The organism is Vibrio sp. 1151_11, assembly GCF_029478525.1.
GTDB lineage: Bacteria > Pseudomonadota > Gammaproteobacteria > Enterobacterales > Vibrionaceae > Vibrio > Vibrio anguillarum.
In genome coordinates this window covers 1-57,671 of the sequence record NZ_SHMN01000003.1, presented here as the reverse complement: position 1 = coordinate 57,671, position 57,671 = coordinate 1, and the positions used below count along the sequence as shown (strand labels likewise).

Sequence of the window (57,671 nt, the reverse complement as noted above, 5' to 3'; positions counted from 1 at the left end):
GTCTTCGCCGTATCCACTATCGTGACCGTAATGGTGGCAAAGACGGTAGACCTACCAATATCAAATAACCCTTGCCCTAGTAATACGATGTTAGGAAAAGGTATCGAGCGCCGCTTGATATTTTTTCTCTAACGCTTTATTTCCTGCCTTTTTCTCTAACTCTACCAATAATTGAAGCGATGTTTTTTGGTTACCGTAGCGCTGATTAAATTGCATCAAGCGAATGCGAGCTTGCGTGTATTGTTGAGCGTCAATTTCCAATTTAGCTAATTGCAGCAATGAACGAGCTCGATTAGGGTCATGGTCTAATGTTTTTGCAAAATAGTAGCGCGCTTGTTCTTTATCGCCAGATTTTAACGCGCAAAAGGCTGCGTTCTCATAGCTTGCTGGGACAAGGTAATAATAGGGTTGAGCAATGGCGCGGTTAAAATATTCATCGGCTTTTTGATATTCGCCCTGCTTGCACAAAAATGTGCCGTAGTTATTGAGAATATTGCCGTTTTTGGGATGGGCGCGAAGCGCGGTTTGATAGGTTTTACGTGCGGCCTCTGTTTCACCGACAGTTTCGTAGTAGTGAGCCATCGCAAGTTGCGAGCGATAGTAAGTCGGCGCATGTTGTGTGGCTTTTTCTAAGTTCTCACGTGCTTTGCTCATGTTGCCATTTTCTAAATAGCCTAGGCCGAGCGCAATGCGAGATTCGGCCATTTCAACCGGATCCGCTTTTACTTCAGGCTCACCTTTTTCGTTCACGGTGACACAGGCCGATAACGTGAACATTATCAATATCATCAGTACTTTTTTCATTATCTGCAGCTCCTAAATGGCTTAGACGCATGATAAGGAAATCAGAAGATCGAGGGGGAAAGAGCAGAGAAGAATGCGAGTCAGTATGCACTATGTTTGATGAAAACCTGAACACCTCATTACTGAGATGATCAGGCATGAAACACTAATCGTCTTTGGTAAATTTATCTTCGCTAAAGTGTTCAAGGTCGTAAGGTGTTTGTTGGTAAACACAGTAGTTTAACCAGTTTGCAAACAGCAAGTGACCGTGGCTTCGCCAGCTGGCGACTGGCTTATTATCTGGGTTGTCATTGGGGTAGTAGTTGACTGGGATTGCGGGTTCCATCCCTTCACCTAAATCTCGAATATATTCACCATGCAGTGTATGTGCGTCGTACTCAGGGTGACCTGTGACAAACACGTTACGTTTATCTTTGGTTGAGGCTAAGTACACACCCGCCACATCAGAGGTGGCGAGAATATCTAAATTCGTATGTTCGGCTAAGTATTCTGGTGAGAAATCAGCATAACGAGAATGGGGCGCTAAAAAGGTGTCGTCAAAGCCGCGTAATATCGGATGAAAGGGATGGTGGATTTCATGATGATAAACGCCCGATAATTTTTCTTTGCGAGTTCGTTTGGGCAGATTGTAGAGCAGTTTTAGCCCCGCTTGCGCTGCCCAGCAAACGTAGAGTGTGGAAGTGACGTGATTTTTAGCCCATTCCATCACGCTTTTTAAGTGTTCCCAATAAATCACATCTTCAAATTGGACCAACCCCAAAGGTGCTCCGGTGATGATGAGCCCGTCGAAGTTGCGATTTTTTACCATCTCAAATTGACGGTAAAAGTTCTCCAAATGCTCAGTGGGGGTATTTTTACTTGGGCGCTCATCAATTCTCAGTAATTCAATATCCACTTGCAGCGGAGTATTGGATAACAGGCGCAAAAACTGAGTCTCGGTTTCGATTTTCTTCGGCATTAAATTCAAAATCAAAACTTTCAGTGGACGGATGCCCTGTGTGGCGGCACGTGTTTCTGACATCACGAAAATGTTCTCATGACGCAGTACATCACCGGCTGGCAGTTGGTCGGGGATCTTAATCGGCACAGCTTTCTCCCTAAGCTATTTTTGGACGTCTATACTGCCGAACTTAACTTAATCAAAACCAGATGTCGATAGCAAAATGAATCTTGCTGTGAAATTGGTTACTATTGGATATCCGTTTACTTACCTGTTGGATACACATGGCGCTAACCTTAACTTTGATCAGGGGATTACCCGGCTCAGGCAAAAGCACCTTAGCAAGGACGCTACATGCAAAGCATTTTGAAGCGGATATGTATTTTATCAATGAGAAAGGCAACTATTGTTATCAGCCAGATAAAATCGAGCAAGCTCATCGGTGGTGTCAACAGCAAGTGGAGCGCTGTTTAGCGCAAGGTGAGGACGTTGTTGTGGCGAATACTTTTGTTCGACAGTGGGAGATGCGAGCTTACCGCCAGTTGGCTAAACGTTACCATGCAACCTTAGTGATTAATGTTTGCCGTGCGCAGTACCAGAATGTTCATGGTATCGATGATGCCACTGTTGAGCGTATGCGTCAGCAGTGGCAGGAATGATTAATTAACGCTTCCGCTGGAGTTGGTAAAAAGCAAGGGCTCCCCAACCAAACACTTGCACCCACAAGATCCCCCACTGAGTGCTGATTTGATCCCATGATGCACCCATTTGGTTCAAACTGAGAAAACTCTGAATGGCAGGCGTACTTGGAAAGAGGTTGGATATCCAAATGATAGGGCGTGGAATTGCTTCTAACGGCCAAATAAAACCAGCTGAAAAAATCAGTGGCATTGAGCTGATTAATACCACTAACGTCACCAATTCTCGCCGCGGTGTAACTGAACCAAGCCAAATGCCGCATAGGCAAGAGGCCAGTAAGAAAGGCAGTAGAAGTAGCAATAAATGCCCCGCACTGGCGAGGGTGTTGATACCATGTGAGGTAAAACTGGCACCAAAGTAGTACATGCTGAGTAGATAATAAACAGCAACAAGAACAATGCTGCGTACCAATATTAATCGTAGTGGTGTGGTATGACTCCAATAGCCATTTCCGTGCTTTTGTGTTCCGCCCATTAATCCTGCCGCCATGATCATGGTTTGTTGTAAGATCAAAACAAACACCGCTGGGACAACGTAATCAACATAACCCATGCGTGGGTTAAAGGTCGGTTTTAGGTTGATGCTTGTGGCGGAATAGTGCTGAGCGGCCAGAGAAAGCGGTTCTCCTTCCATCACTAAACGTGACACTTTACTTTTCGCGGCTAAGGTTCCACCAGCTTGCGATAAGCCCTCAACGATGGTGCCGTACACTAGAAAATAAGAGGCATCGCCAGCGTAGGCCAGTGTTGGACTTTTTCCAAGTAGTAGGTCTTTATAAAAATGTTCAGGAATCACTAAAATACCGCTAACTTTGCGGTTAAGAAAAGCCTGCTTGGCATCTTCAATGGTACTGTCTCGTTGAATCACTTTGACTTGTGGCGTTGCGTCAACCATGCGTTCTAGTTGGTAACTGGCTTGGCTTTTATCGAGATTGACAATCGAGAGTGTCTGCTCGCGTGGAGTTTGCTGCGTATAAGGCAAAGGGTATAAAAAGGAGTAAAAAACCACGCCACCAAAGACAGTCAACAGCACCACAGGGTTAGTGAATAGCGCTTTTAGCTCTGCTTTAAGTAGAGCAATGAATCGCGTAGTTTCAGTCATGGTTGATTCGCTCGGCTTGCTTGTGTTTACGGATAAGAATCAAAGTGAGCAGCAGCGGCAATGCATAGCCCAGCATTGGCACTAAATACTTAAGTGATGACAGCAATTCAGCGTTATAACTCACTTGGCTTACTTGCACTTCAATGTAGTGACTCACTGGTAGCAGGCTTCGCCACCACTGCGCTAGAGTATTCATATCCGTCACTGGGAACGTAATGCCCATAAACGCAAAACTTGGTGCGGTAAAAGCGCCAGCAAAACTCATCGCTCTTGCCGGATCGAGTGTTAGAAAGAAAAAGAGTGCGCCCATGATCATACAGGCGAGCGTCATTGCAAGTTGTGCGATAATCAATAGAGCAAAACTGCCGTGCATTGGCCACATTAATATTTGATAAAACCAGATTAAAAAACCAATCCCTTGCAACATAAAAATCGGCAGATAACGCATCAATGTTAGCGTTAAAATTCGTAATGGCTTTTCTCCAAGCCACGTTTGCAAACCAAAGTGACGATGGTTTGCTGCCAAAATCATAATGGTACTGACCACGACCACGATTTGCCAAAGAGCGGGTATAACCGCCGAGACTAAAAATTGCGCATAGTTTGTATTGAGATTAAACAGGGGCGTAATCTGTGTCCTGATTGGTACGGCTCGCCCCATCGCACTCAATGTGGTTTGTTGGCTAGTCGCTAGGTTTTTTACGACATCCACTTGGGCATTGAACGTACTTTGTGCTTGAACAATAGCAGAGTTGATCAATCGTCCAACCAAAATGTATTGGCTATTGAAGAAGGTCGATACTTGTGGCTGCTCACCACGAAATATTGATTTATCAAATTGATACGGAATGACAACGTACGCATAAATGTCACTTTCAATTAACGCAGTTTTGGCTTGATTGACATCTTGGAACTGGTGCGTGACTGCCATGGTCGAGGTTGCATCGAAATCTCTTATCAATTGACGTGACAATTGGCTGTGAGACAAATCGACCACGCCAATCGGCAGATCGCGCACTATCCCTTGTGAGAAAATCCACCAAATACTGAATGCCAATACTATTGGTATCCAGCTTAGGCTAGACAATAGCCAAGGATCATGGCGCAGCAGAGGCCATTGAGGGCGAACCTGAATCGACATAAGGCTTATAGCTCAACCACTAAGCTCATTCCCATACGCAAACCTTCGACAGGTGTGGTAGGGCGAGCTTCGATTTCAAAGGTGCGTAAATCAAACCCTTGTGAGGCGTCTGTTGATCGCCATGTGGCGAAATCACCCATCACTGCGATGTGGGAAACGATAAATTCTACTTTGGCTTCTAAAGCAGGTAAGTAAGCCGTAAATGTTGTGCCTTTCGTAAAATGCTTGAGTTGATCTTCGCGTACGTTGAGCACCGCCCATGAGTCTTGGGTATCCACGACAGTAACGACAGGGAAGCCCTGTGGAGCCAGCTCGCCGCTTTGCAGCAGTACTTGGGACACTTCACCGTCAAACCAACTCTCAATTTTAGTGTCCGCGGCATAAGCTTCAACTTCCGCTACGGCACCAGCAGCCATACGTTCTTTTTCCGCGGCAGCGAGTTTAGTTTCAGAGCGTGCGCCTTCTTTGGTCATTTGATACATCTGAAAAGCGGCGCTTTCAGTATATTTAGCGGCCTGCCATTGGGTATTGGCTTCATCACGCTTTTGTTCAGCGACGACACCATCACGGTAAAGATTATTGACACGCAAATAGGTCTTTTCCATTAAATCCGCTGCGGCTTTGGCTTTAAGCCATTGATCTTTCGCTGCTTGAATTTGTTGATCGCGTGCGCCTGTTTCTGCTTCTTTAGCCAGTGCTCCCGCCGCTTTTTGACCCGCAATCGCTTGATCTAATTTGGCTTCAATTTCAGGGCTGTGCAGCGTGAAAATGAGCTGGCCACGTTCAACGCTATCGCCTTTGCGCACCAGTACCTGATCAATACGGCCGGGAACTTTTGAGGAAATACTGTATTGTTGAGATTCAATTTGACCTTGTAAGCGGACAGGTTTAGGTTGAGATGCTTGGTAAAAGCGATAGCCTACCCAAGAGATCGCCACCACAGCAGCAAGAGCAATCAGTGTTGGTTTTACGGCTTTCATAAGGCATCCTTTTGAGCAGGTGATTCGTGAGTCATTGATGAGTGCAACAAAATCGCTGATTGTGTGTAGATAGGGAAAGTATTCATTTCACTGGTCAATGCCAGTAACTTATTTAAAGAAAGTAAGTAGTTGAAGCTGGCTAATGACTGTTGCGTTTTTATACTAGCAAGGTAGAGCTCTGCATCCACCACATCTAAAGACGTTGCTAAACCCTGACTGAATGCCTTTTGGCGTAGGTTCAGGTTTTCATTAGCCAGTGTGAGACTTGAGTTTAGTCCCATCACTTCTTCCAATGCTTGTTCGGCTTCCAAATAGGTTTTTTCCACCAACACGCTCAAATCTTGCTTAGCTTGCGCCTTTAAGTAACGTACTTGTGAGACTGCGCTGTGCGCTGCTTTGACTTGATCGCTGCGACCCGATGTTTCAATTAACGGAATGTTGACCCCAACACCCACTAACCAATCCGGTTTCATTTGGCTGGCCAGCGAATCGTCTTCATGTAGGCTGTAATCACCGTAAAGGTAGACTTCTGGATAGTATTTGCCTTTTTCAGCTTTGATCAAGCTGCTTGCTTGCTTTTCTTTTGCTTCAAGTAGTGCCAAGCCCGGATAGGTATTGAGCGTTTGCTCCACAAAAACAGAGAGCGGCGGTAAGCGGTCATTGACAAACAGTGAACCACTTGGCTCGACTTTTTCTGTTTGACCTAGAATTTGGGTTAGTGCGCTTTGGGCAATATCTAAGGTTTTTTGTGCTTTTTTGCGTTCAACCGTTGCTTTATCTAATGAGGCTTCAGCTTGTAGCCGTTCCACATGGGCAATTTGTCCTTGTTGCTCTAACTTTAGTGCATTATCACGGTGCTTGGTTAACCCTTGCTCAACGGCTTGGCGAGTCACTAAAACCTCTTTTGCCAAAAGAACACTAAAGTAATATTTGCTCAAGTCTTCATAGCGCGCTTGTGTCTCCATTGCGAGCTGGCTTTGTGCTTCTTCTTTTTTACCTTCCGCAGCGGCTTGTGCGGCGCTGATCCGTCCGCCTGTAAAAATGGGCCAAATAGCGCGAATCGAAGAGCTGAAAATATCACGTTCGGTGATGGTTGATGTGATGGAGCCAGCACTGGCGAGTATCGGTCCTAAAACTGGCCCCAAAGATGATGGGATAGATTGCCCAGTGCTATCGAATATCTGCTTTCCTGACAAAGTGACATCTTGGTCTAAACGCGTGTAGTTTGCACCAATAGAAACAGCAGGCAAATTGAGACTGTCTGTGGAATTTTCAATATGCTGATAGCGTTCGACATTTGCCCGCCCAGCGGCAAGTGAATTATTGCTCTGTTGCAAAAGATCCCATGCTTGTTGAAAGGAAATCGGCGCGGCGAAAGAAGGGGCAGCACCAAGCAGAGTAAAGACGAATAGGCTGAGTGTTTTCGCTTTCATGCTAAGCTCGAGTAATAATAATTAGAGTTAATGCTCTAGTTTTTTGCTGCGGAAGTCAACAGTGTGATGGGTTGAAATGTCGAAATAACAGCAAGTGATATGCGCTAGCATGAAGCGCATATCATCAAAATTCAATATTTAAATTTAATACTTATGGTAAGAAGGGCAGAGATAATCGGCCCGCCAAACCAATTTTTTACTACCTCTTACGTTTGTACTGCCTTGCATCGTGGTCAGTACGTCCTTACCCGACATCTGCGGGAAAGCGAGCAGCACTCTCAGGTCATCATTTGACTCAGTCGCTATTTCTTCATAAGCCCGAACGTGAGTAAAGGTTGACTGTAAATGGTTAAACAGCATATCTCGGGAAAGGCAAATTCCAAAGGCATCGCGTTTCATTGTAAGTGTCCTTCTGACAATGTTATGAATGGAATCGATAGCAATTGGTATGGTTATTATAGGGCTATCTTTTTGTGAGGTTTCCTCATCATCTTCTTCACTGCACAATTAGTATACAAATGCTTTGGCATTATGAGATAAAATTTTTCTAAAATAGGCGTGATATAGATCACGAAATAACCATGATAATTTTTTATAAAACCTTGTGCATATTCTTCTTGGCAAGTCTTCGAAATAGATTGCAATAAAACGAACCAAAATGGTGCGTGGAATGCGTAGTATTGTTCACAGTTATTCGTTTCTCTCTTCGCTCAAATGTTAAATAAGTGTTAGCTTGTATGCAGAGTTAAAGAGGGATTTATGGTGTGGAGTAGTATCAGTTTTCGTAAGCGTATGCTGATCATAATGACCCTTTCAGGGTTGATTGAATTACTGCTGTTAGTTGCCGCTGGTTTTGTGTACATCAAACATTCTCAAGAAGAAGAGATGGGCTTAAAGGCTTTGGGGGTTGCTTCATTTCTTGCACAAACTCCATCAGTGGTCGATATGCTTGAATCTGGTAGTGGGGTGGATCACCAACAGCGTTATCGAGAGTTAACAAAATTAATCGGTGCAACCTTCATTGTTATCGGCGATCAACATGGGATCCGCTTAGTCCATCCTGTTGATGAACGAATTGGTCTTCCCATGAAAGGGGGAGATAACGATCAAGCTTTGCTACATGGTGAGTCATACGTTTCTTTTGCTCAGGGTTCATTGGGTAAATCCGTGCGTGGAAAATCGGCGGTAAAAAATGCCCAAGGACAAATCGTTGGTGTGGTGTCAGTTGGTTACTTAATAGAACGACTACAAGATAAAATTGAACCTTTTCTCATCTACCTAATTGGGATGGCACTGCTGGTAGTGCTGGCGAATGCTGTACTTTCCAGCTACGCCTCACGCCGTTTTCAGAAAGCGATACTCGGTTTTGAACCAGAAGAGATTGGCCGATTGTATGTCGAACTCGATGTCACCATGAGTACCTTAAAGGAAGGCATTTTAAGTATTGATGAGGCGGGTATTCTTCGTTCCATTAATAAAAGTGCGTGTGAGATTTTGGCGATTAACCGAGAGAAAGCGCTTAATCAACCACTTTCTCTGTTTCTGCCTGAAAGTGATCTCATGAGTGTTATTGAAAGTGGCACGCCTGATCACGACATCGAGCTGTACCTCAATCAACAGCGTCTGATCGCCAATCGAAGTCCGATTATTGTTGACGGTAAAGTGGTTGGGGCGGTGTCCAGCTTCCGCCTCCGAGATGAAATCAACGAGTTAACCGAGCAACTCTCCCAAACCAAAGAGTATGCTGAAATGCTTCGCTCTCAAACTCACGAACATCGCAACAAACTCAACACCATCAGTGGGCTTGTACAGATGGGAGAGCTGGAAGCGGTTCAGCATTTAATCGGCCAAGAAACGGCTCATTACCAATTGCTCATTGAATTTCTACGCGAGACAGTTAGAGATCCACTCATTGCTGGAATGCTGCTGGGTAAAACTGAGCGGGCTCGTGAACTCGGTTTGGAGTTAGTCGTTGAAGAGGGATCGCGTCTAGAACCTTTGCCGCAGCGTATCAATGCCGAAGATATCGTCACTATCTTGGGTAACCTGATTGACAATGCATTTGATGCGACACTCACGATGATCCGCAATGAAAAACGGGTGACACAAGAACGACGCATCATTGAAGTGTCACTCAGCGATTATGGTGCCGAAATTATTCTTGAAGTGGATGATAAAGGGTGTGGTTTACCCGAACAAATGTCGCCACAGCAATTATGGCAAAAGGGAGTCTCTAGCAAAGCAAAACATAACCGAGGTGTGGGTTTACACCTGGTAAAACAGTTAGCTGATCGCTATCAAGGGCAGCTAGAAATGAAAAGTAATCAAGATGTTGGAACAAGAGTTACGGTTTATCTGCCTAAGGAAGAACAAGTATGAATACCCGTGTCATGATCATTGAAGATGATATCGCGATTGCGCAATTACATCATCGTTACCTGACACAAATTGAGGGATTTGAAGTCATTGGCATTGCAACGACTCACGCCGATGCCCAATTGCAGTTAGATATCCTCAAACCCGATTTAGTATTGCTGGATGTTTATCTACCGGATGGTACGGGGCTCGATCTCTTACAGAAAGTTCGAGGCAACAACCAAGGCTGTGATGTGATTTTGATTACTGCAGCGCGCGATGTTGAGACGCTACAACAGGCAATGCGTGGTGGCGTAGTTGATTACTTGCTCAAGCCAGTAATGTTTCCCCGTCTTGAATCGGCATTGAAGAAATACCAAACCCAACAATTAGAGTTGGGCTCTGTGGCTGATGTTGACCAAAACGTAGTTGATAAAATGTTGACAGCCAATACCAGTGAGCTTCCCACTCATCTGCGTCTTCCTAAAGGAATTGATGGGGTTACGCTAGACAAAATACGCCATCTTTTTAACACACCATGCAGTTTGACCGCGGACGAAGCGGGAGAAAAAATTGGCGCAAGTCGAACCACGGCAAGGCGTTATCTGGAATATTTAATCAGCAGTGGTGAGCTAACCGCCGACTTAAATTACGGCACGGTTGGTCGCCCGGAGCGTTGCTATAAAAAAGTTGTACGTTAGGCCGAGAGATTTAATGGGTTAACCGCATGAAATTTAATGCTATTTAATCACGTCGTTCGTATTGTTGATGATGAATGCTTGCGATCAACTAGACGGCGTTTCAAACCCCATCTAAAGTTTAAGGACAAAAGGCAGATAACATCATGTAGGAGAGAGGATGAACGTAATCAAATATCTGCGTACTATTCTACCTATGTGGCTAATCAGTGTGTTGGCATCATCACCTGCTTATCCCGCTAGTCTTGAAACACTAACGTATTATACAGAGGCCTACCCCCCTTTTAATTTTATGAATCAGGGCAAAATCACTGGAATTTCGGTTGATTTACTTCAAGAAGCCGCTACATTCTCAGGGCATGAGGTGTTATTGAGCCAAATCGTATTGCAACCGTGGGCTCGTTCTTACCGCTCTGCCATCTTGAAAAAAGACGGGGTACTTTTCTCGACAACAAGGACGTCACACAGAGAGGAATTATTTCATTGGGTAGGCCCAATTGATGACATCAAAGTTTCGGTAATTGCACGTAAAGGCAGTAATATCAAACTTGGGGAACCTTTAGAAATTACCTCCTATAAGATCGGGGTGATAAAAGATGACGTCGGCGAACAAATGCTATTGCAATATGGTGTTCCGAGAGACTCAATGCAAGAAGCAACGGATGTCACTATGTTGGCAGAGCAGTTAGTGAAAAAGCGTATTGATTTGATTGCATACGATGAACGGTCAGCCCATTGGTGGATAAAACAAGCAGGATATGCCCCCGATCAATTTGAAACACTTTATGTGTTAAAGCAGGGATTACTTTACTATGCTTTTAATAAAAATATAGACCAAACACTATTAGACGATTTACAAATGGGTATTGATAAAGTAAAGAACACGGTTAATGAAGACGGTGTTAATCGATATCAAGCCATATTAAACAAATACCAATAACCATTCTTAAGATTAGTGACCAGTATGAGCAACCCAAGTAGTACAATTTTGACAGAGAGTGGTACCAACGAACTTGAGATTATTGAGTTCCATTTAGAAAAGGTACTGCCAGATGGACGCACGAAAACCTGCTATTACGGCATTAACGTTGCGAAAGTTAGGGAAGTGATACAAGTTCCTGATACCACCGATTATCCCAATGCTCAGCCGCATATGATCGGTGTATTTTCGTCACGTGATGTACTGACTCCGTTAGTTGATCTTGCCGGTTGGCTTGGTGTGCCTACTAATCCAAGCCTTGATCGAAAGTTTGTTATCGTGACGGATTTTAACCGCATGACCAATGGCTTTTTGATTGACAGCATTAGTCGTATTCACCGTATTTCTTGGAACGATGTTGAATCGCCGAGTCAGTTTTTAGAAGCGGGTGAGCAAGATTGCGTCGTGGCGGTTGTGCGCAAAGATGGCAACCTGATCATGATTTTGGATTTTGAGAAAATCATCGCTGACATCAACCCTGAATTGAGTATGGAAAAATACGATGTCACGGTGGACAGATCGGTCGACCTCAACCAAAAAATGATCAGCAAACGTAATGCGAAAACCATCATGGTGGTGGATGATTCGGCGTTTATCCGAAGCTTAATACAAGATACATTAAGCTCTGCAGGCTACAACATTATTGCGTGTAAAGACGGTGGTGAAGCCTATGAGAAATTGATGGAAATTGAAAAAGTAGCCAAGTCCGAAAACGTACCCGTGACAGAGTTAGTGAATGCGATAGTAACGGATGTAGAAATGCCGCGCATGGATGGTATGCACTTGTTGAAGCGCTTGCGTGACAGCGAAACTTATAAAACAACGCCGATAGTGATGTTCTCTTCGATCATGAGTGATGATAACCGAGCCAAAGCATTAGCACTGGGTGCTGATGATACCTTGACCAAACCCGAAATTGGCAAAATGGTCACCCTGATGGATAAATATGTATTTGCTTAACCTTTATACCCTCCCCACTTAGAGTTGTTTGGGTATAGCGGTCAGTCGGTGACCAATTAAGGAGAGTCTCATTTGAGGCTCTTTTTGTTTTATCACAATTTTGAACGTTAAGCTCAGCGGCGCGAATAGCGAGTGATGAGTAAGGAGAGATGGGAGGAAGATCAAACTCTATTAGATTGGTCAAAATGTAATATTCTTTCACATTTCATGATTCCTCATTCTACGCTTTGTCTTTCCGATCACGTTTTTATCTTGCTCTCTCTGCTTTCCTTTCATCTCATTTACCCTGAGCGTGAGTGAACTCTGTGTTTTTCTTCTCCTCCCTTGGCTCTACGCCCTGAGAGTAAAATGGCAAGGGGGAGGTAATTGGCGGTGTCAAAATTATAACGTTAGCTTAGGTAGATATAGACATATGTCTACTGATTTATAGGTTTTCTGCCAGCAGTGAGAGCAGGACGAGCACTAACGTTATAAAACGGATTACAACAATGAAAACAAACCTAACGAGAATGACTTTAGCGTTTGCTTCAATTGGTATGCTAGCGGGTTGTAATGACTCGTTAGACGTTCAAGTCATGGATGGGTATTTAACCAATGCCCAAGTTTGGCTGGATGTGAACGGCAATCGTCAATTTGAACAAAACGAACCTCAAGCGTATACCGACCAAAAAGGTATCGCAAAAATTAACGTGGCGGGGCTGCGTGGTGACGTAAAAAATTATTATCTGATGGCTTCTGCTATCAAGGGAAAAACCGTTGACCAAGATATTCCCACCGTCAAAACGGCGCGCAATTATTTAATGATGGCGCCAGCAAATTATCCGGTGATCAGCCCTTTTACGACTTACCTCAGCGTGCAGATGCAAAATGGTAAGCGAGAGAGTAAAGCGTTGGCTGAGCTGAAAAAGGCGCTGCGTATTCCAACTTTGGATGTCAAAGCGGATTATGTCGATAACCACATCTTGGTTGCTCAATCTGCTAAAGCGCTAGCGCAACTGCTACCTGCTACTATCGATGACTCCAGCTTGCCTGAATTGGCCAATACCTTGAAAAAAGCCAGTAAACGGTTTGGCGATGAGATCAAAAAAGCGCAGCGAGAAAAGAGCGATATTCGCGATAAAACACTGATGCTTGAAAATGGTGAGCCTGTTATTGGCTTTGATAGCGATAGAGATGGCGTAGCCGATTTGATTGACCACTTTCCTTACGACATCCAAGAGAGTATTGACTCCGATAATGATGGCATTGGCGATCACGCAGACCTAGACGATGACAACGATGGCTGGCCTGATGAAACTGAATGGCGATTAGGGACAGACCCTTATGACGCCTTAAGCTTTGCTGCCGATCTCGATGGCGATGGCATTGCGGATGTCGAAGATGATGATATTGATGGTGATGGGTGGAGCAACGCCGATGAAGCGCGTTTAGGAACGGACGCCAATGATGTTTCAAGCGTTCCTGCTGATCTTGATAGTGACGGTATTGCCGATAGCGAAGATGACGATATTGATGGTGACGGCGTGAGCAACGCGCAGGATGTATTCCCACGAGATCGCTTAGAAAGCCTTGATACCAATAACGATGGGCTAGGGGATTTTGCCTCAAGCGACGATGACGGTGATGGCATCCCCGACAGCATTGATCCACAACCGAAACAGGCGGATAACTCGACAACCGAGCCGACCCCAACTTATCAAGAAGCGATTATTTACTACCTGCGTGATGACAATAATTATGACAGCTGGGGACTACACCTTTGGAACAACGGTAGCTGTGATTCTGTTTCTGAATCTGCGCTTAATGGCGTGGATTGGGGAAATCCTTACTTAGCCTCAGAAATCGACCCGATTTATGGAGCGATATATCGCATTCCACTTAAAGCAGAACATGGCAACTGCATGAACTTTATTGTGCACAGTGGCAATGATAAAGCGCTGGGCGGCGATGATTTAGTGCTGGATTTTGTCAAAGGCAATACGCTTTATACGCGCCACGGTAGTGCGGTGTTGAACTATTCTCCGAATGAGCAAATTCAAGTTGCCATTGAGGGCGCAGCTGCACATTGGCTTGCGGTAAATCAACTGGCGTGGTTCGATCACAGCGAAGCGGCAAGCTATGAGCTTTGGAGCCGCGCACAAGGCAATGGTGATATCGCCCATCCTGAACAATTCATTCATTACCCATTAGCCTTGTCAGGCGTGACCAATAATGCGCATTTTCCACATTTAGCGGGTCGAACAGCCTTCACATTGGATGTGAGCAATGAACAAGCTAAAGCGCTGTTGAAAACTCAGCTACTCACAGTAGCGAGAGATGCTGAAGGCAAAGTACTGGTTGCAACAAAAGTACAGATCCCAGGAATAGTCGATAATCTTTACACGGCTGGCAGCGATGATGCCGATGAAGCGAAACTTGGCGCTTGGATAGAGGGTGATAGCGCGCATTTTGCGCTATGGGCTCCGACCGCGCAGCAAGTGGAGTTGTATCTGTATGATCAAGATAAAACCCTTCGCAGTACCTCCCCTCAGCCGATGGTTGAAGATCCCAACACCGGAGTTTGGCATTATCAAGGTGAGCGCTCGCTGAAAAACAGTTTCTATCGTTACCGCGTGCAGGCCTACCATCCTAAAACGGCGCAACTTGAATGGATGATGACGACCGACCCGTATTCGCAATCGCTCAGCACATCCAGCCTTTATTCTCAATTGGTGGACTTAACCGCAGCAGAGTCAAAACCGGACGATTGGGATACTCAAATTATTCCTGAACTGAGTCATCCTGAAGATAACATTCTTTATGAAGTACACATTCGTGACTTCAGCAACAGTGATAGCAAAGGAACAGCGGAATACAACGGTAAGTACCTTGCCTTCTTGGAAGAAGAACGTGACAGTGTTGCGCACCTGAAAAGTTTAAAACAAGCGGGTTTAACCACCATTCACTTACTGCCAAGCTATGATTTAGCGTCGATTCCGGAAGATGAGCAAAAGCGGGTCGATCTTAATGATACGGTCGCCAAACTGTGTGGTATTAACCCGCAAGCCTCGCTCTGTTCTGATGGCACGTCGATGAGCGCGACCATACTTTCTTTGTTGGAAAAAACCGACCCGAATACACCGCAAGCACAAGCATTACTTGCGGATGTGCGGCCGCTTGACAGCTTCAACTGGGGTTATGATCCATTCCATTACAGCGCGCCAGAAGGCAGTTATGCAGTGCAAAGTGATGGTGTGTCACGGGTGAAAGAGCACCGCCAAATGGTGCAAAAACTGCATCAGCTTGGTTTTCGAGTCGTGCAAGATGTGGTCTACAACCATACCTATTCGTCAGGTTTGTATGACAAATCAGTACTGGATAAAACCGTGCCCGGTTATTACCACCGCTTGAACCCCATCACAGGTGCGGTTGAAAATTCTAGCTGCTGTGACAATACCGCTTCAGAAAACCGTATGTTCGAGAAACTGGTGGCCGATAGCGTCACGATGTGGGCGCAAGATTACAAAATCGACGGTTTCCGTTTCGATCTGATGGGACACTTGATGAAATCAAGCATGCTCAAGATTTATGAGGCGGCGAAAACGGTTGATCCTGACACTTGGTTCTATGGTGAAGGCTGGAACTTTGGTGAAGTCGCCAACGGTGCCAGAGGTGAAAATGCCACGCAATGGCCAATGGCTGGAACGGGGATAGGGACTTATAACGACCGCTTACGTGACGGTGTGCGGGGCGGTGGTCCATTTGATAGCGGTGAGGCGTTATTAACCACTCCGGGTTTTGCTAATGCAGGTGATCGATTTAGTGATGAGCTGAAATCGAAAATGGACTTAATTCGCTATGGCATGGCTGGCAATTTACAAGCCTATCCATTGCAAACCGCCAGCGGCATGACAGTGCTTGGCCGTGATTTCCAATACGGTGGTCAAGGCGCGGCCTATACACTTGACCCACAAGAGTCGATTAACTACGTCTCTAAACACGACAATCAAACCCTGTGGGACTTCAACCAATATAAAGCAAAAGCAGAAACCAGCTCAGCGGATAGAGCGCGCATGCAGATCATTGGTCTTGCGCCAGTAATGCTTGGGCAAGGTGTTCCTTTTTTCCATATGGGGTCAGAACTACTTCGCTCAAAATCGATGGCGCGCGACAGTTACGACAGTGGTGATTGGTACAACCGTGTTGACTTTAGCAAGCAGACCAACAACTGGAATGTCGGCTTGCCAAGAGCAGACAAAGATCAGGCCAACTGGAGTGCGATTCAAAGTGTGATAGCCAACCCCAATACGGTAGCTTCCGCGCAAGATATCGCATGGACAGACAATGCCTTCAAAGCCTTGCTGGCGATTCGTGCGCAAACACCGTTGCTCAAGCTCATCTCTGAGCAAGAAGTGTTAAATCGTGTTCGTTTCCATAATACGGGGCCAAATGCTCAGCCTGGCATGATAGTGATGTCGGTGAATGATGGTGTTTCAGCCGGTGCGGATCTCGACCCTAACGTTGAGGCCATCGTTGTCGCCATCAACGCTAATAGCGTCGAGCAAAGTGTGGTAATTCCGAACGCGCAGCGCTTTGAATTACATCCTGTTTTACGCACAGCACAAGATGTGCGCGTCAAAGAGAGCCAGTTTAACAATGGCCGCTTTACCGTCCCAGCCTTAACCGCGGCTGTGTTTGTGATGCCACAAAAGGGCGAGCAGGGTGCTGGCTTAAGCATTGATGCGCCACCAATTGATGTGGCACCTTATGGTTCAACCATGGTGTACGTGCGTGGTTCGATGAACGGTTGGGGAGTTTCAAATCCATTATCCTATCAGCAAAATGGTCTCTACACGTTTGAAGGTTATCTGACTCCCGGAGTGTATGAATTCAAAATTGCTTCTGAAGATTGGAGCACACTAAACCTGGGTTTCGGTGGTTTTAGTATCGCTAGCGGTTCCGCGACATTGGAAAATGCAGGAAATGGCAATATCAAGCTTACCGTAACAGAGCAAGGTGTTTGGAAGTTCACATTGGATGCATCCAACACATCGCAACTGGTGGTTGGCGTTGTGGATATGGGTGTTGACTACGCGTGTTATCAAGACAATAACCCCGCTTGTGATTTGCGAATTTATCAAGTGATGGTGGAATCCTTTGTTGATGGAGATCCAAACGCTGATTACGGCGTTGGTTACGGCAACTCGCACCACCGTGGTGATTTGCAAGGCATCATCAATAGCTTGGATTATATTGCTAGCTTGAACGTTAATGCGTTGTGGTTAACGCCAGTATTTGATTCCTGTGCGGGTCAAAATGGCGATGATAAGCTTGACGCTACTGGCTATTTTGCGTGTGATTATTTCAACGTAGATCCTAACTTTGGCAGCAACGCTAAACTAAAAGAGCTGATTGATCGTGCGCATGACAAAGGGCTGTACGTGTTATTGGATGGCGTATTTGGCCACACCAGCTCTGTTGGCGTGAAAGCGTCACCGAGCGGCAAGTTGCCTCAGCTTCATGACGGGGAAAGTGGTTATCCGGGCAAGTTGGTCACTTATCCTAGCCAAGCGAGTGATGCATTTTTCACTGAAGTTGCCAGCTACTGGATCCGTGAGTTTGCCATTGATGGCTGGCGTTTAGACCAAGCGTATCAAGTCCCGCTTGAGAGCTGGCGTTCGCTGCGCGCGGCGGTTGAACAAGCATCGCAAAATAACCTTAATGCAGGGAAATCATGGGGCACATTAGGTTATATGGTCGGTGAAGTGTGGCAAGGGGCTGATGACATTACCCTAACTGCGTATGGCAGTGATGCAAACCCAGCGCTCTCCTCAGCCTTCAACTTTCCTTTACGCTATGGTGTGATGCAAGCATTAGCAGTGGAAGAATCTGGCGCAAGCGGCAATGCTCTGAGTCTAGAAGCCAGTTGGAATAACCGAGCGAAATCGCCTTATCACGCCATGCCAAATCTAATGTTAGGTAATCATGATTTGGTTCGTTTTGGTGACCTGATCCAACGAGGTAATTTAGGCGATTATTATGCGCGACATCTTGCCGCGTTCAGTTTTCTTGCTGCTTATTCTGGGCCAATCACGCTTTACTATGGTGAAGAGATTGGGGATGAAGTCGAAAACTTTGCAGCGCAAGTGACACAAAATTGTGCTGCCGTTGGTTTGTGTGATGATCACGTTGCTCGTTCTAGTGGCAAAGTAGATGGTTCAAGCTTATCACCACAACAGCAAGCGCTGAAAAACAGCGTCAGTCAATTAATGCGACTGCGCAGCCAATACCCGTCCCTGGCTAAAGGGGAGCGGCGTAATGTGTGGATTGACGAGAGTTTGTACGCGGATCTCAAAGTGTACGGTGATGAGCAGATCCTCTATGTGCTGAACACCAGCACTGCGGAGCGGAGATTATCTCTTGATATGGGAAGCGTAAAAGCTGCGACTCAATTGAAGGATTTAATGACTGATGAGACGATCGCCACGCAAATCGGCACAACGACAATCATCGTTCCGGCTTTAACTGGTCGCTTACTTCGACTGGATTAATCGTTAAAGCAATAAAAGCTCGCTGCGGCGAGCTTTTTCCTTCTCTACTTTTTCCTACTAAGGCTCTCATTAATGAGCCTCTCGTTTGGTCATTGTCCATTGACAGAAAACACAAGTTGCGACATTTCACTCATTGGCGTAGCTTATCAACCTGAATGACACTCTGGTACACATTCTAGATTCAGCTTACAAGAGAGCCTGCTGCCATGTGGATTAGGTCACCCTCTTCAACAAATCCATAGTAATAAACTGGCCTTTGGGCGGTACTTCGTTTATTAATTAGCGAGTTAGCTAATTACTTCAAAATGGTTTTTATCGTATGACCAACATTTTTATCATTGTTGCACTGCTGGTGCTGTTTTTTGTCTTTATCCAAAAGTACGTGATCAAACACGACGATACCAAAGATTACGCTTATAAGAAGAAAGGGGCGTTACTCAATATGTCGGAAGGCGCCTTTCATAACGCACTGAAATCTGCAGTAGGGGAACACGGTGTGGTGTTGGCTAAAGTTTCAATGGCCAACGTGGTTACCCCAGCGGCAAACTTGAATAAAAAGCAGTGGTTTATCGCCAATAACCGAATCGCCAAAAACTATTTTGATTTTGTGGTGTGTGATGCAAGAACCCTAGAGCCGCGAGTTATCATCGAGTTGGATAACGGAAAAGAACTGCATAAAGGCAAGGTAGAGCGTGAAAAATTGCTGATGCATGTGTGTAAGTCTGCCAACATTCCATTGATTGGTGCGAACATCAAACACAGCTATCAAGTGAGTAAACTAAGAAGGTTACTGGCCGCGCATATTGATTTGATCGAAACCGATAAAGAAGTGCGTTTTTGCAAAAAATGTGGCAGCCCAATGGTGATAAAAATTGCCAGCCAAGGCGAATTCAAAGGTCGACGATTCTTTACGTGTAGCCGTCAACCACAGTGTACCTATACTGAAAATTATAATGTGGTGTATGAAGTAGGCGAGGATCAAGAGCTCTGAGAAATCCAAAGTGTCGAATCATCCACTGTGTCATTGATTTGGCAAATACAAACTTGGTTACGTCCATTTTTCTTCGCTTTATAAAGCTCAACATCGGCTAATTTCAGTAGTACATCCAACTTGTCACCTTCACGGTATTCACAAATACCGACACTTAAGGTCAGTTGGATTCGCTTCGAGCCATAAGCGTACAAATGTTGATTAATCGCTTCGCGTAATTTTTCTCCCACATGTTCGGCTTGCGCGATACTGTTATTAAACAAAGTCACACAAAACTCCTCCCCGCCGATACGGTAGAGGTTATCGTCGCCCACAATTTGAGACATTACCTGCGCCGTATCGATCAGCACCTTATCACCGGCATCATGCCCATGGGTGTCATTGACTTGCTTAAAATAATCAAGGTCAATCACCAGAAGACATAAAGTGGTATCTACCTTATTTTGCACAAAGTGAGCGAAGGCATGAGTGAGTGCTAAACGATTGTGAGAGCCCGTCAACGCATCACGAGAAGCAAGATAGCGTAGTGAGTTTTCGGTTTTTTTACGGCTAGATTCAAAAATATGAGCCACTGTCCAAATTCCGCAGTAGCAAAGAAGCAGATTGATCATCAACGGGATTGGATCATAAGCTTCATTCCATAAGGCTTGATAATAAATGTTGAACAGTTGCGGAATGAGTGCGATGCCCGTAGCGAGGCGGCCATGCTTAACCCCTAGCAATAGGTAAAAAAGTACTGGGAAAAACGTGGTCCATAAAAATAGACCATTACTTAAAGGCTGGATAAAAGTCCCTGCGCTGATAATAAAGATCAGAAAATAAACGTAGACACGAATGTGAGTGACTGAATGTGCTTGTTGTTTTGCAATCAAGTAAACGTAATAGGAGTAGCACATGAAGATAAATTCTAATGCTGCTAGCCCGTAGCTGTAAGTGTAAAAAACGTTAAATAGGACGAAGAAAAATGCAATAGCGGTTAGCAGTAAGCTTAACCCACAAAGTACAGAGGCTCTCAAATGATGAGAATGATTGAATAATCGCACATCCATGTTACGTCACCGTATTGCATATCGAAGATATTGATAAAGCTTATAGTACGAGATAATTGGTCCGAATCAATGGATAATCTCACATAACTTATACAATGAAATAAATTGGACAGCTTACATCTATTGTTAATCCGGTTATTGTGCTTAAACCCAGAGTTGTGAATAAAAAACAGACAAGCTGGTGATAGATAAGCCAACTGGCTCAAAAACAAAGAAAATAGACTTGCACACAGCAAAAACAGCCGTTAATATCCACTCCGTTCTGAAGATATGCGTCCGTAGCTCAGTTGGTTAGAGCACCACCTTGACATGGTGGGGGTCGGTGATTCGAGTTCACTCGGACGCACCATCAAAATTGAATATATATGTAAATTTGGGTCCGTAGCTCAGTTGGTTAGAGTATCGCCTTGACATGGCGGGGGTCGGCGATTCGAGTTCGCCCGGACCCACCAAATTTCTCAATAAAACCCGCATATTAGCGGGTTTTATTGTTTCTGAAGCCTGTAAAGTATACTTGTACACTCTCTGTTATTTCTCTTCTTTTACTCAAATATTTATTCTGTTTTATTCACGTAAATTTTATTGACTATTGTCGCCATGGGCACCTGTGGGCACCATTGTGCCTATTCGGTGCCCTCGCCGTTTTTTCCTCGCTGGAAATGTGGTTTGATTTAGTAAGATCTGGATTTTGTTTGACCGAACAATTTTTAGCTTAAGTACCTAAACTGACATAGTATATAGGATGGCGTTTTGAGGAGATATGTGCACAGGTTGAATTTACGGCGTGATTTCACTTTGCTTGTATTTTTACCAAAAATTATTTTTGAGCTATAGTCCCCTGGCCACCCCTAAAGAAGATGCCACGAATATCAATCAGCATTTAATCTTCGTAAGTCACTAATTCTTCGATACGGCAACCAAAATACCGACATAGAGAATCAAGAGTTTTGGTTGTCGTTATATACCCTTCATCACGAATCATTTTGGCCATCGTAGATCTTTGAATGCCGATCTCATTGGCTATCTCAGCTCCAGAAACTTTTCGCCCTTCTTGCAGAGATTTTTTTTCTATTAATTGTTTTAGGTTATAACGAATCAATGTGATATTCCAAAATGATTTATTTTAGTGTCTTGATGGGACACCTTGATTCATCTATATTGACTATGTGTCCTGATAAAACACAAAAATGGAGGTCAATATGGACCAAACACTACTCACAGTAAAAGAACTCGCAGCTCGGATTAAATTTAGCGGCAACTACATCAATTCAAGGCTGCGAGACTCAGTATTCATCGAAGGTAAACATTACATTCGACCTTTCAATGGTAGAAAAATTCTTTACATATGGGAAGAGGTTGAAGCGGAATTATATCAAAGTGCGACACGAAATGCCGTTTATATTCCAATGGCAGCGGGGAGGGTATGTTATGGCTAGTATTAGGGCTCGTGGTGATAAGCTATTTATGGATTTCCGTCATCATAATATTCGCTGTCGTGAGCAGACACTTTTGGCTGATAACCCTAACAATCGCCGAAAATTAACTAAACTTCTAAACCAGATCGATGCAGATATCCGTTTAGGCTGTTTTGTTTACAGTGAATACTTTCCAGAGTCAAAAAATGCATCAAAGTTTGTTAAACAAGATATCCAAGCTCGGCGGAAGAAGGAAGAGTTGCTCGGTGCTTATAAAACGGCTTCGCAGGGAATTACCAGCATTCCATTCGAAGATTTTGCCCATGAATGGTTCGGAGAAAATGAAGTCCGTTGGAAAACGAGTTATGTAAATAGCATGAAAGTGTATCTGTTTGGTTATCTAGTGCCAGAGTTTGGTGATGTGGATGTCGATCAAATTCAGCGGCCAGACATCCTCAAGTACCGCGCAAAGTTAATGCAGACTAAACCGGATGGAACCAAGCTGTCTACTGACTTTGTCAATCATGTAATGACACCTCTTAGGATGATTCTACGTGAAGCTGCAGATCGTTATGGGTTTCGTTCCCAGTTTGAAAACATCAAACCATTGCGAGTAGAAAAGCGCGACGTGAATCCGTTTACTTTGGAAGAAGTGATGGATTTCTTAAATGCGGTGAAAGTTGACTATCGCAATTACTTTCTGGTGCGCTTTTTTACCGGCATGCGCACTTCTGAAATCGATGGTCTGAAATGGCGATATGTGGATTTTCGTCTTGGGGTTATTAGTGTTCGTGAAACCTATGTCCAGGGGAAGATGGATACCACCAAAACTCTGGGCTCCGCTCGTGATATTCATATGTCGAGTATAGTGTTAGAAGCGCTCAAAAGTCAGAAAGAAGTCACTGGGGCAGGAGAGTTCGTTTTTTGTAACGCCGAAGGTAATCCATTAGATAAAGGTAACATTCGAGATCGGGTCTGGAAGCCAACTTTAAAGAAAATGGGTTTACCTTATCGTCGTCCCTACGAAACTCGACATACTGCCGCGACACTCTGGTTAGCAGCAGGGGAAGCGCCAGAATGGATAGCTCGTCAGATGGGGCATTCCAACACAAAAATGTTGTTCGAAATCTACAGTCGTTACGTTCCTAACCTGACTCGTCAGGATGGTTCAGCATTTGAACGCTTACTGACGCAGTTGAAGGAGAGAAATCAATGAAATACAACACCATGACCGTTCATTGCACCAGTTTATGTCTGGATGTATTAAATCAGGGTCATTTCTTTCGCTACACCACGCCCGATATTCTGGCGTTTAAGTCAGAAGTGAAAATACAAATCCGTGTACGACTAGAGCCGGTATCCAGTGCCATACAGGATGAAGAGGGAATGATTGAAGCGTTGGCGTCTGGGGTGATGAATGTGTTACTACATTATCATTTTACAGCCGGGCGTGTGTCACCGGATTTAATCATGGATTTGATACAACATCGGCTCGATAATTTTTTCAAAGAGTGGAAAGGCCGACGTGATACTCAGGGTATGTTTGGGTAGGTGAGCATATGTTGGACTACTTAGACCGTCCCATAGCTTTTCATCGTACGTTTGTTCAGTTGGGCATCGGTATTACCGGTGCTTTACTGTTCAGTCAGGCGTTGTACTGGTCAAAACGCACCAAAGATGCTGATCGGTGGTTTGATTAAATCGATTAAAGAGTGGGGCGAAAAAATGGGAATGACCCGCCGAGAGATAGATACGGCTTGTTCCAAGTTGAGAAGACTGGGTATTCTGATGGAGAAAAAAACAGGGGTGTCGTACCGGATTTACTACTGGATTGATGAGCCAAACTTGATTGGTTGTTTGGGCCAAACCCGTATGGCGGATTGCGCCAATTCAGAGGTTACTTGTCCGCCTAGCTGGAATGGCGAAATCCGTCAACCTATTACAGAGAAGACACAGGGATCACTAAAGACGACCACAGAGACTACTTCACGACGGAGTTTTTCAAGCTAGTTGTCGCCTCAAGTTAAATTTTATGCCGCCCGCATTTCTTCTTTTTTCTCTGGGATGATCTGGTGTGTTACTGCTCGTATATGAAAGCAAGACAAATATTGTCTACATAGATACCTTCCTACGTTGGAATGTGAAGAAAGTATTCACGTTTCAGGGGTATGACTTTAGGGTGCGAACGTTGAAAAATTTCAAGGGTGAACTGGTTCGAAAATGTGCACCAGGAGCTTCAAAGAAAGCGATGAAGAAAATCACTAAGACGGCTCAATCGTGGAGGGTCCATCGTTCGACAAGGGTCTCAATCAAGGAGTTGGCAGAACGGTATAATGCGACCCTCAGTGGCGGGTGAAGTCGGATTAATTTCATTCGTAAACGTGTAGTCCCTATATTACGTTCTCCACGTCTCTCAAGTATCAATTCTCTTAGCTCGGCACCTAGAGAAGAATGAGGACGCTTGCTCCGATTTTCCAGACCAGTGATTCTGCACTGCACATATCCTGATGCCACGGTAGTAATGTCTGTCTGGAAATACCAAAGCGGTAGCAGACAAGGTTTACATCACAACATTCCTCATACAAATTTACCCATGGTAATCTTTGTTGGATTTCTCTTTTCATCGAAATCCATTGTAGTTGAAAGAATGTCTATGAATCACACACTTCATTAAACTTTACATTTTTCAACCTTGTTTTAATTGATGTTGAGTGTAAATGGTGCGGTTCATCCACCTATTTAACTAGAGTGAAATGTAATTACCCTCCAATCAAGACAGTTGGCATCCCCATCACGATAGTCCCACCGTGGGCAGTAAGGTCGCCCATGCGCGCTGAGGGTTTATTGTTAATCAGCACGGTTGCACTTCCTTTAACTATGCTATCTGGAGGGCCGACACAAACACATATCTGTCCTAGAGTGGCAGCTGGTAGGTTGCCGATTAATACTGTTGTTGGCAGAGGGAGTAATGGTCCGCCTACGTGAGGGATTGGCACCACTGCTGGTGTTTGCATCGGGCACATGTGCATGTCTGTTGCTCTGGCTGCTGGAAGCATGTTCTTTCCCTATTGTTGACCGTTTCCACCGGAGGCGATGTTTAGACCCATTTCTACAAACTGTTGATAGCGCTCTTTTGCTTCTTCACCGTCAGGTAAGACTGCTGAAAGGTTAATGCATCCTGCGACTGCTTGTGCGTACAAGTATGGGGGAGGGGGAACGGTAGGATCTTCTGGTTTAATCATACTGCCGCCACTCCAAAAGGCCGCTTGAGCTGCCCAGCCAGCACCGGTTTCTAATCCCGCTTTTTCTGCCATTTGTTCAGCAAAACGGCGGCTTGTTTCATCAGGTGTATAAACCCAAGCTTTTGCTGCGCGAATGGCATTGGCTTCGTCTTCTTTCCAGTGATGCAGAGAAGCGGCGCAGGTTACGCTCCACCAAATGGATTCACGAACTGGGAGAGCATGCGCAAGAAAAGTCACAGCATCGGCAAACAGCTCTTGCTCCATCGCCACAGAAATCAAATCGATAGGTGTAGTATTTTCGCCTGCTAACTCTGCGAATGCGGCATTCGGCTCGTAGACACTTAAGATGTCTTGCGCGGATTGGTGGGGAACCTTTATCAACATCATCAATTTACCTTTGTAATTGCGCCTTGAATTTGCACCATGGCCCCGGCTTTTATTTGTGTCATGGCGCTGCCGTTAACCGACACTAACGCTGCTTTTACATCGACCTTCCCTTGGCCTTCAATATTGATCATTGCGGCTTTCACCTCTGCTTTTGCTTTACCTGAAACAGAGACTTGAGGAGCGTCGATCTTAATACCATTAGCGCTGATCTCGATTTTGCTCGTGCCCACTTTGAGTTCGATCTTCGATTTACCGCAGATCGACACTTGGTTGCCATCAACGCTGACCGTCGATTTAGCCGCAATATTGATGTTGGAAGCGGCATTGAGGCTTAGATCTTTCTCACTGTCACCCGTCCAGTTATCTTTACTTTTGGCGGTAAGTGTTTTATCACTTTCGACTTGTATGTGTTCTTTAACGCTTAAGGTGGCACTCTTCTCAACTTGGGTCTTTTTAATGCCTTTAATCGTTGACTGGCTGTCGTTATTTACGTCAAGTAGCAAATCTTTTTCAGCATGTAAATACACTTGTTCTTTGTCTTTTTGATCTTCAAACCGCAGTTCGTTTCCTTGCTTGCTACTGCCCTTAGGCGTTGAACGAGTTTTGATGCCATTTTGAGTATCCGAGCTGTAAGGGGCTGCGCTGTTTTTGTTGTATAAAGAGCCGGTCACGATAGGGCGATTGGGGTCGCCATCAATGTATTGCACAATCACTTCATCACCAATGCGCGGTGTGAATTGAGAACCGAACCCCTTACTGGCGAACCCTTGCGATACTGGCAACCAACATGAACTGTTTTCGTCATTTTTTCCGCCTCTATCCCAGTGAAATTGCACTTTTACTCGACCCCATTTATCTCGGTAAATCTCTTCTCCCTTAGGCCCGGTGACGGTTGCGGTATGTAAGCTATGGACACGCGGTTTGTCAAATATTTCTGGACGAAAAATCAGTGACGAAGGGATACAAGAAAACTGGTTCTGATAAGCGACTTCGTTGTTCGATTCTTCTCTGGATAGGCGATGTGATAGATGAGTGATGATGTACTCTTGGTTCATTGAACTGAGAGGATGGTACGTTAGTTCAAATTTATAGCCGCAAGCAAGCGTCGCTAAATTCGATGATGAGTGAGAGGCTGACTTCCTAAGATCTAACGCTTCCATATGCATTTTTGCTGCGTCACGGACTTCATTTTTATTCTCGTGACCAAATGCAAAGAGTTCTTGTGTCAATGAAGTTGACGCGTAACTTTTGGTGCTTTTTCGGGTGCCGCTATCAAAAAATTCAGCCAGATCTTGAGTATGATCGGCGACAGATACCTTTCCACTACCAACATGATGGGATTGACTCCACGTTGTTAGTACGTGTTGCTGATTGTTGCCACCTATTTGATAACTTAACTTTGGATCCGGTATTTTCTCAAATCGTTGATTTGAATCGCCAATGCAGACTGTCGACTTATTGTATTGATGGCGTACATGGTAGTGCCATCCTTCGTTTGCTAACAAGCGTTGTATAAAAGCTTGGTCGGTTTCATCAAGTTGAACACAATACTCATGATTTTTCCCACTTCCGGAAAGGGAAAAGTGAAAATAGCTTTTGAGATCAGCCTGTTCTAGCAGCTTTTCAATGATCTGTTTCGTCGTTACGTTTTGAAAAATCTGACGACTGCGTTTGTATTGCAACAAGCTAAGTGGATCCAATATCTCTATTTGATAATAAAACTGCTGCTTGTCTTTGCTATATCCTGTGAATTGCAGAGTGCTACATATACCTGAAAAAAAACGCTTTCCAGAATCTAATTCGTAAGACACACAAACAGCTTTACCTAGGTTTTTGGTATCGATCTCCATGTTTGCCGCGATGGAAACGGAAAACTGACACCCGCCGGATACGCTTTCCTCTCCGATTAATTGCGTGACAATATAACTTTTGCTATCTGAAAGCTTAATGGTGAGGGAGCGGGTTTGGTGCTTTAATTCGTTACTGCTCATATTCAATTAATTCACTATTAAATAAACAGTTCTAAAAGGCTGTTTATTGGATGAATATTCGAAATTATCACATAATAATTGATGCTATTATTACTTGCTGTATTGGTATCAACTTTCATGCTCTATACATGTAATATATTTCGAGTTAGACCTTAATTCAAGGTAATTTGTCTATTTAATTATTATCTGAATAATATGTAATCGATTGCTTTGTGGTTATTTTTATGTTTGTTTCATTTTTAATGACGGTGAGCTTGTGCATTCATATTTTTTATGATGACAACATCTCTGATGAAGTATTTAAGATATTGTTAATGTATGAGGGGTTTGCGTGTATTTTTTATATTAACTCATAATAAAATCAACAATATATGTTATTTTATGTCTTTTTATAGTGTTCTTTTAAAGAGGTAGGATGACCTAAAGGTCGCCTAAATATGGCGTAAATTGCCATTGCTATAATTCGCCTCAAAGATACACTCTTGGCAAATTGACAAATATGTCACTTCGTATGAAACAATATTAGTAGATGTTGTTTTGCTGCAAAAATAAAAATTTTTCTGGTTGAAATAACTCAAGGCCTCTAGCGTTTTCCTTTATCTTAAAATACAGGAAATAGCGATTGAAGTTAATTGACACTTAAGCAAATAGTCAACCTAACAGAGCAGGAACCTATGCCTTTGTCAAAGCATCAAATTGAGCAACTTTCTAAACCTCTGAGTGATGATTCGATCTGTGGCGTTTATCTTAAACTGGAAAAAAGTGCTTTTCGCCCATTACGTAATGAATTTAATGTCGCGCAAACTGCGCTGCGTAAGCTAAGTCAAAACCCTAGTGCTGACGAGAGAGACGCGTTACAAGAGGCATGTCTAAATAAGTGGAAGATTCTCTCTGACAGTTTGTACGAACAGTTTTCAAAAACAACCAGAGATATCGAGCTCATCTCATGGTTTGTTGCTGCTCAATTCCTTCTCGATACCACATTAGAAAGTGCTGCGAATAGCCTTGAGTGGTTAGCGGATTTAAGTGAGAAGCACTGGGATCACCTCAACCCTGTACTACCAGTTGAAAAGCTCAAATCTGATGATGATAAGGGCAAAGAAAGAGAGCAAGCAGATGCGAAAGTTAAAGCATTTTTCCAACTAGTCGGTGATAGCGAGGAAAGCTCGATTCTCTATGCGCCGGTGCTGCAACTGCCCTTAGTCGGGGAAGTGACGTTTTTTGACTTTCAAAGTGCAGAGAGAAAAGGCGAAATCAGCCAACTGAAATCTATGCTTACGACCACGGTGGCGCAAGAGCGTTTCGCGATTCAATTCAAGATGGAAAACGCCAAACGTTGTGTCACCCAATTAGATCGTTTGTCAGCGTTGGTGAGCACTAAGTGTCATTCTCTAGGCAGTCAAAGTACCAACTTCGGATTTGCGAAGTCACTGCTTACCCGTGTTGAAAACGCTTTGGTTCATCTAAGTGGAATTAAGTTAGCACCGAAAGCGGAAGCCAAGACAGTAGAGCAAGAGGTTGCCGAAAGTTCAGTTTCTGAAGGGGAGCTGCCAAGCCATATGGATACAAAACATATAGAGCGAATACCGATGGCATCAGAGCAGGCTCAGACCGTAAGCCAACACTTACACGCAGGAAACCTCTCTGAACTGGGTAATTTAAACAACATGAACCGAGACTTAGCTTTCCATTTGTTGAGAGAAGTCTCTGATTATTTTCGCCAGAGCGAACCGCATAGCCCAATTTCATTTTTGTTAGAAAAAGCGATTCGATGGGGATATTTATCCTTACCTGAGTTGCTGCGAGAAATGATGTCGGAACAAAACGGTGACGCTCTTAGTACGATTTTTAATGCCGCCGGATTGAATCATCTCGATCAGGTTTTGCTGCCGGAGGTGAGTACTCCAACGGTGGGCATTGAAAGCCCCCAAACACCTCAAGCGAAGCCTTCCGTTTCGGATCCGCGAAGTGTTGAAGAGCATGTATCTCAGACTTCCCCTGTAGATACCCAATCTAAGCAAGATCAAAAACCACAATCATCCGCTACGTCGGCTCTGAGTTGGTAATTGTGTTTAAAAAATAAGGAAAAATCATGGCAAGTATTTACATGCGTGTAAGCGGTCTTCAAGTTGAGGGCGCAGCGACTATCGGTCAGCTAGAAACGGCTGAAGGTAAAAATGACGGTTGGTTTGCAATCAACTCTTACTCTTGGGGTGGCGCTCGTAACGTTGCTATGGACATCGGTAACGGCACCAATGCGGATTCAGGCATGGTTGGCGTAAGCGAAGTTAGCGTAACTAAAGAAGTCGATGGTGCTTCTGAAGACCTACTGTCTTATTTATTCAACCCAGGTAAAGACGGTAAAACTGTTGAGGTTGCATTTACTAAGCCTTCTAACGATGGTCAAGGTGCAGACGTTTACTTCCAAGTTAAGCTAGAAAAAGCACGTTTAGTTTCTTACAACGTGAGCGGGACTGACGGATCTCAACCGTACGAGAGCCTATCTCTTTCTTACACTTCTATTTCTCAGAAGCATCACTATGAGAAAGAAGGTGGTGAACTACAAAGCGGTGGTGTTGTGACTTACGACCTACCGACCGGGAAAATGACTTCTGGTAAGTAATTCTTTCATTAGACATGCCACGTTAATTGGCATGTCTATTTCATGAATATCTCATTTTAGGACACCGTTATGGCATTGAACTCACAACATAAGCGCGTTAGTAAGAACCGTGTCAGCATCACCTATGACGTTGAAACGAATGGCGCTGTAGAGACGAAAGAGCTGCCGTTTGTTGTTGGCGTCATTGGCGACTTTTCAGGACACAAACCAGAATCAGAAAAAGTTGATTTAGAAGAGCGAGAGTTCACGGGTATCGATAAAGACAACTTCGATACAGTGATGGGGCAAATTCACCCGCGTCTTTCGTACAAGGTTGATAACAAGCTTGCTAATGATGATAGCCAGTTTGAAGTGAACTTGAGCTTCCGTTCGATGAAAGATTTCCACCCAGAGAACTTAGTTGATCAAATTGAGCCGCTTAAGCAGTTGGTTGAAACACGTAACCAGCTAAAAGTACTCTTAAGCAAAGCCGATCGTTCGAGAGATCTTGAGCGTCTACTGAAAGAAGTTCTGCAAAGCGCAGATGCCATCAATGGTTTAGCTCAAGAACTAGGTTTGAGCAGAGAGGGAGCGGAATAATGTCTGTAGAACAACAAGCAGTACAAGGTACTACTACTGAAGCAGAAGCAAAGCAGAGCTTTCTTGACCGAGCGATCAACGCGACAGCACAAACACCAGTAGATACGACAAAAGAGCTATTGAGCGTCATGGCTTCTCAAGCACTGGAAGGTACAGTGACTTGGGATAAGAACCTAACGTTGACGATTGAAAAAGCAATCAGCGCGCTAGACAGCAAAATCTCTGAGCAGTTGTCAACGGTGATGCAAAACGATGAGTTCCAAAAAATGGAAGGTTCATGGCTAGGTTTGCAAAAGCTTGTAAAAAACAGCGAGCTAGGATCAGATCTGAAAATCAAACTGGCGGATTACACCAAAGACGAATTGCTAGAGCAGTTTGAAGATGCACCAGCGATCGATCGCAGCCGTTTCTTCAATATGGTTTATCAAGAAGAATTTGGAACAGCGGGCGGTCAGCCATACGGTGCATTGCTAGGTGACTACGGATTCGGTTACGGTGATGAAGACGTTGCCCTGTTGCGTTACATGGCTGAAGTCGCTTCTGCATCTCACGCACCTTTCGTCGCTGCAGCGAATGCAAGTATGTTCGACTTCAAGGCATTCAGTAGCTTTTCTGAAGGCAAACCAGTTGCAGCAGGCTTTGATTCGCCAGCATATGCAAGCTGGAATGCATTCCGTGAAAGCGATGACTCGCGCTACGTTGCTCTGACTCTACCGAAAACGATGGCTCGCCTTCCTTACGGTGCAGCAACCGTTCCAGTTAAATCATTTGCATTTGAAGAACTTCAAATTCGGGACAACGGTCAGCAAATTGTGTCTTCAGACTGCGATTTTGTTTGGAGCAATGCGGCGTATGAGTTTGGTCTTCTGATGACTCAAGCATATACCAAGTACGGTTGGTGCACGGCGATCCGAGGTACTGAGAACGGCGGTAAAGTAGAGAACCTGCCAAACTTCACTCACTACTCTGAGGCCGGTGAATTGCTACAGCAATGCCCGACAGAAGTTAACCTAACGGATGAGCGTGAGAAAGAGCTGAGTGATCTTGGCTTCTTGCCACTGGTTCACTACAAAAGCACCAACTACGCAGTGTTTATGGGTGCTCAGACTGCGCATAAACCAAAAACGTACACAGATCCAGATGCAACGGCAAACGCGGCAATTTCAGCGCGTCTGCCATACACAATGGCAAGCAGCCGAATCGCACAGTACCTAAAAATCATGGGCCGTGATCGTATTGGTTCAAACCTAGCTCCAAATGACGTTGAGAAAGAGCTGAACTCTTGGATTAATCAATACGTTAACCCAAATGCGATTGGTAACGATGCGAAAGCAACACATCCATTGGTTGAAGCGAAAGTGACGGTAGAAGAGCAAGCTGGACGCCCAGGTGCTTACTCTGCAGTGGCTTACTTACGCCCTTGGCTGCAAATGGAAGAGCTAACCACTTCACTACGAATGGTTGCGAACATTCCTGGCTAATCCTATTCGGGGACGCTGTCCCCGAATGTTTTGAACTGAGTCGCTGATGTATACAAATTCCGAATTCGATCGCATTTTAGCTGAGAATCCTGCCTGGCAGGAGATATTAGTGTGCGCGAAAAGTCGGTCGGTGGTTCAATTCAAAGCATCGTTGGTTCGTTTGATCTCCGAGATTGATACGTCAATAAGTGAACAGTTGTCAGACGTTATTCAACACCCTAACTTTAAGCAGTTAGAAGCCTCTTGGACGGGGCTCAAATCGTTAGCGCAGCTGCAAGTATCCCAGCGTCGAGTAAAAATCAAAATGCTCGACTTGAGTTGGAGTATGGTTTCGGCAGATCTCAATTACTCTTTCGATCTAAAGCAGTCATCCCTATACCGAAAACTGTATTCAAATGAGCTGGATACCGCCGGTGGCAGCCCATTTGGCATGGTGATGGTCGATCACAAGGTCTCGGCTGATTACGCCGATGATCAGGAGTATGACGATCTCTACACCCTTCAACTGCTCTCTGAGCTGGGGGAGCTCTGTTTTTGCCCAATGGTGCTCGGAACTGACGAGTTTTTCTTTGGTGATGAACCAAGAAGGCAGCTTCATGACAGCGCGAGAATTGAGCGCATTCTTACTAGTCGAGATTTTGTTTCTTGGCAGTTGCTACGAGAAAAAAACTCATCACGATTTTTGCACTTGGTCATGCCTGAACATTTGATTCGTCAACCATACTGTCAATATCAGGCTGGATTTGTTTTTAACGAGCGCCAGCAAGAGAAATATGCCTTGTGGGGCAGCAGCGCTTACCTCTTGCTAGGTAATGTGATGCGAGAGTTTGATCGAATCAGTTGGTTTGGATTCCTGCGTTCTTACGATGAGACAGGTTCGTATGGGGCTATCGTTCAGGACTCAAAAGAACTTAAGACCAAGGTAGAGATCTACAGTGAAGATGATGGCTTTTGGTCGTCTCAGGGGTTCATGCCTTTAACCAGTATTTACATAAGTGGCCATAAAGGTTTCTTCAGCAATCAATCCGTTTGGCAAGCGCCTGATGAAGCTCAACGTCAGCTCGGTATGCTCCAAACCAACCTGATGGCTTGCCGATTTGCCCATTACATCAAGGTCCAAATTCGTGATCAAGTTGGTCGATATGACAGTGCAGAAACTTGTCGACGCAGTCTAGAGCGATGGCTAGAGCAGTTCATAAGCAACGTCAATTATGGTGAGGATGCCGTACTTGCCCGATATCCACTGCGGTCTTGCTATGTACGCATTGAAGAGGTTCCTCATGATAAAACCCGCTACCTATGCGAGATCATGCTTCAGCCTCAATATCAATACGAAATGATGGATGCGAAAGTGGTGTTAACAACTTCGGTATCTGGCAGTGAGGTTGGAGAGACATCATGAGCTTAATGGCTAAGTTAACCCAAAGCTGGAATGACGATATCGACAGTGTTCGAGATGCAATTGTTGATAACGTCTGTGATCTTATTTCCAGCCGAGCACCTCTGTGTTCAGAGATGCTTTTATCGGAAAAAGGAACGATTGCCGAGCTCGGTATGCGCAACATGGCTCGCGCTCAAAGTAAAAACAACACCAGTGACATTGTCGCAGAAATTGAAGTGCTGGTCCGAAACTTCGAACCTCGCCTGAGCCAGGTAGAGATTGATGTTCAAGAAGGGGAACTGGGTAGCAACCAATTGAGCTTTCGCCTTTCCGCCGTGGTGCATTCAGAGCTTGGTGATGAAGCGATCGTACTGGATTCTTTTTTGGATTTGAGCAGCAACAAACTAGATGTAAGGAAGTCGAATTTTGTCTGATTCATTGCTTTCCTATTTTGAACAGGAACTGCGCTTTATTCGCAATGAAACCTCTCAGTTCGCGGAACGTCATCCGGGGACGGCTCGTGCATTGGGAATGCGTAAAGACAGTATTGATGATCCTCAGATCGCGCGTTTGATTGAAAGTGTTGCCTTGATGAACGGCAAACTTCAGCAGCGTTTGGATGAGTCTTACCCAGAGCTGACAGAAAGCTTGGTGAACTTGTTGTTCCCGCATTATCTGAGGCCAATACCGTCATACAGCATGTTGGACTTCGCTATTTTTGAAGAAGCGAATGCAAAGCACAGTATTCCTAAAGGCACTGAGTTCGATGTCGCGAGCGAATCTGGCGAGCCAGTGGTGTTTCGTACTTCCGAAAATATAGCGCTGCTTCCAATTCAAGTTGCTTCGGCTGAAGTGCTGTTTGCGCCATTTGAACTGGCTAAGCCTGTGGGTGCAGAGAACGCAAAAGCGATGCTGGAGCTGACGATTGAGGCAACCGATAGCGGTATCGAGTTGCGTGATCTAGATATTGACCAGTTGAAACTGCATCTCAAAGGTGAAAGTCACTTTGCATTGCGTTTGTATGATGTACTTGCCCATGGTCGCTGTCAGGTGTGTATCCAGAATAATGGTAAGAGCTACTCACTAGGTAAGTCTGCGCTACAACCAATCGGCTTCGATGTGAACGACACTATTTTACCGTATCAAGCTGCGAGCTTTGGTGGCTTTAAGTTATTGACCGAGTTCTTCATGTTCCCTGAAAGATTTCAAGGATTCAAATTAGGCCTTGGCAACATCATGCAACACGCAATCGGCTCAGAGTTTCGTATTCAGATTTTCTTGAATGAGATGAGTGTGGTGCAAGCTCGTAGCATTCAAGCACAGAATTTTTCTCTGTTTTGTACGCCATTGGTGAACCTACAAACCAAAGTGTCAGAACCTCTGCAAATCGACTTCACCCAAAAGCAGTACCCAATTTATCTTGATGCAAGCCAGGGTAATGATTTGGAAGTGTTTTCTGTTGATGAAGTGCTAGACGTGACGGAAGGTGAACCGTTTAAGGTCTGTCAGATCTACGGAGACAAGTACAACAGTACAGAGACTGCACTTCGTTGGCAGCTCGTACAGGATACCCACGAAAGAGGCGTGCTTCGCAGTGGCTTAAAAGTGGCTGATATTGGGCATGTTAGTGCCACGACGTCGTCCAGAGTTTGGTCGGTGACGACAACTGCGACTGACGGCATTCGAGCAGGTTCATTGCCTGTAAACAGCCAAGTGACATGTCGGGAATCTCTTACGATTCCTGCAGCTATGAACTTGATCCGCCGCCCAACCTTGCCAGTGCGTAGTCGTGACGCAAATAAGAATGTATGGGCACTGCTTTGCCATTTGCACTTTAACTATCACGCGATTCTAGGGACGGATGACCCAACCGCCACGCTGAAAAATGTGTTTGATTTGTATAACCACAACCAAGCGGTGCAAAACCACATCTATATCGAGTCCCTGCAAAATATAGAGCAGGAACAAGTGGTGGCTCCGATCCGTGTGTCAGGAAAAACATGTTTTGCTTACGGCACAAAAATTTCGGTGACGTTAGACGCAAGTAATGTCAACGGAGGCGTATCGCTCTTTGGTCATTTGCTTGACCACTTCTTTGCTTATTTTGCAGGCTTCAACAGCTTTACTCAAGTAGATATTTATTTGGAAGGCCAAGACGGTGTTTATCTATCCTTCCTGAGGAGAACTGGGTGCAAGAGTTTGTTGTAAGCCGTTTCGCTCATGGTGCGTTTGAAGGTCAGCTAGAAAAAGCGTGGCAGATCTTCAAGCATCAGGCTCATTTAAAGGGGCAGCGACCTGAAGTGAGGTTCAGTGCGGAAATTCTCCCAGCTTACTATCAAGCAGAAGTCTCTATGGTTACTTCTGAGCGAGAGGGTGAATTTACGGTAAAGACATCATTGGCGGCTTTGTCTGGCAACTCTGGTTCGATGCCAAGAGCGATGTATGGCGATGCACTAAAAGCGCGTTTTGAACTTGGTGATGAAGCACCACTCGACTTTTTCGACATGTTTAATAACCGTTACTACCGCTTGTACTGCGAAACAAAGCAAAAGCATGAGCTGACGTATCAGATTGAGGAAGAGGCGTTTCATTGGAATCGTGACCGTCAATCTATCACTGAAATGCTTTCCAGTTTGGCGGGACAGACTGGAGATAAGGCACCAATGCCGGAATCTCACTTGGTGCAATACACTGGCTTATTAGGGTTGAAGTTAACCTGTCCATTGGCGCTTAAGTCGATGCTAGAAGATTACTTTGAGTCGGAGTTTGAGGTTGAACGCAGTGGCCTAGAGTATTTGCCTCTCACGGAGTGTTCGTTAACTCAAATTGGCCAAGCCGGAAACAATCATCAATTGGGAGTGGGCGCGTTGGTCGGGATGTCGACGCCAATGACGGGGCAGAAACTCAGCATAAAAATTTGCCCTCAAGACTATCAGCATTACTTAAAAATACGCAGTGACAAAGAGATGGTTCTTGCGCTGGACCATATGGTTAGAAGCTATATGGGAGTGAATACCAAGTATGCACTCTATATGAAGGTAAATAGCCAGTATCTGCCGAGAGTGAAGCTATCAGGCAGTCACCAAAAAGCGTTACGAATTGGCCAATCCGCGTGGATGAGTCATCAATCAGATCGTCAGCAGTTTGTTGAAATGCCACTGACGAAAAGTTAGGAAACAGAATGATAAATATTGAACTACAAAGCTTGGTCAAAAGGCTTACTCCGTTACTAAAAAGTGCTCTGGAAACGGCTGCAGGAGATTGTGTAAGTAAAGGACACTTTGCGATAGAAGCTGAGCATTGGTTTGTTCAGTTGTTACAGCAGTCCAAAGGCTGGGAAGCCGCACTGCAGCAAGCATCAATGGCGAAAGAGTCGATGTTGGAGCGTTGTAATGACCGTCAGATGCACTTGGCTCGTGGTAATGACTCTTCACCTTCTTTGTCACCTGAATTGGTTGAGTTGCTTAAAGATGCATGGATGCTTGCTTCATTAAACAATCAGCAATCGGTCGTAAATGAATTTCATCTGCTGATGGTGCTGAAGCAGCGTTTGGACCAAAGCGCTTACAACGGCGTGTTGAGCTCGTGGGTGTCAGTATTGTCTTCTGAATGGTTACGTAGTCAGTCGATGGTGATCAGCGGACCCAGTGAAGTCTCATCGTCTACCGAGAGCATGGTCCCAACCAGTGGTGACTCAGCGACGCCAGCTTTGGACAAGTTCTCGCAAAACCTGACAGAGGCAGCGCGTAATGGCGAGTTGGATCCTATTACAGGGCGCGGAGATGAAATTCGCAAATCCATTGATATTTTGTGCCGCCGCCGTCAAAACAGCCCGATCCTCGTTGGTGACCCAGGTGTAGGTAAAACGGCCATTGTTGAAGGTCTTGCACAAGAAATCGTGAATGGAAATGTCCCACCTGCGCTTGCAAACGTTGAGCTGCGCAGCCTTGATTTGTCCCTTTTGCAAGCGGGCGCGAGCATCAAAGGTGAGTTTGAAAACCGCCTTAAAGATGTAATAAATGAGATCAAGCAGTCAACCACGCCGATCATCATGTTTATTGATGAAGCACATACGCTGATCGGGGCGGGTGGCACAGCGGGCCAGAATGATGCGGCGAATATTCTGAAACCAGCGCTTGCGCGTGGCGAGTTTCGTTCACTTGCGGCGACCACATGGGCGGAATACAAACAGTATTTTGAATCGGATGCCGCGTTGACTCGTCGCTTTCAAGTTGTTGCGGTTAATGAACCTAATGAAGAAGACTCTATCCACATGCTTCGCGGCGTGAAGCACAGCCTTGAAAAGCACCATGGTGTTAAAGTCATGCAAGAAGCCATTGATGCCGCAGTCGCTCTCTCTATTCGTTACCTTCCTGAGCGTAAGTTACCTGATAAAGCAATTAGCCTGTTAGATACAGCGTGTTCACGCATTGGATTGAGCCAAAGTGCGGCACCTAGACAGTTGGAAGCCATTGCAGAAAAAATCCGCTACACCAACAACGAGATCGAAACGTTACATCATGAGTCGGCATTGTGGTCGATTGAAAGCGTACGCTTGGAAGAAGCAAAACAGCGATTGGCGGCTTTAGAACAAGAGCATCAGTCACTTGAGCGCTCTTGGAACGCAGAGCGTCTCTTGGTGGAAGAGATCATTGAGTTGCAGTCTGGCTTAGACGCTGAGCTAAAAGAAAATGGCTCGGTGATATCGCATGAAGCGAAAATCCTGCTAGCAGACAAAATGGCAGCCCTGCGTGAGATCCAGGGTGAGCAGCCATTAGTATTGCCACAGGTAACAGAGCAAACCATCGCTGAAGTGGTGGCGCTATGGACGGGTATTCCAGTAGGCAACATGCTTAGCCAAGAAGTTGAGAAGTTGATGCACCTAGAGACTCGTATCGGTGAGCGAGTGATTGGTCAAACAACGCCGATAGCAGAGCTTTCACAAGCAATTCGATTGTCGCGCGCAGGTTTAACCGACCCACGCAAACCTGTTGGGGTATTCCTGATGTGTGGTCCAAGTGGTGTGGGTAAAACCGAAACTGCATTGGCACTTACCGACTTGCTATACGGTGGCGAGCGAAATATCACCACCATCAACATGACGGAATTTAAAGAAGAGCACAAAGTGTCGATGCTTTTAGGCTCTCCTGCGGGTTATGTTGGCTACGGTAAAGGCGGTGTCTTAACAGAAGCGGTACGTAAGAACCCATATTCTGTACTACTGCTGGATGAAATGGAAAAAGCCCACCCTGGTGTGCACGATATCTTCTACCAAATCTTTGATAAAGGCTCGATCTCGGACAGTGAAGGTCGACACATCGATTTTCGTAATACGATCATCATCATGACATCAAACGCGGCAGACAGCGCTGTTGTTAATGCATGTGAAAATGGTCGACCGGATGTTCCGGCGCTGACTCAGTCTATTTTCCCTGAGCTGCAAAAACACTTTAAACCAGCATTTCTTGGCCGTGCGACCATCGTGCCTTATTTCCCTTTGAACGATGAAGAAATGGCGCAAATTGCAACCTTGTCTCTGAACCGCATTCGCAAGCGCGTTCAATCCCACTACAAAGCAAGTTTCGAATTTCACCCTGATGTGATTGATCTGCTGGTCAATATGAATGATTCACCAGAAACAGGAGCTCGTGCCGTTGAGCAACTGATCAATCGTCAACTTATGCCGGATTTAGCGAATCAGTGCATTGTCCGCATGAGCGAGAACAAGCCAGTAGAAGCGGTCACTGTTCACGTTGAAGAAGGCAAATTTAAGATTCAGATTCAATAGCATTAAGAGGCGATAGACCTCAAAAAAACAATGGGTTGTATATCAACCCAACTAAAACAATAACGTAATTTTATTAACGCTTTTTGTTGCAGGCCGTGTTTAACGCGCCCTTTTAGCAGCACAACATTATGAGTACTAACAGATGATGCATTCAGTTTTTTCTACGCAACAATTGGAATGGATTCGCAAGAACTTAAAAATCGCAGTGATTCACGGTGGGGATAAAGAGAAGGTCGGCAGTTTTATCTTTGAAAACTTGAGCCCCCGCTCAACTAAAACGTATGCACCTGTTGCACACGATATTGCTAATGCACTGCGTGAATCTAATTTCCAGTTCGTTGAGGTGTTAGCTGAAGACATCAACTTAGCGCAGTGTCTGAAAGATAAAGGTATTGACTTGGTGATCACGAACAGTGGTGGTTTACAAGGTTTTGACTCCATGTGTCATTTGCCTTCTACATTGGAAATGCTGGGCGTGCCTTATGTAGGGCACTCGCCAATGACGGCAGGGATCTTGGATAACAAGCACCTGTTTAAGCATGAAATTAAAGCCGCTGGACTGCCGACTGCACCATTTATCACCATTGGTATTGATGAGCATTTTGAAGATGCCGCAAAGCAAGATGCGCTCGATCAAATTGAAGCGCAGTTCAAAGATGGTTTCATTGTTAAGCCAGTTTCTGGCCGAGCTTCAATCCATGTTTATCCTGTTTTTAACCGTAATGATCTTGCGGGTGTTGTAGAGCATGTGCTTCAAGCGACGGGGAACACAGTAATGATTGAACCTTTCCTTGGTGGCCGAGAGTTTGTTGTTGCTGTTGCGGGAGAGTATGTCTTTAAAGAAGGCAAACTAACGCAGTCTGAAATGCCTATGGCTTTCTCAATTACAGAACGTGTACTGGATGCTGACGAGCCAATTTTTACTTCTATGGATGTAAAGCCGATCACTCAAGACCGTTTGGTTGCTGTTAATGAAGAGGGGCTACGCAATCAGTTAGCACTGATCGGTCAGAAGATTTATCGCCAGCTTGGCCTTCAAACCTTAGTGAGAGTGGACTTACGTATGGACAAAGAAGGCAACCTGTATGTGCTGGAAACCAATCCAAAACCGGATCTAAAACGTCCGGAGGGAGAGAAGGTAAGTTTGGTTTGCCATGATCTGGCTCGTGAAGGTATGGATTACACAGACCTAGTTCAGTCGTTGGTGTTTAACCGATTGTCTTTCCTTAAGCAAAAACGACCAATGTCGGTTGCGCATTGCCTCAATGAGCAATTCGACGCTCTAAGCGTGTGTTAGGAGTGAACTTTGAACTCTTTTAAGCAATATAGCCGCTTGTTGCTCGGAGCATTACTGGTTCTGTTATCACTAATGCTGATCTTTGTCGTTGGGTATGCTCAAGCATTGAAAAGTTATCAACAGCAGAGCCGTGATGCGATTTTAGCCCAAACAGAAGCCGCCCGAATCGGCATAGAACAAGTTCTGAGTTCCGGTGTACCGCTTCAGGATTTTGCTGGTCTTGAGAAAGTGCTATCACCGATCGCGAAAGCGGATTCTTCTGTGGTTGATATCCGTGTGATTTCTGGGCAGCAAGAGCTATATCGCTACACCGATGACAACTTTGTTGGCAGCTTGGTCACTATCCCTTTGAGCAATAAGTTCACTCAAGTTGGAGCTTTGGAGATTTGGCTGAGTGATGAAGAAATAGAAAGGAGCATCGATAGGCACTTCCAGCCGATGGTGCTGCTGGTCGTTTTACTGACCGCTGCGTTTATTTTCTTTGTTTTGCGTAGTCAAAACCCCAAGATCTACTTCACTGCATTTGGTGGTGTGTTCTTAGCCATGTCGGCGAGCGTGCTATTGATGGTCGGTGCATTGTACAAAGCCGGCTTGGAGCATAAGGCGGATTCTATGGCGAAGATTGTTACTCAACGTTTAGCCCCGGTACTGAATGCAGGGATAAGCTATCATCAAGTGAGTGGTATCGATGAGATGCTAGACAGCTTTCGTCAGTCAAACCCAGAAGTCTCTTCCATTGCTGTTGCTCAGGGAACTGAGTTGATCGCCAAAAGTAAAGCGCAGAACAGTGTGTCAGTCGATGAGATGGCCGAATTTCTAGTAAGCGATACGAAAGGGAACGAGGTGACGATCGCTTTTTTCCCCAAAGTACTGTTTGCGCAGTTGGTTCGTACACTAAAGAACTTTGCCATTCTATTTGCTGGTTGTGCGTTCATTTGCTTTGCTTTTATTCGCTTACTGAGCCACTCGGAGCAACAGCCAAAAAACGACATCGTACTGGCGCAGGTTAAGCCGCTGCTGTTGGTCACGGTGCTGATGGAATCGTTAATGGCGCCGGTTTTACCCCAGTACTTAACGCAAATCGCGGTAGAAAATGGCGCAGGAGAAAGTTGGTCGTCTTACTTCTTTACACTCTACTTTGTTGGCTTTGCTGCGACGCTATTGCCTGTTTCGCGTTTAGTTGAAGTGTTTGATATTCGCAAAGTACTTGGCGTGGGTATTCTGCTATCAGCGGCTGGTTGTATGTTGCTAGCGTACGAGTCCCAGTTAGCAATGGTGCTTATTGCTCGATTCACGTCTGGTGTTGGGCAAGCGACGATCTTTATTGCTGTTCAAGGTTATATTCTACGTTGCAGTGACCAGTCTAACAAGACACAAGCCGCAGGTATCATCGTATTTTGTTTCAATGCTGGATTCATCTCTGGTGCGGCAATCGGTGCTCTGCTAGCTGATACCGTAGGCGTGCAAGGTATCTTCATGTTGTCGGCGTTAGTTGGTGGTCTAATGTATCTGTTCGCGTTGTCGCTACCGTCGATGATTCCTCAGGGGAATGCACAAGGTTCACTTAAAGAGAACCTGACGATGATGTTAAAAGATTCCGCTACTTTGATACGTGTACCGTCATTCATGCGCACCATGTTGCTCGTTGGTATACCAACCAAAATGATGCTAACTGGTGTCGTATTCTTCGCTGTGCCAATCCTTCTTTCTGATGTAGGCGTCGAGCGTGAAAGTATCGGTCAGGTGCTGATGGCTTATGCATTCTCTGTGCTTTTCATTAGTGGAAAAGTTTCGCCAATGATTGACCGTATTGGCTCTGCAAAATGGGCGCTTTGCTTAGGAAGCATTGTTGGCGCTGTTGCTTTGGCTATTCTTTCTGCTGCCTTCTTATTTAAAGATATAACCTATCTTGTCTTCGTCGCAACGTTCGCAATGCTAGTGATGGGTGTTTCACATGGCTTTATTAATGCCCCAGTTGTGACTCATGTGGTGACCACGACTCAAGGTGTTAATGCTAACTCAGTTGCTTCTACTTATCGCTTTTTGGAAAGGCTAGGTCATGTGTTGGGTTCGGTCGTTGTCAGTACTTTGCTTACTCACCTCGGAACGGGCTACGCATTCTTTGCGCTTTCAGCATTCTTTACATTAGCTGGCTTGTTGATGTGCTTGTTTGACCGTGCAGTACAAAAGGAGGTGGTAGCATGATTCGATTGATTTTACTTTTGGCACTGACTGCATTCTCATCGGTGAGTTTGGCAGATTGGCCAGAGTGGTTGGGCGAACGCTTGCAAGCAGAAAAGGTGGTGCAGTGGGAAATTAATGCCAACGACAACGATGTGTTGTTCGCCCCGCGAGGTGAATATCCTATGGTTTGGGTTTTGGTCTCTCGAAAAGCGGACGCGTATGATGTTGCGTTGTCGACCATCTTAAAAGTGTTTCGCAGAGAAATGCCTAACGTTTCATTTCGTGCTTTCCTTTTGCCTAAAAGCCAAGAGGAACTGGTCGCTTGGACGAAAGCTGCGGATAAAAAGGCGAACATGATCTACACGGTTGGCTCTAGTGCGACCGTCTCACTGCATAAGATTTACGCTGGAGGTAAGCTTCCGGTTGTATCGGTGAACGCAAAAGATCCGGTGTTATTGGGCCTGACGGATAACTACCACTCAAGTGGCAACAACTTTGCTTACACCTCCTTGAATTTGCCTGCTGATATTACGCTGAGCTTTTTACGTCGCTTTAAACCAAGTCTGACTCAAATTGGTGTGCTGTACGCCAAGTCGAACACCAGTGCTTATCTCACCCAGTTTTTGCCACTTCAAAAAGAGGCTGAGAAGCAAGGAGTGAAAGTCTTTCCTATCGAAGTTGACGAGAATAATCCTGAACTTGCTCTTCAACACGTTATGCAGACCACCATTGAATCGATGAAGGTCAACGATGGTAATTTATGTCAATCCTTGCTTTGGCTTACGGGTAGTTCAAGTCTTCTTAACCGACTTGATGAGATCAACCTGCATTCAGAGCAGCTTCCTCTGTTAACTGCAGTGCCTGATGCGGTTAATGGCACGCAACAAAGTGCGCTGATGTCTGTTGGCGTAGGGTTTGAAAACAACGCCCACCAAGCGGCACTTTACGGCATTGAAGTACTTAAAAAGGGCGTAGATCCTGGCTCTCTGCCTGTGGGAGTGCTGTCTCCACCAGACATCTCGATCAGCTTTAAACAAGCAGGCCGCGTTGATACGCAGCTTCCGTTTGTATTGATTGAAATGGCCAGCGATATCTATTCGCAAGATGGCAAGCTAGTGCGTTCTGCTGGAATGAGCATGGAGAGCTATTAACCATGATACGTGTCATTTTCATTGCCGTTATGTTGACCGTGCTTAGCCAACCTGCTTTGGCCTATCAGCGCCCAGAGCGATTATTGCTCGCTACCCAAGAATGGTTTCCTTATCAGTACCAAGAAAACGGGGAAATGAAAGGGCCGGGGATAGAACGAGTGAAGTGTGTCATGAGAGTGATGGACCAGCCGTATCAGCTCACGATGACTAAGTGGGATAGAGCTCAGCTCATGACAGAAGTTGGCTCACAGCATGGTTTCTTTCTTGCGTCTCTCAACAGCAAGCGTGATGAGTATGCCGATTATTCTGCGCCACTTGATCAACAGAATTGGAGTTGGTTCTCTCTATCTGATTCAACAGAGTTAGACAACGCAATGTTCAAGTCTCAGGTCGAAGTCGCTGCACTATTTGGCTCAAATAATTGGTTTTGGCTACAGAAAAACGGTTACCGCGTAAGCAAAAAACCAAGGACGCCAAAAGCCCTAATTGAGTTGATGCTGAATGGGGAAGTCGGAGCGGTATTGGGCAATGACGCTGTCATTGACGAGACGATAAAAAAAATGGGTATCAGTTATCGAGCGATTTCTCGGACACGGGTCAAATCGAATCCATTGGGCGTGTATTTCTCCAAAGCATTTACAAAGAAATACCCCAACTTTCTTAATGAATTTAACGAGGCGGTTGCTCAGTGTCGTTAACTCCAAATATTGAATTTATTGAAGGTCAGTCAAATGCCTCTATCGATTAGAATTATTAGCTCTCCAGATGGTGAAAGCATCGCCCAATGGAATCAAGCATTTCCAGACGATGGCGGAGATATCGGGCGTGCGTTTGGCGCGACGCTACAACTTAATGACGCAAGTCGTGAGATTTCAAGTACCCATGCAATGATTCGTAAGACCTCGCGTGGATACCAAATCATGGACAACAGCACCAATGGCCTTTACATCAATGGATCTGATGTGCCTTTGGGCAAGGGTAACCAATCTACACTAAGTGATGGTGATGTTCTTGATATTGGCCGCTACCGATTGCTGGTTTCTTGTTTCTTCCCTGAAACAGCGAAAGCGCAAATCCAGCAGCATCACTCTGATAGCTCTCAACTAGGTGATGATCCGTTTAGTACTGAATCAACACCTTTTATTCAAAGTATTCCTGAAGTAGATGAAGCGCCTGGGTTCACCATCTCGACGACAGATGTGGTGGGGGATGACCCATTTGCGAGTGATGCCTCAGTTAAGCAAGAACTAGCACCTCACTTTAATCTTGATTTTCAGACGTCTGAGGATGACCCACTGAAAGACAGTGATTTTCGTACGTCATTTCCAAACCATGAAGTGATGGCGACCTCCTCTTTCGCTCAAGAAGAGTCACCACTGAACCACTCTCAGTTTGCTATCACTGAGTTTAAGAATCATGAGCAGCGCTTACAGGAACGTACGGACAAAGCATTAGAGATGGCATTGGCAAGGTTGTTGTCTGACATTTCACCGAATGCGATGGAGTCGATGTTTGATGATTTGTCGGGCAACGGTTTTTGGTCTCGTAAACCGAAGTACTGGGATATGTACAAACGCTATTTCAACCGACAAGTAGAGAATCGCGATTGGCAAATTAAGTTTCAAGCGTACTTCAGAGATGCAATGCGTATGCAAAAAAACTTCGAAGGGGATCAGTAATGGTACGTCGTTTATGCCTAATGTGTATCGTCCTTATTATGTCAGGGTGCAGTTTATGGAGCGATGATATGGTTGAGCCAAAACTGGTCGTTGATATTAAAGCTGCGACCAATATTAACCCTAATGTTGAGGGTAAGCCTTCTCCGGTAGAGCTCCGAATTTATCAATTGACGAATAATAATGCGTTTGAAATTTCTGATTTTATTCAAATTTATAATGATGACCAAGGCGTTTTAAAGGCCGAGTTGGCCGTTTCTCGCCAGCTACCCAGCATTTTGCCGGGCGAAACTCGTCAGGAAATTATCCCACTTGGTAGTGGTGTTAAGTACATCGGTGTGATTGCGGGTTTTGCTGATTACAGAGAGGCGAAAAACAAGGTGATTTATAAGCCGCTAATTGTGAATTCAGCGGTTATCAGTATTGAAATTGATGGCATTAATCTGTCTGTGTCAGGGGAAGAAGAATAATGGATAATAATAAAGTCGTGTGGAGTGAGGGGATGTTCCTTTCCCCTCAGCACTTTCAACAGCAAGAGCGCTATGTTGAACATTTTACTCGTGAGTTCGCCGGACAAATTAGCCCTAATGCTTATGGATTGACCTCGCTAGAGCTTGACCGTTCGATGTTGAACATTGGTAAGGTTTCGGTGCGTCGCGCTAAAGGCATTTTCCCAGATGGAACACCATTTGAAATTGAGCAAGCACTCGTGCTCGATGTGCCGAAAAATACCAGTCATAAGAAAGTGTATCTGGCTCTTCCGGTTTCAAGACCGGGCACTATTGATGTGGGAGAAGACGCGCGTCTTAGACACTCTTCACAAGAACACCCCGTTTACGATACCAGCCGAGAGCACAGTGACCCGGTTCAATTAGAGCTAGCAACGTTGAACATTCAGCTGCGTTTGGAAGGGGATGAGCTAAAAGATTTTGTGTTGATATCCGTTGCTGAAATCAGTGAACACAAATCTGAAGGTGTTGTTGTGTTGAACCAAGCATTCGTTCCCCAATGCTTGCAGTTTTCCGTATCTAACTACCTAACCGATAACGTTGCTGATCTATTTGCACAAGTACAATACCGTTCCCGAGCGATTCATACTCGTTTACAAGCGGAGTCCAGCAGTAAAAGCTATCAGTCGTTGATGCGTGACTACTTGTGGCTGCAAGTACTGGGGGCTTGGATGCCAAAGCTTGAACAATGGAGTCTAGATGGCTCGTTGCTGACACGTCACCTTTATTTAGAGTGTGTTTCGATGGCTGGGCAGATGCAGGGTTTAGAAGGGAAGATGCCAAAGTCTTTCCCTGCATGGAACCAAGATGCGCTATACAGCATTTTCTCGACCGTGTTTTCTGAGTTACTGGTGTTACTGCGTGAGGTTCAGATAGATAACGTATCAACATTGAACTGGGACAAACAGCTGTTCGTTAGCCGCCGCTTACTGCGCACACTGGTTGATGATCGCAGCCTATACAATCAAGGCCGTTTTGTGTTGGCCGTTTCCTCGTCTATCGGTGCCACTCGACTCAGTGAAGAGTTTCCTCGTGCTGCGAAGCTAGCAGGGAACAGTGATATTGCCGGTTTAGTGCGTAATGCACTTTCAGGTGTTCCTTTGCGCCATCTTCCTTATGCACCTTCTGAGTTGAAGTCTTTGAATGACGCCGCTTACTTCGAAATCGATACTAAGTCTGAATTGTGGCAAGCGTTGATCAAACGTGATGAGGCGATCGCTCTTCATATTGATGAAAGAATTGATGATCTCCACGTCGATTTTCATGTGATCAGGTAGGTAACTGATGGGCGGATTATTTAACGAAGAACCGACGGTTCAAATTCGACGAGTGACATCGACCGAATCAGCTCACAAGCAGCATCTGTTGCCACCCAAAGCGGATACTTCAGGCACAGAGCGATTGATTGAGGATCTTGCCATTTATGGTAGCCCTTTATTGAATGCCGCCACGGAACTGTTGGGTATTTTAGTGACGATTAAGCGTCAAGGCACACCGAGAGACATCAACCGTTTTCGTCAAAAACTTTTGTACGCCATTGATGCGTTTCGTTTGCGTGGTTTGCACTTGGATTACCACCCAAGCGTGATTGAAAAAAGCTGCTTTGTGTTGTGCGCGGCATTTGATGAAGCTGTGCTGTACACCGCTTGGGGAGAGCGTGCTCGTTGGGAAAATCATTCTTTGTTGAGCAAGGTGTTTTCACAGCGCGATGGTGGAGAGGCCTTTTTTGTGTTGCTAGATAAGGCCAGCCAGCAGCCGAATAAACTTGCTGATTTTATTGAGCTTCAGTACGTGCTTTTGGCTTTGGGTTTCAAAGGGCGCTTCCGCCATGAAGACGAGAGCCAATTGCATGATACTACCGCTCGTGCGTACGGCCTCATTCGCCATTATCGCAGTGAAAGTCCTTTTCCAGTTCCGCAAACACCAACGCTAATCGAAGGTAAACGCCCGTGGCTAATGATCAGTATGGGTAAAACGTTAGGCTTGGCTTGTTTCGTTCTGGCGTCCGGGTATGGCTTTACTGAATATTGGTACAACAGCCGTGTACAGCCATTGTTGACACAGTTTAGCGCGATCGATATGTCAGACGTCAACCTGAAGAAAAGCAGCAGTGACTTAGTGTACCTTAGTTCTGATGCGGATTTGGGGCGACAGAGTGAAAGCCTAGAGGAAGAAACTGGAATGAAAGGAAAAGTAGTCACACAGCAATGGGAGATCATTCTCGCGGTATTTTCTCGGGCGAGCGACGCACTTCGTTTATCGACAGAACTCAAACAGGCAGGCTATGAGTCTTTTACTCGTGAGACGGAACATGGTGTTGAGCTTTATCTTCACGCAGGCGACGACTTAAATACCATTCGTAAGTTGAAAAATGAACTCAATGTTCGCTTTGGTTTGAACGCCACGATTAAAAGAGCGCTGAAATAAGATGGTTAAAAAGATATTTTCTATTTTCTTGGTGATTATCGCCATTTTAGGGACGCTCGCATTTTGGCTTACAGCATCAGAAGAGCAACCAGTCTGGATAAAGTGGGGAATGCTCGCTGTCACCGTCGTTATTGTCTTCTTTACATGTGTTTGGTGGTGGAAACAACGCAAGCTGAATCAAACAGAGAAAGAAGAACACGACCAACACGTGCTGCTTAAGCAAGACACACGCGTGATCCAGCAACTGTTTCGTATCGCAACGAAAAAGATACAGGGACGAACTCGTAACAGGCTAGAAAGTCTTTACAGTCTGCCTTGGTACCTAGTTCTAGGTGGTGAAAAAGACGCGAAAAGCGCCATATTGCTACAGAATGGTTTTGAGCCAGTTAACGAGCGCTACTTGGATGAAAGTGATACGGAACAGTACCTGCGCTTTTGGAGCAACGATAACGCAGTCGTTGTGGAAGTCGGTCATCGTATATTTGATAACGACGGTATTGACGAGTCGCTTTGGCAGGTACTGGCGAAGCAACTACTCAAATACCGTCCGAGGCAAGGGCTGAACGGCATTGTGACGGTTATTGGGTGTGATCGCCTAATGACAGGAGACAAAAAAGAACGCACTAGGCTCTCAGGTATCTATCAGGAGGCTGTGTTGTCGATGGGCGCAGAGCTTAGCTTAAACTTGCCTGTTTATGCCGCTTTCTCTAAAGCTGACTCGATAGCAGACTTCACTGGTTTCTTTGAGAGCTTTACAGCATGTGATTCAGAAAATCCTTTTGGTATTACCTTTGAGTGCGATGTTTCACGCCGTTATGACAAACAGCAATTTGAGGCGGAAAGCCACGCATTGATTCAATCCTTAGCGGGACAGCAGTTTGAGTTACTGAGAAACGTCAGTAGTGACAAGTCGGGCTCCATTATCGCTTGGCCTTATCAGCTAAGAATTTTCCTAGAGCACGTCAACGAGTTTTTGAGCGACATTGGTCGCGAGAACCGTGTCCGAGAAGCCGTATGGATCCGCGGCGCTTATTTAATGTCATCCGGACAAAAAGGCATTGAGCACGATTTACTAACACAGGTAGTGGCCGAACGTGCTGAGTTCAACACCAATAATCAAGTTGAACAGCAGCCAAATCGTCGTGGTTTCTTTACGCAACGTTTGTTCAATAAGGTCATCTTGCCGGAGAAGAATATCGTCGGTGTCAATGAATGGCGTCATGCGGGTTATCTTGTATTTCGAACCGCTGTTCTAGTCTCCGTGGTTGGGCTGATTTCTATTGCAGGTCTGAAGTTACAAGAAAACTGGAATGTTGATGAAGATTGGCGCACAACGGCTCTGTCTCAAATTCGTTTTTATCAAAACGATGTTCAAAAGCTGAGCAATGACAATTCGATGTCGGAGGTTGTGGCGGTATTAAGAGAACTCGGCGACGTGGTTGCTGAGGGCGTTCAACCTAAACCGTGGCATGAGAAAGTCAGTATTAAGCAAACAGATACGGCCGAGAGTGTTTACTCTGCTTATGAAAAACAGTTGCACCAGATAATGCTGCCAAAGCTCGAAGAGCTGATCAGCAGCGAGCTGTATGTTTATGTGAACCTTGGTAACCCAAGCCGAATCTTTGAGATTTTGCGTTACTACCAGATGTTGTTTGACCGAGAACAACTGAATTTTGCGGAACTACAAACTTACTTACTTGATAACTTGAAAGACCAAGGTGAGCTTTCTCCAGACGAACTTTACTCTTTTTCTCTTTTAATCGAAGACTTGTTTAAAAGTCATTACGACAAGCAGCTACAACCGAACCTAGACCTGATAGCTGTTGCAACGAACAACCTTGAAGGCTTGTCACCAGAGCGACTGATTTATGCGCGTATTAAAGAGATGCCGGAGTACCGTACTCAAGTGGATCTCCGAAGCCAGCTCGGTGAGAAGTTTGATAGTTTGTTTGAGTTTACTAGTGATTTCCATGGTTATCTGATCCCAGAAATCTTTACTAAGCAGGGCTACAGCCAAATTGATTTGACGGCAAAGTCGCCTCTGCTTAGAAGCTTGATGAGCGAATTTAAAGCGATTCAAGGTGATATGTCTGGCGCATCAGTCATTGAGCTTAGAGAACTGAGCAAACAGGTTCAACGTCTGTATTTTGCCGATTACATCTACTACTGGAAAGACTTGGTCAACAACATTCAAATCAAGCAGTTTGGCGATGCTTCAGGACTCAGCTATGCACTAAGGAACACACGTTCTCCGGCTACGAGTCCACTACTTGATGTATTGGATGCAGTTGTGGTGAATACAACATTGGCTGTCGCAGATCAACCAGATACGAAAGGACAAAAGCGTGCAGCCGGTCAACTAGGATTGAAGAAAGCGAAAAAGGTGTTGAACAAAGCCGACAAGGTGAACCGAGCAGTTGGCGATAACCTGTTGAGGCTGCAACCTTCATTCGTAGTAAATGAAGCATTTTTACCTTTCTCTAGGTTTGTGAATGGGAATGGTAAAGACAAGGATACACCACTGGAGCAGTTGATCGTTCAAGTTGATGAAGTTAACTCGTTTTTCGATGCCGCATTGTCTAGTTCAAACCCCGGTAAATCATTCCATGCTTATGCCATCGCCCATGCGCAAGGTAGTAGCGACCCTATCGTGAACTTCCGTCAAGCTGGCAGCAAGGCTCCAAACATCGTCGCGTCTTGGACGAAGAGTCTCAGTGAACAAGTTTGGAAACAAGTGGTGAATGGCAGCGTGGTGTATCTAAATACACAGTGGGATGAGCAAGTTTACCAGTTTTATGTGTCTGCCATTGAAGGGCGATTCCCATTTGATCAACATGGCCGTGGAGAAGTGAGCTTAGATGACTTTTCTCAATTCTTTAAACCAAGTGGCCGTGTGGCTCGCTACATAGAAGAAACCTTGAAGCCGTTTGTTTACTGGGATAACGGCAGGCTCAAGCTAAACGAAGTTGACGGCCTAACGCTACCGATAAACTCAAACACTCGTAAGCAACTTGAATTAGTTCAAAAGCTGAGTGGCATTTTCTTCGGTTCTTCAGGGGATGATCTTGGGATAAGGCTTGAAGTAAAAGCGAGCTCAATGAGTACCGACGTGACTGAGTTCCGCTTACGAGAGGCTGAAACGCTTTACGACTACAAACATGGTCCAAGAGTGTGGCGCGAGATAACTTGGCCAACAGTAGGAATGGATGGCTATTTGAGTGCAGAATTCTACAGCGGTCAGAATCGAGTCGCGCAGCAATCATTTACCGGTCAGTGGGCGTTGTTGCGCGCTATTTTTGCGAATAAGAGCAGTGCGACATCGAGCCGCTTGATTCGTAAGCTCAACTACAAAATTAACCAAAACAACATCGTATTGGATTACACGTTGCGTGATTCCAAACAACCATTGGATAAATCTTTATTTATTCAATTCTCGTTGCCTAAGCAGCTTTAAGGTTGTCGATGTTGAAAGCAGTGATTGGATCGCAGGAACGAGTGCGTTGCCAAGTTTTGGCGACGCACTCCCGTGTACACGAAATCAGTAACGACTTGACCCACTACACTAAGTATTTTGATTCTGCAGAGAGCCTGCAAAGAGAGTGGGTTGCTTTGCAAGAGTGTCAGGGCGCTCAAATACAAAAAGTAGTGGGTGTCGACTGGAGCAAATTGCAGCTAACGCTGGAGTTTGATCAAAGTGCGATACCGCTGATTGAGTTTGAGCCTAAGGATCTCGCGTTATTTGCTTCGCTTTTGCCTAGTGTGGTTCAGGCGATCAAACACTGTCATAGTAAGGGGTGGGTACATGGCGATATCAAGCCATCTAACCTGCTTTATGTGCCTCAATTACAACATATTCGATTGATCGATTTCGGTGCCAGTTGTCGGACTGGAACTTCTCGGGAAGCACTCTCCGATTGGCAAGCAACGCCTATGTTTGCTTCGCCAAATCAAAAGGGTGGGGAAGGTCTGGTCGAAACGGGGGACGACTGGTTTTCACTGATTAAAATCATCGATCAGGTCATGCCATGTGCGCATGACTACTCAATAAACTCAACGCTTATCCAGTGGCGAAAAGCCCTGAGCCTTGAGATTTAGATAGAAGGAAAGCTAATGAATAAAAAACAGCTTGCTGCAGCCAATCTCGACTTCGATGTGTCATCAATCAAAGGGACGGATGGAAAATTAATCCCTAACTTAGGATGCGCGATAGAAATTGAGCAATGGTTGAAAAAACTGTCTCTCGCATGCGGGAGAAGGCACTCTAACAGAGCCTTACCTTATTTAGAAAAAGCGATAGATGTTATCTATTCTGAGGTTGAGGCGGAATTGTATCGCCAGTCGGGAAACAACAGTAGCGCCTACGAAGCTAGCGCAGTTACTAAGCATCCTGTATGGCAGTTTTTTGTAGAACGAGTGACGAAAAAGTTTGGTAGTGTCGTTAAGGTGATTCAACCACACCGTTCACCAACGGAATCTGTCCGTTCGAAATTGATTAACCGTACATTCTTCCAAATGCTGCATAACAAGCATGAAGTTTTGAAGCGTTCTCATAGCAGTATCTTAGCATCCGGTGAGCTTGGCCAAGCCAAGGTAGAAATTCTTGATGCACAAGTTAATGCTTTACGAGATGCCTACTTTAATCATGCCAAATGTAATGCTGAACTTTGGCCTGCTATCAATGATCTGTTCCAAAAAGGAAATACCCGCTCTGTTGAGGGCAAAGTAAACCTTGAGGACGGTTCACTGATATTTGAAGCCTCACAAGCACTATTTGCCGAAGCAAAAGTCGAGTTTGAAAAAACTTGGGACTTCGGAAAAATGAAAAACCAAATCAAAGCATCCGCTGAAATTGGTGCCCGTGAGAGCAGCAAATTTAGTGCTCATGCTAAATTTGGACAAGGTGGTGCTGCTGGTTTCCGAGAGAAGAAGCTTGGAGAGGAAGCAGGTAAGAAGACCAGTACGAAGTTCACTCTCGATAAGTCACCAGGTAAAGCTTGGGAGACTAATAAAAAAGAGGAAGCGGACGACGGATCGTTTGCTGCAATGCAACTGATACCGGGTATTGATTTAGAAATTGATGCGGTACTTGCTGCTCAAATGGGTATGAAGCTAACGGTCTCTCACGAACTTTCTGTGGCAGACTTTATGGCCCTAAAGAGTGAAGGTGAGCTATTTGTTGGTGCGACAGCTAAAGTGCAATTTACCAGTACACTAAACAGTGCCAATATCTTTGCCGGTGATGAAGTCATTAAAACCAAAATTGGTGCAAGTGCATTTGTTGGTGCTAAGGCTAGTGGAACAAGCACCTTTACCCTGAAAGCTCGCGGCATGAATATGTTGTCTGGTAGTGTGACTGGTTCTGCATCAGTTGGCTTGGGCGCATCCGCTGCTTTAGAAGCCATTGTTAAAGGTTCTGGAGACTTCACATTTAAAGCGGGTGCAGGTGCAACGATGGGGGTAGGAACCAACGTAGAGTTTGGAACTATGGTTAACCCGATGCTACTTAAGGTACTCCTGTGGGATTCGTTTGGTAAGCACCTACGTTCAAAGCAGACAAAACGCAAAACGGGAATTAAATACAACAGAAACGTTAACCAAGTGGCAGTGAGCCGTTGTGAAGAAAGTATCATGTCTTCGTTGAACATGATTGAAGCGGACTACCGAGTCTTAGCGGAAGAGCTCTGGCGTATTCCAACCTTCACAAACATGTCTACTAAGGACGAAGTCACCACGATGCATGACCGTATCGCGAGCCCTGATAGAAATGTTATGGATAAGTACCTAGAAACGCTTGGTGTCACTGATGCTATCAATATGAGTCCTGAGGATATCACTCAAGTGGCCGTGGATATTGATAATCAAGCACGCTTCAATCAATCGCAAAACATGCTTATGAAGCAAGCGAAGAAAGCGGCTTCGAAGAGGGGAGCTAAGTCACTCTCTGGTGGGCTGGCTTTAGCGGGAATGAATGTTATGAACCCAGCAATGGGGCTACTAGCGGTCAAACCTTAATCAATAAGAATGGCGAGATGTCTCGCCATTTTTTGATGCTGCTATGAAGAATAGTTAAATTTAGTTTTGACATTTATTTCGATTTATCAAATAGATACTGAATAATTCTCTATTGAGGTGTCAGGGTGGTACTCATGCCATGATAGGTGAACCAAAAAAAGCATGGTAAAAAGGTTTTATATTGTAAGTAACGGTTCTGTTTGGGTGATAAGTACTAAAAGTGTTATATACCCGTGATCATTGAAGATGCTTGATTTCTCATAAAATCAGGATCATGCTACGCACCATGAAAATAATACTGACTCCTCAACAGAAACAACAACTCGAAGAGATGCACGATTCAACTCGTGATGGTCGAGTGCGTGACCGCATCAAAGCCGTTTTACTTGCGTCTGAAGGTTGGAGTCAGGCGATGATTTCTCAAGCTCTTCGTATTCACGAATCGACTGTGGCTCGTCATCTCAGTGATTATGTTCTCTCTGAAAAACTTAAGCCTGAAAATGGTGGTAGCCAAAGCCGACTTTCTGCTGGGCAAACCATGCAACTTATCGAACATCTGGCTGAGAAAACGTACTTTCATACCCACCAAATTGTCGCTTATGGGCGTTGTTGCCTAAATCAGTTGAACCTTTTCCAAGTCCTGCGATCTGATCCTTTGTGATGGTAAGAGCGGTGGTGACATGGGGAAAACGAAAAAGAAGATAACTAACTGGGCGTAGTACAATAAGGCTCTGTGCAAGCGTGGTTCGGTTACGTTCTGGATAGATGACTCAGCCATTGATGCATGGCAATGCAAAACCCACAATGGTAAGCGTGGTAGAGGCTTCCAGTACTCAGATACAGCGATTGAAACTGCTTTGATGATTAAGGGCATCTTCTCTCTGCCATTGCGTGCACTTCAAGGCTTTATCGACTCGATTTTCGAGCTATTGGATGTTCCGCTGACATCTCCTGACTACACCTGTATCAGTAAACGTTCAAAGACAGTTCAAGTCAAATATCGCAATAAATCTGGAGGGGCTATTCGCCATATTGCCATTGACTCGACTGGCCTCAAAGTCTTTGGTGAGGGTGAATGGAAAGTGAAAAAGCATGGTGCAGAAAAGCGCAGAACATGGCGTAAGCTGCACTTAGCTGTTGATGTAGACACTCACGAAGCGATAAGTGCGGAAGTCAGCCTTGTCAATGTGGGCGATAGTGAAGTACTACCTACGTTGCTCAACCCGCTACGCAGAAAGGTCACAGCCGTATCTGCCGATGGAGCATATGACACCAAAAATTGCCATGATACTCTGAAAAAGAAGGGTTGTATCCCGCTGATACCGCCTCGAAAGAATGCAGCACTTTGGGAAGATGGCCATCCCAGAAACGGAGCAGTAACAGCTCTGAAAAATGGGTCAATAACGAAATGGAAAGCCGAGTCTGGTTATCACTATCGCTCAATATCTGAGACGGCAATGTCCCGACATAAAGGACTGACTAGCGGTACATTGAGTATGAGATGTTATAACGCTCAAGTGGGCGAAATCATGGCGAATGTCAAAGCCATAAACAAAGTCATAGGACTAGGTATGCCTGTCAGAAGCTCACGGCTAGTCATATATGGTGTTATTGTTCTTCAAGCTGATTTGATCAACAACGCCTCGCTTATGTACAAGCTGAGTTTGGTATCCGTTATACCGTTGCAGGAATGAACAAGTGGCTACATCATCACGGCTTCTCATATAAAAAGCCGAAAGGTGTACCGCACAAGTTTGATCCAGAAGAGATGCAGCAAGCTTTTATCGAACATTACAACGAGACGCTAAGAAACAGCGAAGACCCTGTGTTATTCATGGATGCCGTTCATCCTACGCAGTCAACAAAACTCAGTTATGGCTGGATACGAAAAGGCCAAGACAAAGTGATTGAGACAACAGGCAGTCGAACTCGTCTTAATATTATCGGTGCGTTATCGCTTCAAAATATTGGCGCAACCGTGACAGACACGTATGACACGATCAACAGCGAGAGCATCGTTCGCTTCTTCTGGAAGCTCAAAAAGGAGCATTATCCGTTGGAGCAAAAAGTACACCTAATACTTGATGGTGCCGCCTATCATTAGTCAGAAATGGTAAGAAATGCGGCAAAAATGCTCAATATCGAGCTTCATTACTTACCCCCATACAGCCCAAACTTAAATCCAATAGAGCGATTATGGAAAGTGATGAATGAGTATACGAGGAACAATATTTACTTCTCCTCGAAGGTTGAATTTACAACGGCTATTAATGAATTTTTCAATGTAACACTGCCAAAAGTTGCAGCCTCACTGCTATCCAGAATTACGGATAATTTTCAGATTTTGAAACCTGCATCTTCAAGTTGAGCGGGTATATTTTGCAGTCGAAAGCTTTTCAGATCCAAAATCTGGGTTAAATACCTCAGTACCTCTGGCAGATAAGTGGCGTTGTTAATAGTTATAATAACGAGATATAAACAAGAAGAAAGAATGACATCCAACTTGGCCAGCAACAGGGTCGTAACGCGCAATCTTGCTACCATTGGACGACGCTTTAGAAGCTATCTTGACACGTGATGTGTCAGCACCTGTTCGCCATCATCACACAATAAATGCGCCCAAAGATCCGGATGCCACCAAGCTTTTAATGCTGGCATGTGGTTCGAAGGTAAGTGCTTGGGTGTGGAAAAGTGAATGTCTTATCGATTATTTAGCCCAGATAAATAGTCAATTCACAATTTCCCCCTCTGGCAGGATAGTTGTCACTGTTAAAATTTAACCAGTTTGGGTGGTAATGAGTGAGTTTTGAATCGCATTCCAACAGAAAGAAAAGAAGCCATATTGAAGAAGCTACTGCCTCCTTATTC

General features: G+C 45.0%; 45 protein-coding genes, 2 tRNA genes and 3 pseudogenes (1 of these 50 running past the window's edge). 37 read left to right on the top strand and 13 right to left on the bottom strand.

Translation table 11 applies throughout. The features are described 5' to 3' along the window. Window positions 1–68: the 3' portion of a hypothetical protein gene (locus EXZ60_RS03390; protein ID WP_017048653.1), read on the top strand. Its footprint begins 154 nt before the window's first position; the window shows 68 of its 222 coding nt (coding positions 155–222); its start codon lies beyond the left edge, outside the window; its stop codon occupies window positions 66–68. A 22-nt stretch (window positions 69–90) separates the two neighbouring features. Here the strand turns inward: EXZ60_RS03390 and pilW are convergent, their stop codons facing one another. Both pilW and metA read right to left on the bottom strand, forming a co-directional pair. Then, window positions 91–804 carry a type IV pilus biogenesis/stability protein PilW gene (gene pilW, locus EXZ60_RS03385; RefSeq protein ID WP_094123773.1) on the bottom strand — a complete coding sequence of 238 codons (714 nt, stop codon included), beginning with the start codon at window positions 802–804 and terminating at the stop codon, window positions 91–93. 145 nt (window positions 805–949) lie between these two features. Further along, a complete protein-coding gene (gene metA, locus EXZ60_RS03380; RefSeq protein WP_013856656.1) occupies window positions 950–1,891 on the bottom strand; it encodes a homoserine O-succinyltransferase in 942 nt (313 codons plus the stop codon). Between the two features lie 137 nt (window positions 1,892–2,028). Here metA and EXZ60_RS03375 point away from each other — a divergent pair, with 137 nt between their 5' ends. Beyond that, window positions 2,029–2,403 (top strand): ATP-binding protein, encoded by a 375-nt coding sequence (locus EXZ60_RS03375; protein ID WP_026028306.1) that lies wholly within the window; start codon window positions 2,029–2,031, stop codon window positions 2,401–2,403. A gap of 4 nt (window positions 2,404–2,407) precedes the next feature. Here the strand turns inward: EXZ60_RS03375 and EXZ60_RS03370 are convergent, their stop codons facing one another. From EXZ60_RS03370 to EXZ60_RS03350, 5 genes are all read right to left on the bottom strand, one after another. Further along, a complete protein-coding gene (locus EXZ60_RS03370; protein ID WP_129532555.1) occupies window positions 2,408–3,544 on the bottom strand; it encodes an ABC transporter permease in 1,137 nt (378 codons plus the stop codon). Next, window positions 3,537–4,685, bottom strand: a complete 1,149-nt coding sequence (locus EXZ60_RS03365; protein ID WP_069211970.1) for an ABC transporter permease — start codon at window positions 4,683–4,685, stop codon at window positions 3,537–3,539. The genes EXZ60_RS03370 and EXZ60_RS03365 overlap by 8 nt, the downstream gene beginning before the upstream one ends. A 5-nt stretch (window positions 4,686–4,690) precedes the next feature. Continuing rightward, complete coding sequence (locus EXZ60_RS03360) at window positions 4,691–5,665, bottom strand: efflux RND transporter periplasmic adaptor subunit (RefSeq protein ID WP_017042989.1); 975 nt, start codon at window positions 5,663–5,665, stop codon at window positions 4,691–4,693. Next, entirely contained in the window at window positions 5,662–7,098 is a 1,437-nt protein-coding gene (locus EXZ60_RS03355; protein ID WP_094127064.1) for a TolC family protein, read from the bottom strand. Before EXZ60_RS03355 ends, EXZ60_RS03360 begins: the two co-directional genes overlap by 4 nt. Before the next feature lie 144 nt (window positions 7,099–7,242). Further along, window positions 7,243–7,497 carry a hypothetical protein gene (locus EXZ60_RS03350; protein WP_013856662.1) on the bottom strand — a complete coding sequence of 85 codons (255 nt, stop codon included), beginning with the start codon at window positions 7,495–7,497 and terminating at the stop codon, window positions 7,243–7,245. Between the two features lie 360 nt (window positions 7,498–7,857). On the opposite strand from EXZ60_RS03350, the gene EXZ60_RS03345 reads away from it, so the two are divergent. From EXZ60_RS03345 to EXZ60_RS03320, 6 genes are all read left to right on the top strand, one after another. Further along, window positions 7,858–9,477 (top strand): sensor histidine kinase, encoded by a 1,620-nt coding sequence (locus tag EXZ60_RS03345; protein WP_115339864.1) that lies wholly within the window; start codon window positions 7,858–7,860, stop codon window positions 9,475–9,477. Further along, complete coding sequence (locus EXZ60_RS03340) at window positions 9,474–10,154, top strand: response regulator (protein ID WP_013856664.1); 681 nt, start codon at window positions 9,474–9,476, stop codon at window positions 10,152–10,154. The genes EXZ60_RS03345 and EXZ60_RS03340 overlap by 4 nt, the downstream gene beginning before the upstream one ends. A gap of 193 nt (window positions 10,155–10,347) precedes the next feature. Continuing rightward, on the top strand, window positions 10,348–11,091 hold the full coding sequence (locus tag EXZ60_RS03335; protein WP_277435337.1) for a transporter substrate-binding domain-containing protein: 744 nt from the start codon (window positions 10,348–10,350) through the stop codon (window positions 11,089–11,091). 24 nt (window positions 11,092–11,115) lie between these two features. Further along, entirely contained in the window at window positions 11,116–12,090 is a 975-nt protein-coding gene (locus EXZ60_RS03330; protein ID WP_026027355.1) for a chemotaxis protein, read from the top strand. Window positions 12,091–12,578: 488 nt separating this feature from the next. Further along, window positions 12,579–18,620 (top strand): pullulanase-type alpha-1,6-glucosidase, encoded by a 6,042-nt coding sequence (gene pulA, locus EXZ60_RS03325; RefSeq protein WP_277435281.1) that lies wholly within the window; start codon window positions 12,579–12,581, stop codon window positions 18,618–18,620. 319 nt (window positions 18,621–18,939) lie between these two features. Continuing rightward, the gene (locus tag EXZ60_RS03320) at window positions 18,940–19,611 is read left to right on the top strand and encodes a DUF2726 domain-containing protein (RefSeq protein ID WP_013856668.1); all 672 of its coding nucleotides are present in this window, start codon (window positions 18,940–18,942) and stop codon (window positions 19,609–19,611) included. On the opposite strand, the gene EXZ60_RS03315 is transcribed toward EXZ60_RS03320, so the two are convergent. After that, window positions 19,599–20,660 carry a GGDEF domain-containing protein gene (locus tag EXZ60_RS03315; RefSeq protein WP_277435280.1) on the bottom strand — a complete coding sequence of 354 codons (1,062 nt, stop codon included), beginning with the start codon at window positions 20,658–20,660 and terminating at the stop codon, window positions 19,599–19,601. The two genes, EXZ60_RS03320 and EXZ60_RS03315, sit on opposite strands and share 13 nt — an antisense overlap. A gap of 272 nt (window positions 20,661–20,932) precedes the next feature. Here EXZ60_RS03315 and EXZ60_RS03310 point away from each other — a divergent pair. Then, a tRNA-Val gene (locus EXZ60_RS03310) sits at window positions 20,933–21,009 on the top strand. Window positions 21,010–21,035: 26 nt separating this feature from the next. Beyond that, window positions 21,036–21,112 (top strand) — tRNA-Val (locus EXZ60_RS03305). A gap of 428 nt (window positions 21,113–21,540) precedes the next feature. Here the strand turns inward: EXZ60_RS03305 and EXZ60_RS03300 are convergent. Beyond that, window positions 21,541–21,759, bottom strand: a complete 219-nt coding sequence (locus EXZ60_RS03300; protein ID WP_013856670.1) for a helix-turn-helix transcriptional regulator — start codon at window positions 21,757–21,759, stop codon at window positions 21,541–21,543. Between the two features lie 100 nt (window positions 21,760–21,859). Between EXZ60_RS03300 and EXZ60_RS03295 the strand changes: the two genes are divergently transcribed. From EXZ60_RS03295 to EXZ60_RS03280, 4 genes are read left to right on the top strand one after another with little or no spacing between them, the layout of a single operon-like run. Beyond that, entirely contained in the window at window positions 21,860–22,096 is a 237-nt protein-coding gene (locus EXZ60_RS03295; RefSeq protein WP_013856671.1) for a hypothetical protein, read from the top strand. Next, window positions 22,089–23,291, top strand: coding sequence for a DUF3596 domain-containing protein (locus tag EXZ60_RS03290; RefSeq protein WP_277435279.1), 1,203 nt, complete (start codon window positions 22,089–22,091; stop codon window positions 23,289–23,291). The genes EXZ60_RS03295 and EXZ60_RS03290 overlap by 8 nt, the downstream gene beginning before the upstream one ends. Next, entirely contained in the window at window positions 23,288–23,626 is a 339-nt protein-coding gene (locus EXZ60_RS03285) for a hypothetical protein (RefSeq protein ID WP_013856673.1), read from the top strand. Before EXZ60_RS03290 ends, EXZ60_RS03285 begins: the two co-directional genes overlap by 4 nt. An 8-nt stretch (window positions 23,627–23,634) precedes the next feature. Further along, window positions 23,635–23,775 (top strand): hypothetical protein, encoded by a 141-nt coding sequence (locus EXZ60_RS03280; protein ID WP_019280941.1) that lies wholly within the window; start codon window positions 23,635–23,637, stop codon window positions 23,773–23,775. Between the two features lie 652 nt (window positions 23,776–24,427). Here EXZ60_RS03280 and EXZ60_RS03275 read toward each other — a convergent pair. From EXZ60_RS03275 to tssI, 4 genes and pseudogenes are all read right to left on the bottom strand, one after another. After that, window positions 24,428–24,699: pseudogene (locus EXZ60_RS03275) on the bottom strand (IS481 family transposase); the annotation flags it as partial. Window positions 24,700–24,834: 135 nt separating this feature from the next. Next, on the bottom strand, window positions 24,835–25,131 hold the full coding sequence (locus tag EXZ60_RS03270; protein ID WP_013856676.1) for a PAAR domain-containing protein: 297 nt from the start codon (window positions 25,129–25,131) through the stop codon (window positions 24,835–24,837). 9 nt (window positions 25,132–25,140) lie between these two features. Next, window positions 25,141–25,704 carry a hypothetical protein gene (locus EXZ60_RS03265; protein ID WP_029189801.1) on the bottom strand — a complete coding sequence of 188 codons (564 nt, stop codon included), beginning with the start codon at window positions 25,702–25,704 and terminating at the stop codon, window positions 25,141–25,143. After that, a complete protein-coding gene (gene tssI / locus EXZ60_RS03260; protein WP_064625427.1) occupies window positions 25,704–27,695 on the bottom strand; it encodes a type VI secretion system tip protein TssI/VgrG in 1,992 nt (663 codons plus the stop codon). Before tssI ends, EXZ60_RS03265 begins: the two co-directional genes overlap by 1 nt. Window positions 27,696–28,369: 674 nt before the next feature. Here tssI and EXZ60_RS03255 point away from each other — a divergent pair. The 23 genes and pseudogenes from EXZ60_RS03255 to EXZ60_RS03145 all read left to right on the top strand — a co-directional run. Further along, window positions 28,370–29,761: a type VI secretion system ImpA family N-terminal domain-containing protein gene (locus EXZ60_RS03255; RefSeq protein WP_064625425.1), complete on the top strand. Its 1,392-nt coding sequence runs from the start codon at window positions 28,370–28,372 to the stop codon at window positions 29,759–29,761. 26 nt (window positions 29,762–29,787) lie between these two features. Further along, the gene (locus EXZ60_RS03250; protein ID WP_013856681.1) at window positions 29,788–30,318 is read left to right on the top strand and encodes a type VI secretion system tube protein Hcp; all 531 of its coding nucleotides are present in this window, start codon (window positions 29,788–29,790) and stop codon (window positions 30,316–30,318) included. Window positions 30,319–30,387: 69 nt separating this feature from the next. After that, window positions 30,388–30,897: a type VI secretion system contractile sheath small subunit gene (gene tssB, locus EXZ60_RS03245; protein WP_013856682.1), complete on the top strand. Its 510-nt coding sequence runs from the start codon at window positions 30,388–30,390 to the stop codon at window positions 30,895–30,897. Then, window positions 30,897–32,378 (top strand): type VI secretion system contractile sheath large subunit, encoded by a 1,482-nt coding sequence (gene tssC, locus EXZ60_RS03240; RefSeq protein ID WP_064625423.1) that lies wholly within the window; start codon window positions 30,897–30,899, stop codon window positions 32,376–32,378. The genes tssB and tssC overlap by 1 nt, the downstream gene beginning before the upstream one ends. 46 nt (window positions 32,379–32,424) lie before the next feature. Continuing rightward, window positions 32,425–33,780: a type VI secretion system contractile sheath large subunit gene (locus EXZ60_RS03235; protein WP_013856684.1), complete on the top strand. Its 1,356-nt coding sequence runs from the start codon at window positions 32,425–32,427 to the stop codon at window positions 33,778–33,780. Further along, window positions 33,777–34,193 (top strand): type VI secretion system baseplate subunit TssE, encoded by a 417-nt coding sequence (gene tssE, locus EXZ60_RS03230; protein WP_013856685.1) that lies wholly within the window; start codon window positions 33,777–33,779, stop codon window positions 34,191–34,193. Before EXZ60_RS03235 ends, tssE begins: the two co-directional genes overlap by 4 nt. Continuing rightward, window positions 34,186–35,967, top strand: coding sequence for a type VI secretion system baseplate subunit TssF (tssF, locus tag EXZ60_RS03225; RefSeq protein ID WP_064625421.1), 1,782 nt, complete (start codon window positions 34,186–34,188; stop codon window positions 35,965–35,967). The genes tssE and tssF overlap by 8 nt, the downstream gene beginning before the upstream one ends. After that, window positions 35,949–36,932, top strand: a complete 984-nt coding sequence (locus EXZ60_RS03220) for a type VI secretion system baseplate subunit TssG (RefSeq protein WP_013856687.1) — start codon at window positions 35,949–35,951, stop codon at window positions 36,930–36,932. Before tssF ends, EXZ60_RS03220 begins: the two co-directional genes overlap by 19 nt. Window positions 36,933–36,940: 8 nt before the next feature. Continuing rightward, window positions 36,941–39,547: a type VI secretion system ATPase TssH gene (tssH, locus tag EXZ60_RS03215; protein WP_064625419.1), complete on the top strand. Its 2,607-nt coding sequence runs from the start codon at window positions 36,941–36,943 to the stop codon at window positions 39,545–39,547. 142 nt (window positions 39,548–39,689) lie between these two features. Continuing rightward, on the top strand, window positions 39,690–40,844 hold the full coding sequence (locus EXZ60_RS03210) for an ATP-grasp domain-containing protein (RefSeq protein WP_064625417.1): 1,155 nt from the start codon (window positions 39,690–39,692) through the stop codon (window positions 40,842–40,844). A gap of 9 nt (window positions 40,845–40,853) precedes the next feature. Next, window positions 40,854–43,049, top strand: a complete 2,196-nt coding sequence (locus EXZ60_RS03205; protein WP_064625414.1) for an MFS transporter — start codon at window positions 40,854–40,856, stop codon at window positions 43,047–43,049. Then, window positions 43,046–44,179, top strand: a complete 1,134-nt coding sequence (locus EXZ60_RS03200; protein ID WP_064625412.1) for an ABC transporter substrate binding protein — start codon at window positions 43,046–43,048, stop codon at window positions 44,177–44,179. Before EXZ60_RS03205 ends, EXZ60_RS03200 begins: the two co-directional genes overlap by 4 nt. Before the next feature lie 2 nt (window positions 44,180–44,181). After that, entirely contained in the window at window positions 44,182–44,877 is a 696-nt protein-coding gene (locus EXZ60_RS03195) for a transporter substrate-binding domain-containing protein (protein ID WP_064625410.1), read from the top strand. A 33-nt stretch (window positions 44,878–44,910) separates the two neighbouring features. Continuing rightward, complete coding sequence (locus tag EXZ60_RS03190; protein ID WP_064625408.1) at window positions 44,911–45,858, top strand: FHA domain-containing protein; 948 nt, start codon at window positions 44,911–44,913, stop codon at window positions 45,856–45,858. After that, window positions 45,858–46,325, top strand: a complete 468-nt coding sequence (gene tssJ / locus EXZ60_RS03185) for a type VI secretion system lipoprotein TssJ (protein WP_064625406.1) — start codon at window positions 45,858–45,860, stop codon at window positions 46,323–46,325. The genes EXZ60_RS03190 and tssJ overlap by 1 nt, the downstream gene beginning before the upstream one ends. Beyond that, the gene (gene tssK, locus EXZ60_RS03180; protein ID WP_019282547.1) at window positions 46,325–47,641 is read left to right on the top strand and encodes a type VI secretion system baseplate subunit TssK; all 1,317 of its coding nucleotides are present in this window, start codon (window positions 46,325–46,327) and stop codon (window positions 47,639–47,641) included. The genes tssJ and tssK overlap by 1 nt, the downstream gene beginning before the upstream one ends. Window positions 47,642–47,648: 7 nt before the next feature. After that, on the top strand, window positions 47,649–48,791 hold the full coding sequence (icmH, locus tag EXZ60_RS03175) for a type IVB secretion system protein IcmH/DotU (protein ID WP_064625404.1): 1,143 nt from the start codon (window positions 47,649–47,651) through the stop codon (window positions 48,789–48,791). A 1-nt stretch (window position 48,792) separates the two neighbouring features. Further along, a complete protein-coding gene (tssM, locus tag EXZ60_RS03170; protein WP_277435278.1) occupies window positions 48,793–52,245 on the top strand; it encodes a type VI secretion system membrane subunit TssM in 3,453 nt (1,150 codons plus the stop codon). 8 nt (window positions 52,246–52,253) lie between these two features. Then, the gene (locus EXZ60_RS03165; protein WP_176313653.1) at window positions 52,254–52,886 is read left to right on the top strand and encodes a serine/threonine-protein kinase; all 633 of its coding nucleotides are present in this window, start codon (window positions 52,254–52,256) and stop codon (window positions 52,884–52,886) included. 15 nt (window positions 52,887–52,901) lie between these two features. Further along, the gene (locus EXZ60_RS03160; RefSeq protein WP_277435277.1) at window positions 52,902–54,803 is read left to right on the top strand and encodes a hypothetical protein; all 1,902 of its coding nucleotides are present in this window, start codon (window positions 52,902–52,904) and stop codon (window positions 54,801–54,803) included. 286 nt (window positions 54,804–55,089) lie between these two features. Continuing rightward, window positions 55,090–55,404: pseudogene (locus tag EXZ60_RS03155) on the top strand (helix-turn-helix domain-containing protein); the annotation flags it as partial. Between the two features lie 130 nt (window positions 55,405–55,534). Beyond that, window positions 55,535–56,497, top strand: a complete 963-nt coding sequence (locus EXZ60_RS03150) for an IS5 family transposase (protein WP_232471683.1) — start codon at window positions 55,535–55,537, stop codon at window positions 56,495–56,497. Then, window positions 56,446–57,171, top strand: a pseudogene (locus EXZ60_RS03145) (IS630 family transposase); the annotation flags it as partial. The gene EXZ60_RS03150 and the pseudogene EXZ60_RS03145, both read left to right, overlap by 52 nt. Between the last annotated feature and the right edge of the window lie 500 nt (window positions 57,172–57,671).

Excerpts from the sequence above, each read along its gene's own strand:
- pilW (WP_094123773.1), bottom strand. The coding sequence starts at position 804 with ATGAAAAAAGTACTGATGATATTGATAATGTTCACGTTATCGGCCTGT.
- EXZ60_RS03375 (WP_026028306.1), top strand. The coding sequence starts at position 2,029 with ATGGCGCTAACCTTAACTTTGATCAGGGGATTACCCGGCTCAGGCAAA.
- EXZ60_RS03370 (WP_129532555.1), bottom strand. The coding sequence starts at position 3,544 with ATGACTGAAACTACGCGATTCATTGCTCTACTTAAAGCAGAGCTAAAA.
- EXZ60_RS03365 (WP_069211970.1), bottom strand. The coding sequence starts at position 4,685 with ATGTCGATTCAGGTTCGCCCTCAATGGCCTCTGCTGCGCCATGATCCT.
- EXZ60_RS03360 (WP_017042989.1), bottom strand. The coding sequence starts at position 5,665 with ATGAAAGCCGTAAAACCAACACTGATTGCTCTTGCTGCTGTGGTGGCG.
- EXZ60_RS03355 (WP_094127064.1), bottom strand. The coding sequence starts at position 7,098 with ATGAAAGCGAAAACACTCAGCCTATTCGTCTTTACTCTGCTTGGTGCT.
- EXZ60_RS03350 (WP_013856662.1), bottom strand. The coding sequence starts at position 7,497 with ATGAAACGCGATGCCTTTGGAATTTGCCTTTCCCGAGATATGCTGTTT.
- EXZ60_RS03345 (WP_115339864.1), top strand. The coding sequence starts at position 7,858 with ATGGTGTGGAGTAGTATCAGTTTTCGTAAGCGTATGCTGATCATAATG.
- EXZ60_RS03340 (WP_013856664.1), top strand. The coding sequence starts at position 9,474 with ATGAATACCCGTGTCATGATCATTGAAGATGATATCGCGATTGCGCAA.
- EXZ60_RS03335 (WP_277435337.1), top strand. The coding sequence starts at position 10,348 with ATGTGGCTAATCAGTGTGTTGGCATCATCACCTGCTTATCCCGCTAGT.
- EXZ60_RS03330 (WP_026027355.1), top strand. The coding sequence starts at position 11,116 with ATGAGCAACCCAAGTAGTACAATTTTGACAGAGAGTGGTACCAACGAA.
- pulA (WP_277435281.1), top strand. The coding sequence starts at position 12,579 with ATGAAAACAAACCTAACGAGAATGACTTTAGCGTTTGCTTCAATTGGT.
- EXZ60_RS03320 (WP_013856668.1), top strand. The coding sequence starts at position 18,940 with ATGACCAACATTTTTATCATTGTTGCACTGCTGGTGCTGTTTTTTGTC.
- EXZ60_RS03315 (WP_277435280.1), bottom strand. The coding sequence starts at position 20,660 with ATGGATGTGCGATTATTCAATCATTCTCATCATTTGAGAGCCTCTGTA.
- EXZ60_RS03295 (WP_013856671.1), top strand. The coding sequence starts at position 21,860 with ATGGACCAAACACTACTCACAGTAAAAGAACTCGCAGCTCGGATTAAA.
- EXZ60_RS03290 (WP_277435279.1), top strand. The coding sequence starts at position 22,089 with ATGGCTAGTATTAGGGCTCGTGGTGATAAGCTATTTATGGATTTCCGT.
- EXZ60_RS03285 (WP_013856673.1), top strand. The coding sequence starts at position 23,288 with ATGAAATACAACACCATGACCGTTCATTGCACCAGTTTATGTCTGGAT.
- EXZ60_RS03280 (WP_019280941.1), top strand. The coding sequence starts at position 23,635 with ATGTTGGACTACTTAGACCGTCCCATAGCTTTTCATCGTACGTTTGTT.
- EXZ60_RS03270 (WP_013856676.1), bottom strand. The coding sequence starts at position 25,131 with ATGCTTCCAGCAGCCAGAGCAACAGACATGCACATGTGCCCGATGCAA.
- EXZ60_RS03265 (WP_029189801.1), bottom strand. The coding sequence starts at position 25,704 with ATGATGTTGATAAAGGTTCCCCACCAATCCGCGCAAGACATCTTAAGT.
- tssI (WP_064625427.1), bottom strand. The coding sequence starts at position 27,695 with ATGAGCAGTAACGAATTAAAGCACCAAACCCGCTCCCTCACCATTAAG.
- EXZ60_RS03255 (WP_064625425.1), top strand. The coding sequence starts at position 28,370 with ATGCCTTTGTCAAAGCATCAAATTGAGCAACTTTCTAAACCTCTGAGT.
- EXZ60_RS03250 (WP_013856681.1), top strand. The coding sequence starts at position 29,788 with ATGGCAAGTATTTACATGCGTGTAAGCGGTCTTCAAGTTGAGGGCGCA.
- tssB (WP_013856682.1), top strand. The coding sequence starts at position 30,388 with ATGGCATTGAACTCACAACATAAGCGCGTTAGTAAGAACCGTGTCAGC.
- tssC (WP_064625423.1), top strand. The coding sequence starts at position 30,897 with ATGTCTGTAGAACAACAAGCAGTACAAGGTACTACTACTGAAGCAGAA.
- EXZ60_RS03235 (WP_013856684.1), top strand. The coding sequence starts at position 32,425 with ATGTATACAAATTCCGAATTCGATCGCATTTTAGCTGAGAATCCTGCC.
- tssE (WP_013856685.1), top strand. The coding sequence starts at position 33,777 with ATGAGCTTAATGGCTAAGTTAACCCAAAGCTGGAATGACGATATCGAC.
- tssH (WP_064625419.1), top strand. The coding sequence starts at position 36,941 with ATGATAAATATTGAACTACAAAGCTTGGTCAAAAGGCTTACTCCGTTA.
- EXZ60_RS03210 (WP_064625417.1), top strand. The coding sequence starts at position 39,690 with ATGATGCATTCAGTTTTTTCTACGCAACAATTGGAATGGATTCGCAAG.
- EXZ60_RS03200 (WP_064625412.1), top strand. The coding sequence starts at position 43,046 with ATGATTCGATTGATTTTACTTTTGGCACTGACTGCATTCTCATCGGTG.
- EXZ60_RS03195 (WP_064625410.1), top strand. The coding sequence starts at position 44,182 with ATGATACGTGTCATTTTCATTGCCGTTATGTTGACCGTGCTTAGCCAA.
- EXZ60_RS03190 (WP_064625408.1), top strand. The coding sequence starts at position 44,911 with ATGCCTCTATCGATTAGAATTATTAGCTCTCCAGATGGTGAAAGCATC.
- tssJ (WP_064625406.1), top strand. The coding sequence starts at position 45,858 with ATGGTACGTCGTTTATGCCTAATGTGTATCGTCCTTATTATGTCAGGG.
- tssK (WP_019282547.1), top strand. The coding sequence starts at position 46,325 with ATGGATAATAATAAAGTCGTGTGGAGTGAGGGGATGTTCCTTTCCCCT.
- icmH (WP_064625404.1), top strand. The coding sequence starts at position 47,649 with ATGGGCGGATTATTTAACGAAGAACCGACGGTTCAAATTCGACGAGTG.
- tssM (WP_277435278.1), top strand. The coding sequence starts at position 48,793 with ATGGTTAAAAAGATATTTTCTATTTTCTTGGTGATTATCGCCATTTTA.
- EXZ60_RS03165 (WP_176313653.1), top strand. The coding sequence starts at position 52,254 with ATGTTGAAAGCAGTGATTGGATCGCAGGAACGAGTGCGTTGCCAAGTT.
- EXZ60_RS03160 (WP_277435277.1), top strand. The coding sequence starts at position 52,902 with ATGAATAAAAAACAGCTTGCTGCAGCCAATCTCGACTTCGATGTGTCA.